At 43.1% G+C, this 57,671-nt stretch carries 40 protein-coding genes, 1 tRNA gene, 3 pseudogenes and 1 CRISPR repeat array (1 of these 45 running past the window's edge); of the genes and pseudogenes, 27 read left to right on the top strand and 17 right to left on the bottom strand.

Annotated elements, in window-relative coordinates:
• From ACM0OZ_RS21825 to ACM0OZ_RS21815, 3 genes are all read left to right on the top strand, one after another.
• On the top strand, window positions 1-488 hold the 3' portion of the coding sequence (locus tag ACM0OZ_RS21825; protein ID WP_414584911.1) for a hypothetical protein. It extends 319 nt beyond the left edge of the window; the window shows 488 of its 807 coding nt (coding positions 320-807); the start codon falls outside the window, past its left edge; it ends in the stop codon at window positions 486-488.
• A gap of 75 nt (window positions 489-563) precedes the next feature.
• Window positions 564-791, top strand: coding sequence for a hypothetical protein (locus ACM0OZ_RS21820; protein WP_414584910.1), 228 nt, complete (start codon window positions 564-566; stop codon window positions 789-791).
• Window positions 792-853: 62 nt separating this feature from the next.
• The gene (locus ACM0OZ_RS21815; protein ID WP_414584909.1) at window positions 854-1,762 is read left to right on the top strand and encodes a DUF928 domain-containing protein; all 909 of its coding nucleotides are present in this window, start codon (window positions 854-856) and stop codon (window positions 1,760-1,762) included.
• 57 nt (window positions 1,763-1,819) lie between these two features.
• Here ACM0OZ_RS21815 and ACM0OZ_RS21810 read toward each other — a convergent pair.
• Window positions 1,820-3,209: pseudogene (locus ACM0OZ_RS21810) on the bottom strand (RNA-guided endonuclease InsQ/TnpB family protein).
• Entirely contained in the window at window positions 3,149-3,640 is a 492-nt protein-coding gene (locus tag ACM0OZ_RS21805; RefSeq protein WP_414584908.1) for an RNA-guided endonuclease InsQ/TnpB family protein, read from the bottom strand. Before ACM0OZ_RS21805 ends, ACM0OZ_RS21810 begins: the two are co-directional and overlap by 61 nt.
• 629 nt (window positions 3,641-4,269) lie before the next feature.
• Between ACM0OZ_RS21805 and ACM0OZ_RS21800 the strand changes: the two genes are divergently transcribed.
• The 5 genes from ACM0OZ_RS21800 to ACM0OZ_RS21780 all read left to right on the top strand — a co-directional run bounded on the left by ACM0OZ_RS21800 (window position 4,270) and on the right by ACM0OZ_RS21780 (window position 13,809).
• Complete coding sequence (locus tag ACM0OZ_RS21800) at window positions 4,270-6,054, top strand: ShlB/FhaC/HecB family hemolysin secretion/activation protein (protein WP_414584907.1); 1,785 nt, start codon at window positions 4,270-4,272, stop codon at window positions 6,052-6,054.
• Window positions 6,055-6,064: 10 nt separating this feature from the next.
• Complete coding sequence (locus ACM0OZ_RS21795; protein ID WP_414584906.1) at window positions 6,065-8,995, top strand: CHAT domain-containing protein; 2,931 nt, start codon at window positions 6,065-6,067, stop codon at window positions 8,993-8,995.
• Window positions 8,996-9,420: 425 nt separating this feature from the next.
• The gene (locus tag ACM0OZ_RS21790; protein ID WP_414584905.1) at window positions 9,421-9,666 is read left to right on the top strand and encodes a hypothetical protein; all 246 of its coding nucleotides are present in this window, start codon (window positions 9,421-9,423) and stop codon (window positions 9,664-9,666) included.
• Between the two features lie 71 nt (window positions 9,667-9,737).
• The gene (locus ACM0OZ_RS21785) at window positions 9,738-10,124 is read left to right on the top strand and encodes a type II toxin-antitoxin system VapC family toxin (protein WP_414584947.1); all 387 of its coding nucleotides are present in this window, start codon (window positions 9,738-9,740) and stop codon (window positions 10,122-10,124) included.
• 490 nt (window positions 10,125-10,614) lie between these two features.
• Complete coding sequence (locus ACM0OZ_RS21780; RefSeq protein ID WP_414584904.1) at window positions 10,615-13,809, top strand: filamentous hemagglutinin N-terminal domain-containing protein; 3,195 nt, start codon at window positions 10,615-10,617, stop codon at window positions 13,807-13,809.
• 259 nt (window positions 13,810-14,068) lie between these two features.
• Here the strand turns inward: ACM0OZ_RS21780 and ACM0OZ_RS21775 are convergent, their stop codons facing one another.
• From ACM0OZ_RS21775 to ACM0OZ_RS21765, 3 genes are all read right to left on the bottom strand, one after another.
• Entirely contained in the window at window positions 14,069-16,210 is a 2,142-nt protein-coding gene (locus tag ACM0OZ_RS21775; protein ID WP_414584903.1) for a CHASE2 domain-containing protein, read from the bottom strand.
• A gap of 464 nt (window positions 16,211-16,674) precedes the next feature.
• Window positions 16,675-17,079 (bottom strand): hypothetical protein, encoded by a 405-nt coding sequence (locus ACM0OZ_RS21770; RefSeq protein WP_414584902.1) that lies wholly within the window; start codon window positions 17,077-17,079, stop codon window positions 16,675-16,677.
• Window positions 17,080-17,235: 156 nt separating this feature from the next.
• Window positions 17,236-17,412, bottom strand: coding sequence for a hypothetical protein (locus tag ACM0OZ_RS21765; RefSeq protein ID WP_198941006.1), 177 nt, complete (start codon window positions 17,410-17,412; stop codon window positions 17,236-17,238).
• Window positions 17,413-17,476: 64 nt separating this feature from the next.
• On the opposite strand from ACM0OZ_RS21765, the gene ACM0OZ_RS21760 reads away from it, so the two are divergent.
• From ACM0OZ_RS21760 to ACM0OZ_RS21740, 5 genes and pseudogenes are all read left to right on the top strand, one after another.
• On the top strand, window positions 17,477-18,730 hold the full coding sequence (locus ACM0OZ_RS21760; protein WP_414584901.1) for an RNA-guided endonuclease InsQ/TnpB family protein: 1,254 nt from the start codon (window positions 17,477-17,479) through the stop codon (window positions 18,728-18,730).
• 597 nt (window positions 18,731-19,327) lie between these two features.
• Window positions 19,328-21,067: a Mu transposase C-terminal domain-containing protein gene (locus ACM0OZ_RS21755; RefSeq protein ID WP_414584900.1), complete on the top strand. Its 1,740-nt coding sequence runs from the start codon at window positions 19,328-19,330 to the stop codon at window positions 21,065-21,067.
• 62 nt (window positions 21,068-21,129) lie between these two features.
• Entirely contained in the window at window positions 21,130-21,966 is an 837-nt protein-coding gene (locus tag ACM0OZ_RS21750; protein ID WP_414584899.1) for a TniB family NTP-binding protein, read from the top strand.
• Window positions 21,966-22,496: a TniQ family protein gene (locus ACM0OZ_RS21745; protein WP_414584898.1), complete on the top strand. Its 531-nt coding sequence runs from the start codon at window positions 21,966-21,968 to the stop codon at window positions 22,494-22,496. The genes ACM0OZ_RS21750 and ACM0OZ_RS21745 overlap by 1 nt, the downstream gene beginning before the upstream one ends.
• 93 nt (window positions 22,497-22,589) lie before the next feature.
• Window positions 22,590-22,886: pseudogene (locus ACM0OZ_RS21740) on the top strand (transposase); the annotation flags it as partial.
• A gap of 459 nt (window positions 22,887-23,345) precedes the next feature.
• On the opposite strand, the pseudogene tnpA reads toward ACM0OZ_RS21740, so the two are convergent.
• Window positions 23,346-23,790, bottom strand: a pseudogene (tnpA, locus tag ACM0OZ_RS21735) (IS200/IS605 family transposase).
• A 78-nt stretch (window positions 23,791-23,868) separates the two neighbouring features.
• On the opposite strand from tnpA, the gene ACM0OZ_RS21730 reads away from it, so the two are divergent.
• Together ACM0OZ_RS21730 and ACM0OZ_RS21725 are read left to right on the top strand one after the other, a co-directional pair.
• Window positions 23,869-25,266, top strand: a complete 1,398-nt coding sequence (locus ACM0OZ_RS21730; protein WP_414584897.1) for an RNA-guided endonuclease InsQ/TnpB family protein — start codon at window positions 23,869-23,871, stop codon at window positions 25,264-25,266.
• Between the two features lie 223 nt (window positions 25,267-25,489).
• Window positions 25,490-27,004, top strand: coding sequence for a S8 family peptidase (locus tag ACM0OZ_RS21725; protein ID WP_414584896.1), 1,515 nt, complete (start codon window positions 25,490-25,492; stop codon window positions 27,002-27,004).
• 191 nt (window positions 27,005-27,195) lie between these two features.
• On the opposite strand, the gene ACM0OZ_RS21720 is transcribed toward ACM0OZ_RS21725, so the two are convergent.
• Window positions 27,196-27,432 (bottom strand): hypothetical protein, encoded by a 237-nt coding sequence (locus tag ACM0OZ_RS21720; RefSeq protein ID WP_414584895.1) that lies wholly within the window; start codon window positions 27,430-27,432, stop codon window positions 27,196-27,198.
• A 534-nt stretch (window positions 27,433-27,966) separates the two neighbouring features.
• Here ACM0OZ_RS21720 and ACM0OZ_RS21715 point away from each other — a divergent pair.
• Window positions 27,967-30,474 (top strand): NACHT domain-containing protein, encoded by a 2,508-nt coding sequence (locus tag ACM0OZ_RS21715; protein ID WP_414584894.1) that lies wholly within the window; start codon window positions 27,967-27,969, stop codon window positions 30,472-30,474.
• Between the two features lie 108 nt (window positions 30,475-30,582).
• Here the strand turns inward: ACM0OZ_RS21715 and ACM0OZ_RS21710 are convergent, their stop codons facing one another.
• Window positions 30,583-30,783: a hypothetical protein gene (locus ACM0OZ_RS21710; protein ID WP_414584950.1), complete on the bottom strand. Its 201-nt coding sequence runs from the start codon at window positions 30,781-30,783 to the stop codon at window positions 30,583-30,585.
• A 567-nt stretch (window positions 30,784-31,350) separates the two neighbouring features.
• Here ACM0OZ_RS21710 and ACM0OZ_RS21705 point away from each other — a divergent pair.
• Window positions 31,351-32,787: a hypothetical protein gene (locus ACM0OZ_RS21705; protein WP_414584893.1), complete on the top strand. Its 1,437-nt coding sequence runs from the start codon at window positions 31,351-31,353 to the stop codon at window positions 32,785-32,787.
• A 36-nt stretch (window positions 32,788-32,823) separates the two neighbouring features.
• Here ACM0OZ_RS21705 and ACM0OZ_RS21700 read toward each other — a convergent pair whose 3' ends face one another.
• Window positions 32,824-33,105 carry a hypothetical protein gene (locus ACM0OZ_RS21700; RefSeq protein ID WP_414584892.1) on the bottom strand — a complete coding sequence of 94 codons (282 nt, stop codon included), beginning with the start codon at window positions 33,103-33,105 and terminating at the stop codon, window positions 32,824-32,826.
• Window positions 33,106-33,122: 17 nt separating this feature from the next.
• Between ACM0OZ_RS21700 and cas12k the strand changes: the two genes are divergently transcribed.
• Window positions 33,123-35,045: a type V CRISPR-associated protein Cas12k gene (gene cas12k / locus ACM0OZ_RS21695; RefSeq protein WP_414584891.1), complete on the top strand. Its 1,923-nt coding sequence runs from the start codon at window positions 33,123-33,125 to the stop codon at window positions 35,043-35,045.
• Between the two features lie 486 nt (window positions 35,046-35,531).
• Window positions 35,532-35,928: direct repeats of the CRISPR family, unit length 37 nt; unit sequence GTTTCAACAACCATCCCAGCTAGGGGTGGGTTGAAAG.
• A 370-nt stretch (window positions 35,929-36,298) separates the two neighbouring features.
• On the opposite strand, the gene ACM0OZ_RS21690 is transcribed toward cas12k, so the two are convergent.
• The 3 genes from ACM0OZ_RS21690 to ACM0OZ_RS21680 all read right to left on the bottom strand — a co-directional run bounded on the left by ACM0OZ_RS21690 (window position 36,299) and on the right by ACM0OZ_RS21680 (window position 41,235).
• Window positions 36,299-36,370 (bottom strand) — tRNA-Gly (locus ACM0OZ_RS21690).
• Window positions 36,371-36,425: 55 nt separating this feature from the next.
• Window positions 36,426-39,590, bottom strand: a complete 3,165-nt coding sequence (locus ACM0OZ_RS21685; protein ID WP_414584889.1) for an efflux RND transporter permease subunit — start codon at window positions 39,588-39,590, stop codon at window positions 36,426-36,428.
• Between the two features lie 85 nt (window positions 39,591-39,675).
• Window positions 39,676-41,235 (bottom strand): efflux RND transporter periplasmic adaptor subunit, encoded by a 1,560-nt coding sequence (locus ACM0OZ_RS21680; protein WP_414584888.1) that lies wholly within the window; start codon window positions 41,233-41,235, stop codon window positions 39,676-39,678.
• Between the two features lie 450 nt (window positions 41,236-41,685).
• On the opposite strand from ACM0OZ_RS21680, the gene ACM0OZ_RS21675 reads away from it, so the two are divergent.
• The 7 genes from ACM0OZ_RS21675 (at window position 41,686) to ACM0OZ_RS21645 (ending at window position 48,824) form a co-directional block, all read left to right on the top strand.
• Complete coding sequence (locus tag ACM0OZ_RS21675; RefSeq protein WP_414584887.1) at window positions 41,686-42,561, top strand: Npun_R2479 family HD domain-containing metalloprotein; 876 nt, start codon at window positions 41,686-41,688, stop codon at window positions 42,559-42,561.
• Window positions 42,562-42,661: 100 nt separating this feature from the next.
• The gene (locus ACM0OZ_RS21670; RefSeq protein ID WP_414584886.1) at window positions 42,662-43,780 is read left to right on the top strand and encodes an ABC transporter permease; all 1,119 of its coding nucleotides are present in this window, start codon (window positions 42,662-42,664) and stop codon (window positions 43,778-43,780) included.
• Window positions 43,781-44,081: 301 nt separating this feature from the next.
• Complete coding sequence (locus ACM0OZ_RS21665; RefSeq protein WP_414584884.1) at window positions 44,082-44,390, top strand: DUF4062 domain-containing protein; 309 nt, start codon at window positions 44,082-44,084, stop codon at window positions 44,388-44,390.
• Window positions 44,339-44,776 carry a hypothetical protein gene (locus tag ACM0OZ_RS21660; protein ID WP_414584883.1) on the top strand — a complete coding sequence of 146 codons (438 nt, stop codon included), beginning with the start codon at window positions 44,339-44,341 and terminating at the stop codon, window positions 44,774-44,776. Before ACM0OZ_RS21665 ends, ACM0OZ_RS21660 begins: the two co-directional genes overlap by 52 nt.
• Before the next feature lie 12 nt (window positions 44,777-44,788).
• Window positions 44,789-45,718 carry an AAA family ATPase gene (locus ACM0OZ_RS21655; protein ID WP_414584882.1) on the top strand — a complete coding sequence of 310 codons (930 nt, stop codon included), beginning with the start codon at window positions 44,789-44,791 and terminating at the stop codon, window positions 45,716-45,718.
• Window positions 45,715-46,806: a hypothetical protein gene (locus ACM0OZ_RS21650; RefSeq protein WP_414584881.1), complete on the top strand. Its 1,092-nt coding sequence runs from the start codon at window positions 45,715-45,717 to the stop codon at window positions 46,804-46,806. The genes ACM0OZ_RS21655 and ACM0OZ_RS21650 overlap by 4 nt, the downstream gene beginning before the upstream one ends.
• The gene (locus ACM0OZ_RS21645) at window positions 46,806-48,824 is read left to right on the top strand and encodes a GUN4 domain-containing protein (RefSeq protein ID WP_414584880.1); all 2,019 of its coding nucleotides are present in this window, start codon (window positions 46,806-46,808) and stop codon (window positions 48,822-48,824) included. Before ACM0OZ_RS21650 ends, ACM0OZ_RS21645 begins: the two co-directional genes overlap by 1 nt.
• A 28-nt stretch (window positions 48,825-48,852) precedes the next feature.
• Here ACM0OZ_RS21645 and ACM0OZ_RS21640 read toward each other — a convergent pair whose 3' ends face one another.
• The 5 genes from ACM0OZ_RS21640 to ACM0OZ_RS21620 form a co-directional block, all read right to left on the bottom strand.
• The gene (locus ACM0OZ_RS21640; RefSeq protein ID WP_414584879.1) at window positions 48,853-49,746 is read right to left on the bottom strand and encodes a DUF4231 domain-containing protein; all 894 of its coding nucleotides are present in this window, start codon (window positions 49,744-49,746) and stop codon (window positions 48,853-48,855) included.
• A 42-nt stretch (window positions 49,747-49,788) separates the two neighbouring features.
• Window positions 49,789-51,090: a TRAFs-binding domain-containing protein gene (locus tag ACM0OZ_RS21635; RefSeq protein WP_414584878.1), complete on the bottom strand. Its 1,302-nt coding sequence runs from the start codon at window positions 51,088-51,090 to the stop codon at window positions 49,789-49,791.
• A gap of 84 nt (window positions 51,091-51,174) precedes the next feature.
• Complete coding sequence (locus ACM0OZ_RS21630; protein WP_414584877.1) at window positions 51,175-51,753, bottom strand: hypothetical protein; 579 nt, start codon at window positions 51,751-51,753, stop codon at window positions 51,175-51,177.
• Window positions 51,754-51,991: 238 nt separating this feature from the next.
• Window positions 51,992-53,671, bottom strand: a complete 1,680-nt coding sequence (locus ACM0OZ_RS21625) for a sodium:solute symporter family protein (protein WP_414584876.1) — start codon at window positions 53,669-53,671, stop codon at window positions 51,992-51,994.
• Between the two features lie 9 nt (window positions 53,672-53,680).
• Window positions 53,681-53,935: a DUF4212 domain-containing protein gene (locus ACM0OZ_RS21620; protein ID WP_414584875.1), complete on the bottom strand. Its 255-nt coding sequence runs from the start codon at window positions 53,933-53,935 to the stop codon at window positions 53,681-53,683.
• A gap of 639 nt (window positions 53,936-54,574) precedes the next feature.
• Here ACM0OZ_RS21620 and ACM0OZ_RS21615 point away from each other — a divergent pair.
• Complete coding sequence (locus ACM0OZ_RS21615) at window positions 54,575-55,195, top strand: pentapeptide repeat-containing protein (protein WP_414584946.1); 621 nt, start codon at window positions 54,575-54,577, stop codon at window positions 55,193-55,195.
• A 137-nt stretch (window positions 55,196-55,332) separates the two neighbouring features.
• Window positions 55,333-57,312, top strand: a complete 1,980-nt coding sequence (locus ACM0OZ_RS21610; protein WP_414584874.1) for a DICT sensory domain-containing protein — start codon at window positions 55,333-55,335, stop codon at window positions 57,310-57,312.
• Window positions 57,313-57,671 lie beyond the last annotated feature (359 nt).

Genomic DNA, 57,671 nt, shown 5'->3' with positions numbered 1-57,671 from the left:
CCGAGAACGTCTCGGTTAAGGGCTGGCAGAAACGTTACGGCAAAGCCCTGGGTGCTAAATCACCAGGATTTGTACAATCGGAACTGGTTCGTAAAGCTGAGAATGCTGGCGGGTCAGTTATCAAGTTTCCTACTCAAACAACTGCGCTAAGTCAAACTCATTTAGACGGGACGCGCATCAAGAAATCCTTGTCTCAACGAGTCCACCAAGATGTAACGGGTATTCCAGAGCATCACCGTGACTTGTTCAGTGCGTTTTTGAGTAGGTCAGTTAATCAGAATCAGTTGGTGTTGCAAGATGCTCAAAACGAGTATCTGGGGTTGGAACCAATCCTGTTGGAGGCGCACCAACGTTATTTAATCCGCAAGCAAGTAGGCGAGTCCGAAAGCAGGCAGCCTGATTCTCCCTCAGAGCGGGTCTCCAACAAGTCACTAACCCCTAGCCAGATAGTCACAACGGGCGAAAAGCTAGACGGGGATGTGGCGTGAATCTGCGTGTATGCGCGACCGCAGAGGGTTCAAGAATCGCACTCCCCGATGTGGTTAGCTTTTATTGGAAAGTCCATGCCCCCTTGCACTGAGGTTTTACGATTTTATTTACGACGTTTTGGTGTTGACCATTGGTATCGTTTTGCCAAACAACGGCTACATTGGACATTACCAAAACTTTCAACTCCAGAACAATCTGACAGATGGAGTGACCTCATGCCATTAATAACTTGGCAATTATGGTTAGCGCGGGATATCGTTAGAGATAACCCTTACCTTGGCAAAAAACAGTCCCAAAGTTAGCGATCGCATGATTGCGGCTCTCAAGCGAGCATCACACTGTTTTGTAGTAAGTAAGAAATATCATGAAACAAGTCTTTAGTTTTAAATCTCTATTTACTATTTTGCTGTTTTCTTCTCTGGTATCCGCCACCAACTCCAAGGTTTTAGCAGTAGGTATTGACAATTCTATCTATTTAGTGGCTCAAGCCAACTCTGCTTACGATCAATATATGCAGTTGGGCTACGCTGAAGCTCAAAAGAGAAACTATCAAAAAGCCTTATCTTTTTTTAAGCAAGCGCAGCAGGCACGTTCTGGAGATACGTATGCCACTAGGGCAATTAGCAATGTTACAGATTATATTAACCGCAATCGCCCTCCTAGTCTTGCCTTCAATGTCGGTAATCCTAGTAGAAGAAGAGCTGCGGCAACACGGGGAGGTTGTTTTAAGCAGGAACAGTCCCCTATTCCGCTCATACCATCAGATCAAGAAACTCTACAAACGACAGCAGAGTATCCTTCCCTATTTTTCTATGTTCCTCAAATACAGCAAGCAAAGGGGCTGGAACTTGTTATACGCGACGATAGCAAGTTTGGAACCTTACAAAAAGTTTCTTTAAATCCCAGTGGAAAAGCTGGTATTGTTAGGGTTGATCTTACGTCAAAAACAGGGAAACCTCTAGAACCTAACAAACAGTATACTTGGGGTTTTTCAGTGATTTGCAATTTCCAGAACCGAGACAATGATTTATCTTTACAAGGCTCCGTGAAACGAGTTCTGGCTGATCAAAATTTAACTGTTGACTTGAAAACAGCAGCACCAGAAGAGCGCATAGAAATCTATGTCAAGAATAAATATTGGGAAGACGCTCTAAGAACTTTGGCTGATTTACGCCTCCAGAATTCTAACGATACAGATGTTAAGAAATACTGGGAAGAGTTGTTGCAATCAGTCAAACTCGAACAAGTGGTTATCAACGCACCTCTACTGTAATCAGATTATTGTTTCATAGCTGCTTTGACATCTCCCCCGGTTGAAACACGGGGGATTCTATATGGATGTTGCTCCGTGGTCTAAAGACACACTCCGCAACGTTGTGCGAAACGTTTTCTTTAGATCGTGGAACAAATCATACCGATGCGGCAGTGTCAAAACTGCACTACCCAGCTTGACTAGACTAACGCCTAGCTGTCTGGCTACTTTTTTGAGTATGTTAGCTGCACCGTTGCAGTCCGCGTTGACAAGTATTCCATTTTTGGTTTTGTAAGTTCCTCGCGCAATGCGAGTTCCTGATGGTTCGTATCCTTCGGGTTTTTCACCGTATTTCGGTACAGAATCACCATCCAAAAACGATGCGCGGGAGGTGTACGCTTCTTCGGTAATTGTTAATACAATCCCATATTCCGGACAAAGTTGCTTGAGACGCTCAATTAAACGACCTGTGGGGATTACAACAAAGTTTTGGTTGTTGCGTTTACCCATGTCAGAACCATTTTTCTGTCCCTCATTCCAGCCAATAACGAGATTGCCAACACAGTCATGAAGACAGCGATTGATAATAAATCGTGCTGCCTTATTGATGGCATCTCGCATCTGGTTGTTGCGTTTGCGTTGTACTCTGTCAAGATTGGAGTCCCAATAAAAATCGGGCTTCCCTTGTTTATATTTGGCAACAAGACGACAATAACCTTGATTCATTGATTTTAGTTTTCTGCCATCAATGATTAAGCTTCTACCCAATGTAGAAACACCAGTTAACCAATTTGTGCCACCGTGGTCAAATGACCATGCTTGAGTGTAATCAAGGTTTGGATTGCCTTCAATTGGTTGTTTTCCATCATCAATTACCCAATCTATCCACAACTCGCCGTAATATGGGCGAATTGTCACTTCTTTTACACAATCAGAATCAATGAATTCTGGTAATAGCAAAGCGATTTCAGTTAACAAATGGGGCTTAGTTTCTCTGCTGATTGATGGATAAAAACAACCGTCTCTGTAAATAAGTGCTTGACGTGGGAAAGTAATTGCTGAAGCGCCTCCTTTTTTCCGGTACTTGGGTAAAGAAGGTTTATCAACTTCTCCCTTGTAATAAGCATTGACCAGCCCGTTGTAAGAGGTGATGGACTCACCTACAGATTTTAGGGTTTGTTGAGATGCCTGTGCAGCAAGAGCTTTGTAGTGTGGATTGTCTTTAAGGACTTTATCTAATTCGGGATAAGTCATAAAACATTTGTATGCCTTCCAACCATGCCTTAGCTCATCACCGCGCCAGTAAGTTGTAAAAGCGTTACCCGACTCTTCTAGCCTTGCAGTCCGGAGTTTGGCGAACATGATAAATCGCGCAATTAATCAAACTATTAGCGTGTTCGCATTGGTCTACCCAAAATGCTCGTTCAATATCTGTAAATCTTGCCCTAACCGGAATTGTTCGGTACAACTTGTCACCACCTCCTGTTTCAGTCTATGAAGGACTGCTTTAACAACACCAATTTTGGGAACATCCAAACAATCACCCACAACTTTAACATTTTGAGGATACTGGATTGATTGCTTGTGGTGCTTTGATTTTACCGTTGGAAACTTAGCGCGACCCCCGAAAAAGTTAGCATAAGCCTTGTTCAGATTGATTGCTACGCACTGTAAAACAGCAGAATAACAATCCTCTTTCAACCAAGGATCTTCTACTTTTAATTGAGGTAAGTAAGCTTTGTAGACGCTTAATTTTAATGACTGTCCAGTTTGTTCATAGTGTTTAATGGAAGCATTTAAGGCATAGTTCCAGTACCACCTTGCACAACCAAACGATTTGGCTAGATTTTCTTGTTGTTCAGTTGTTGGGTAAAGTCTGACCTTAACTGCTTTCAACACTTTTAATCACCTCCTTAATGCATTCATGTTAATATGTTTGAGAATAAAATGAGGAGATTTTATGAAAAATGATTATTTAAGAATTCGGATGAGCAAGCGTAGAATGGTAATCGCTTCGCTTATATGCAACAATCAAAGATACGACAATGACTCACGTTATTGAAGACCTCATTGACTCGTTAGAAATTCCAGAGATAGGCAATTCGTCAGACATCCCACTTTCTCGTTAAACGATGTTTAACATCGGGCGAGGATGCCTTCCTTATTGCCCCGCCATTCATCTCATCGCTCATCTGGGTACAGATAGAGCGAGAGGCTTCTGTCGGAACAAGCTAAAAACACAGATCCCCGACTTCTTACCAGAAGTCGGGGATCTTACAAGGTGAATTTTACGTTTAATTTAGCTACCAAAGCGTGTTAAATAACATGTATTGAAATATAGGACTTTTATTTGATTTTTGAACGACACGCTTGCGGAGGGCAGTGCGAACGCAAAACCCGGATGTAGTGGGCAAAATATAGTAAACACTGCCCACCCTACAATACTACCAAAGCGTGTTAAAAAACATGTATTGAAATATATTCCACTCGTCTCAAACCGAATTATCATCAATCGAAATCGTTTAAGAATGAGTATAAATCGTTATCATATCAGATTAAGTCTGTTTATTCTGACATCTACACTAGTCAACTTGTTTTTTACTGCGTGGCTAAAAGCACAAGCACAGATAAATCCGCCAGGAATAAATCCGCCAGGATCAGATATCCAACGAGGAGTACCACCTACACCCACAATCCCAACACCAGAAAAACTCCCACGCCCAGAAGATTTATTACCGTCTCCTCCTGCAACAACTCCTACGCCTACGACTCCAGAAGCAGTTCCCGGTGAATTTTCAAAAAAAATTAAAGTTGAACGTTTTGTGGTAGTAGGTAGTACCGTCTTTGATGAAAAGAAATTTGCCGAAGTTACCAAAGACTTCACCAACAGACTCATCACCTTTACCGAACTGTTACAGGCTGCTAATGCCATTACCAAACTCTACTTTGATGCAGGCTATATTTCCTCTGGCGCTTTTATACCACGTAATCAAATTTTAAAATTAGAGGGCACTGTAGTCAAAATTCAGGTTGTTGAAGGTAAGTTAGAAACTATCCAAGTCCGGGGTACAAGGCGGCTTAACCCTAACTATGTGCGTAGTCGCCTAGCAATTGCTACAGGCAAACCTTTCAATCAAAATAAATTGGTGGAAGCACTGCAACTGCTACAACGCAATCCACTCATTAAAAATATCTCTGCGGAGTTGGGAGCAGGCTTGCGTCCTGGTACTAGTATCTTAGAAGTGAGGGTTACAGAGGCAAAAACCCGTTCTGTCCAAGCTATACTAGACAACAATCGGGCACCCACTATCGGCAGCTTTCAGCGCCAAATCCGACTTAACGAAGCGAATTTACTGGGACTGGGAGATGGTTTAAGCATTTCTTATGCTAATACCGATGGCAGTGACAGTTGGGATTTTAGCTATACTTTGCCAGTGAATCCCCGCAACGGCACTTTGCAGTTAAACTACAGCACTTCATCCACAAAAGTTATTGAAGAACCCTTTGATATTTTAGATATTAATGGGAATTCCCAAGAGTATGGAATTACCTTTCGTCAGCCTATACTGCAAACCCCAACTCAGGAATTTGCACTGGGGATCACCGCCAATCGTCGGGATAGTGATATTGGTTACTTAGAAGCATTGTTTGGACAACGATTTCCTTATCCTTCACCGGGTGCGGAAGAAGATGGCAAGACTAAAGTATCCGCAGTCCGGTTTTTTCAAGACTGGACACAGCGCAGTGACAGAGAAGTTATTGCAGCGCGATCGCAATTTAGTATAGGTGTTAATGTCTTTGATGCCACGACTAACGCGAGAGATCCAGATAGTGAATTTTTCGCTTGGCGCGGACAAGCACAGTGGGTAAGAGTTTTAGCACCAGAAACCTTATTACTTATACGTGGCGATCTTCAGTTAGCAGACAGAGCCTTACTACCTTCAGAACAAATTGGTGTCGGTGGACAAGCTACAGTACGGGGTTATCGTCAGGATTTGCTTTTAGCCGACAATGGTTTTTTGGGTTCTGTGGAGTTACAGTATCCAATTCTACGCATACCACAGATTCCGGGCGTACTTAAGATTACCCCATTTATTGATTTTGGGACTGCCTGGAATACCTCTAGCGCTGGTAGAACACCTCTTGAGGATCAGACTCTTGTATCAACAGGATTGGGGCTGTTATGGCAGAGCGATCGCCTGACTGCTCGTTTTGATTGGGGTATTCCTCTTGTCTCTGTCTCGTCTGCTGAAAAAGATTCTTGGCAAGAGAACGGACTCTATTTCTCTATTATTTATACTCAACCTTTTTAAGTGAAGAATTATGTCTGTGATTCTGACTTTAGCTACATTATCTCAAATCATGACTCCCGTTCCCTTGACTGCCAATCCTGTTGCCAAAGTTGCTCCACCAGCATTGGTGAGCCAGCAAGATGCGAACAATCAATCATATCAAGTTCGCTTAATCACTTATAAATCCCGAAATACCCCACCCGCCCTATCGGGCACCCTCCCCTTAGCAAGGGGAGGGTTGGGGAGGGGTAACACGAGGACTGCAATGATAACTAATCATCCGAACTTGATATCAGCAAATGCCAAGACACTTTTGCAACAAGGCTTGCAACTTTATCAAGCAGAAAGATTTGCCGATTCTGTTAAGATTTTAAAACAGGCATCTCAGGCATTTCAAGCAGTTGAAGATGGGCTGAACCAAGCTTTAGCATTAAGCTATCTTTCTTTGGCTCACCAACAGTTAGGAGAATTAGCTAATGCTGAAAAAGCGATCGACAACAGCTTGGCACTATTACACAACAAAAATGGTTCCAAAGAGTATTTATCTATCCGCGCTCAAGCTTTAAATACGAAAGGAAAGTTGCTATTAGCACAAGGTAAAGCAGAACAAGCACTGAAAACCTGGGAAGAAGCGACGGTAATCTATAAGCAAATTGGCGATGAAGCGGGTACCACTGGTAGCCAGATTAACCAAGCTCAGGCACTCCAGGCATTAGGATTTTACCGTCGTGCTAATAATACTCTAGATGCTGTAGAACAAAGCACAGACAAGCAATCTGATTCCATCATCAAAGCAACTCGATTGCTGAGTCTCGGTAACACTCTGCGAGTGGTAGGAAATTTAGGCAAGTCACAGCAAGTTTTGATCAAAGGTTTAATCATCGCTCAAAGACAGCAATCAAAACAAAAGGTTGCAGAAATTCAGCTAAGTTTAGGCAACACAGCCCAAGCTTTAGCCAATAATGAAATTGAAGAAGATAAAATTCAAGGATATATTCAAAAGTCTTTAAATTATTATCGTCAAGCGGCAACCACTTCTGAAAAACCCCTGACTCAACTAGAAACACAACTCAATGAACTACGGCTTTTGCGTCTCAGAGTAGACAAATTATTAGACCAACAGCGCAAAATTCAATTGAATTTAGCAGCAGCAGAGAAAAACAAATTGTCAGAAGAAGAAAAAAAACAATTGTTAGAACAAGAGAAAACAATATCACAAGAAACACAAAATAATTTCTCAAATATTTACCAGACATTGTTGCCTCAAATCCAATCTCAAATTTCTACCATTCCACCCAGCCGTAGCAGTATTAACGCTCGCATTAACTTTGCCCAAAGTCTGATGAAACTAAAACAAAAGAACAACACTAGTAACATTTCTTGGCGAGAAATTGCTGAGATAGTTAAAGTTAGTGCTAACCAAGCTCAACAATTACAAGATAACCGCGCCTATTCCCACGCCTTGGGTACTCTCGGCAACTTGTACGAGCAAACCCAACAATGGTCTGAAGCTCAAAATCTCACAGAGCAAGCTGTGAAACTTGCCGAAAGAATTTCTGCCTATGATATTGCCTATCGTTGGCGATGGCAATTAGGTCGTATCCTGAGAGCTAGAGGTGATAATGAAGAAGCTAAAGCTTCCTATACACAAGCAATCAATCACCTCAAGTCCCTACGGAATGATTTAGCTGTAGTTAACCGTGATGTGCAATTTTCTTTTCGAGATGAAGTAGAACCTGTATATCGAGAATATGTGAGTTTTCTTTTAGAAAAAAACTCTAGTGAAGAAAACATTAAGATAGCTATAGAAGTGATTGACTCACTACAAGTAGCAGAGCTAGATAACTTTTTTCGCAGAGCTTGTGTAGATGCCAAAACTGTTCAGCTTGACGAGATTGATAAGACAAACAACACAGTTTTTATTTATCCCTTAATATTGCCTAACCGCTTGGCAGTTATCGCCTCCCTTCCTAATCAAGTCAAGCGCCGTTACACACTTGATTTTCCCAAAGATGAATCTGGTAATTTTATTACTTCAAATAAAATCGAACAAACCATTGAAGAACTGAGTCAAAAACTGTTAAATCGCAACAGTGGGGAATTTTTACCTGATTTACAGAATTTATATAAATGGTTAGTTCAAAACACCTTAGACTCTAATTTAAAAAAAGACACAAATATTGTGTTTGTTTTAGATGGAGCATTACGAAATATTCCAATGGCAGCGCTTTATGATGGAAAACAATTTTTGATTGAAAAAGAATACAATCTTGCTCTAACACCAGGTTTGCAGGTATTACCAAGCATCACTCCTCTGACTGCAGAAAGATTAGAAAGACGAGCAGTCGTTGCTGGAATGAGCGAATTACCTAAAGGGGTTGAACAAAAATATCCGGGAATATTTAATGATTTACCCTATGTCACAGAAGAAGTGAGTGAAATAGCAAAAAAAGTGAAAATTCCTGTTCGACAAACACTACTTAACACTCAATTTACCACAACAACAATCACAGAGGCAGTTAAGTCTTCTAATGCACCTGTAGTACACCTAGCAACTCATGGTCAATTTAGTTCGCAGGCAGAAAATACATTTATTCTGACTTGGAACGGTCAAGTCAATGTTAATGAATTAAAATCTGTACTGAGAACGAGGGAGACAAACCAACAAGAACCAATTGATCTCCTCGTTTTGAGTGCTTGTCAAACAGCTAAAGGAGATAACCGAGCTACTTTAGGAATAGCAGGAGTTGCCATAGAATCAGGAGCGCGTAGTACATTGGCAACTCTTTGGAATGTCAACGATGACACGACTGCGACGGTAATGATTGAGTTTTACGACAATTTGGTTAATAAAAAAATGCCTAAAGCAGAAGCTTTGCGTCAGGCTCAAGTAAATCTCCTGAAAAATTACAGACATCCCTACTTTTGGGCACCCTATATTTTAGTTGGCAACTGGCAATGAAGTTATAAGTAGTTGGACATAATTCAATACGGTTCAGATAAGACCAAAACCCTTATCAGGAAGACAATGTAGAACTCTCGGATGGCGCGTCTCTACACACATGATTTTTTACACATCAACCTTAACTGAACCGTATTGGGACATAATTAATTACACAATGTCATTGCGAATGAAGCGTATCTCCTGCGGAGACGCTACGCGTTGGCGCAGCCTGTCCGCAGGACTTACGCGCAGCGTGTCCCCTTGGGACTCAGCGGAATGAAGCAATCGCAAGGGTTGGAATTGCTTCGCTCCGCTCGCAATGACTGTAAATATTTTTGTCCAGCTACTTATAATGTCCGCTTGAATAATTGTCATTGCGTTGTAACTGGCAATAAATTTCATAGTGGATGCTCCTGAACGTCTTTTAAAATCGAAATGGAGTCTTGAAGTGGGTAGAGAAATTTAAGGAGTTTGGTATGAGCGATCGCCGGGTTGCGGAGATGACACTTGAGACACTCAAAGAGTTTGTAACTGAGATTGTGGATGAGCAGCTAAAGCGTAGACAGCACTTGAAGCAAAATGAGCGCTCTGTGGAAGAAGCCTTAGCAGCGATGGATCGCATTCGTTGGACACCGCCGCCCGATTCACCCACAACGTTGCAACTGCTACGAGAGGATCGTGAACATTAATGGCAGCTTATGTTGTTGATGCCAGTGTAGTCATTCAATATGCGATCGCCGAAGGCGGCTCCTAAAGGAGCATCGCTCAAGCCCAAACCGCAGCAGCCAGGAGCTTAGTGGCTCGAATGTATGGAGGAGATACACTGCATATTCCTGAATTTTGTCTGTTGGAATGCACGAATGTCCTTTGGAAACAGGTTCGGTTTCATGGGTTACCTCCAATAAATGCAGAGCAAATCACTCAGGAATTATTACGCCTACCTTTTCAAGTCGAATCGGTTAGTCATCTTTTACCAAATGCATTAGAGATTGGTTTAACGTATCAGCTTGCAGTGTATGACTCGTTGTACATTGCCCTGGCGCAATACCTGGGGTTGCCATTGATTACGGTTGATGATCGCCAGTCTGTTGCTGCAACAGCAAGTTGTGTTGTGGTGAAGCCAGTGGATGATTTTTCTACTGGGTAATCCTCCGATTAGAATGTCAATGCCCTACGGGCAGGGTGTAAGGGTATACAGCGCTTTTTATTAACTTACAGTTTCTCACCCTTACAAGCGTTGGTGCGAAGATGAATTTTTGTAAAGTTACATCAGGGCGAATTTCTGTAAAAAATGGCAATTTGGGCAGAAAACAAGCACTAATTTGACCAATAAGGGAGTTAGCCGAGATTATTTTCCCGTCTACGCAAATAAATATGGTTTACTTTTAACAGTACCAGCCGCAGTTATCAGTTATCAGTTAATCCCCATCAATTGCCTTAAGGGGATTTGTATAAGGACGCCTTTATGTCTTCACTCTAAGAGTCTCGACATAAAATCTTCATTCTATCTCCACGATTAAAAACGTTCGCATCTTATTAAACAAGATTTTTATCTGATAACTGATAACTGGTAACTGATAACTGATTCGGTCACTGGTACACTGTTGTTGGGCAACTGCTGTTTCCTTGGGGGTGCGATGTCCTTTAGAAATACTCGTTGGTTTTTAGAGATTGCGATGGGGGGTGCGATCGGCGCAGCCGTGTCGCTGACATTCGCTTTGGGGGCAAATTCTGCTTCTGCCCAAATTACTCCTGATAACAGTCTCGGTGCAGAAAGTTCTGTCGTCACTCCCAATGTCCAAATCAAAGACATTCCTAGCGACAGGATTGATGGGGGCGCAATTCGTGGAGCGAACCTGTTTCACAGTTTTCAGGAATTTAATGTAAACGCTGATAGAGGAGCTTATTTTTCCAATCCGGCGGGGATTGCAAACATACTTACCAGAGTGACTGGGGGTAATTTCTCAAACATTCAGGGTATTTTGGGTGTGTTGGGCAATGCTAATCTGTTTTTGATCAACCCCAATGGGATTATCTTTGGACCAAATGCTCGGTTGGATGTGGGTGGTTCCTTTGTGGGAACGACAGCCAATGCGATTCAATTTGGTAATCAAGGTTTTTTCAGTGCAACGAATCCAAATAATCCTGCACTGCTAACGGTAAATCCTTCAGCTTTATTTTTCAATCAAATAGCAGCTGCTGCACGAATTGAAAATTACTCAGTTGCCGACGCTGGTTTAAATCCATCTTCTAGCTTTACAGCAAGAGGTTTACGTGTACTAGATGGTAAGAGTTTACTGCTGGTAGGCGGTGATATCAAGATGGATGGTGGAGGGATGGATGGTGGAGGTTTGTATGCTTTTGGTGGGCGAGTCGAGTTAGGTGGGTTAGCAAGTGCGGGAACAGTTGGGCTGAATGCAGATGGCAATAATCTGAGTTTGAGTTTTCCCGATAATGTAGAAAGAAGTAATGTTTCCCTGAGCAATGGCGCTCAAGTAAATGTTCGTGCTGGTGATGGTGGAAGTATCGCGGTTAATGCCCGGAATTTAGAGATGACGGGAGAGAGTGGACTGTTTGCAGGAATAGGGAGAGGACTGGGTTCTGATAATAGTAAGGCAGGAAATATTTCCGTTAATGCTCAAGGCACACTAAATCTTAAGGATAGTAATATTAGTAATTCGGTCCAACCGCGGGCAACAGGACAGGCTGGCGACATCAACATCAATACTGGCTCCCTGACTCTAAGCAATGGCGCTGAACTGCGTACCAGCACCTATGGAAGCGGAAAGGCGGGTAATGTAAATATTAATGCCCGTGAGAGGATTGACTTTGATCGGGGTTTTGTATTTAGCACTTTGCAACAGGGAGCCAGTGGTAAGAGTGGCGACATCATCATCAATACTGGCTCGCTGGCTTTAATCAATGGCGCTGAACTGGTTGCCACTTCTTATGGACAAGGAGATGCGGGCAATGTGAATATTGATGCTCGCGATACAGTCTCGTTTGATGGGTTTAATAAGGTAGACGACGGAACCCCCAGTGGAGCATTCAGCAATGTGGAATCACCAAACGCAGTGGGCAACGGTGGCGTCATCAACATCAATACTGGCTCGCTTTCTCTAAGCAATGGTGCTGTAGTCAATGCCAGAACCTATGGGCAGGGGAATGCGGGCGATGTGAATATTAATGCTCGCGATACAGTTTCCTTTGATCGTAGTAGTTATGCACTCAGTTCAGTGGAATCAACGGGGGTGGGTAAGGGCGGTGACATCACCATCACTACTGGATCGCTGGCTTTAACCAATGGCGGTGAACTGATTGCCACCACCTACGGACGTGGAGATGCGGGCAATGTGAATATTTATGCTCGCGATACAGTCTCGTTTGATGGGGTAGACCGTAGAACCCCTAGTGGAGCATTCAGCAATGTGCTATTACCAAACGCAGTGGGCAACGGTGGCGTCATCAACATCACTACTGGCTCGCTTTATCTAAGCAATGGTGCTGTAGTCAATGCCAGAACCTATGGGCAGGGGAATGCGGGCGATGTGAATATTAATGCTCGCGATACAGTTTCCTTTGATCGTAGTAGTTATGCACTCAGTTCAGTGGAATCAACGGGGGTGGGTAAGGGCGGTGACATCACCATCACTACTGGATCGCTGGCTTTAACCAATGGCGGTGAACTGATTGCCACCACCTACGGACGTGGAGATGCGGGCAATGTGAATATTTATGCTCGCGATACAGTCTCGTTTGATGGGGTAGACCGTAGAACCCCTAGTGGAGCATTCAGCAATGTGCTATTACCAAACGCAGTGGGCAACGGTGGCGTCATCAACATCACTACTGGCTCGCTTTATCTAAGCAATGGTGCTGTAGTCAATGCCAGAACCTATGGGCAGGGGAATGCGGGCGATGTGAATATTAATGCTCGCGATACAGTTTCCTTTGATCGTAGTAGTTATGCACTCAGTTCAGTGGAATCAACGGGGGTGGGTAAAGGCGGGGACATCACAATTACCACTGGGTTGCTTGAGGTACTTAATCGCGCTGAATTAAGTGCTAAAAGTGAAGCGAATAATAACGCAGCTGGTAATATAGACGTTAAAGCAAACTCTATCCGTCTTGACCAAGGCACTATCAGCGCTGATACCACAGCCGGGGAGGGGAATATCAACCTGCGCTCTAGAGATTTGATATTATTTCGTGGTAGCAACATCACCACCAACGCCACCGGAACCAATGTCATCGGTGGCAACATCAATATTAACACCGACGTTTTAGCTGCTGTAGAAAAGAGCAATATCAGTGCCAATTCTGCTGATGCCAGAGGAGGTCAAGTAATTATTAATACTCAAGGAGTTTTTCGCTCTCCCGATAGTACTATCACAGCCAGAGGGGCAAATCCTCAGTTAAATGGCATAGTACAAATCAACACTCCCGATATTGACCCCAGTAACGGTTTAGTCTCCCTACCCGTAGATGTACTTGACCCCTCCAAGCAAATCGCCCAAGGTTGTTCTGCTTTTGATCAAGCAAATGCGAGTGACTTTAAAGTAACTGGACGCGGTGGTTTACCTCCCAGTCCTGATGAGACTCTCAGTAGTGATGCGGTCTGGGAAGATACTCGTTTAGGTGCGACGACAGCACAGCGACTAGATTCTAAAACTACGGCAACAAAACCCAAGTCTGAATCTGATACAATTGAAATTATACCTGCTACGGGTTGGGTATTCAACGGTAAAGGCGAAGTGATACTGGTTTCCCACACACCCAATGCTACTGCAGAAAATTTGGCTGCTTCTTCCCAATCATGTCATCTTCGTTAAACCAGTGAACAGTAGACCTCTTGCAAAAATGCTTGAATTGTCATGTTGAGCGGAGCGAAACATCTCTGGAGATTCTGAGTCCCTTCGGGACACGCTGCGCGAACGCTACACTGCGTTTCGTATGCGCTAAGGCGCACGCTACGCGAACAGAATGACATTCACGTTTTTTGACTTTTGCAAGAAGTCTAGTGAACAGTGAACAGTTATCAAGCAATTGATAACTGATAACTGATAACTGATAACTGATAACTGATAACTGTTAAAGACTTTCTAAACTGTTTAATACCTCTGTAGCCGACTGATATCTTAAATTGCAGTTTTGATTCACCATTCTATTTAATACCGCAGCAAATTTGTCACTGATTTCTGTTAAATTGTACCAATTCTGCAAGGTACCATCTTGCCGAGATATAACCACCCTTAAAGTATTTGAGTCTCTTTGGAACGCTTTAGGATGTCTCCCTGTTAAGGCTTGAATAGCCAGTATTCCCAACGCATAAATATCGCTGTTTAGTCTTGGTTGTCCGTTCGTTTGTTCGAGAGGCATATAACTAGGAGTACCAATTGCGATCGTATTATTTGGCTGGTGAGCTTGAATCTGCTTGACGGCACCAAAATCAATTAAAATAATCCGTCCATCACTTTCTCGCCTGATTAAATTACTAGGTTTGATATCTCGATGGATGACATTATAACCGTGAACAAAAACAAGTATCAGCAAAACTTCTTTGAGTAGAGATACAACATCAGCTTCTGCAAACTTTTTATTAGGAGTAATCTCTTTTTCAAGGGAATGCCCTTTGATAAATTCTTGAATTAAATAAAATTCTTGATTTTCTTCAAAATAAGCCAATAATTGAGGAATCTGGTCATGCTGACCCAGAACTTCTAAAATTTCTGCTTCAGTGTTGAAAAGTCGTCTAGCAACACTTAAAAAATCTTCTTCTTGATGAGCGGGTCGTAATTGCTTGACCACACATAGAGGATGACTAGGACGCTGAGTATCTTGAGCTAAATAAGTATAACTAAATCCTCCATGACCTAGAGATTCGATGATTCTGTAACGTCTTTTCAGCAGGTGCGTCTGGGAGGGAATTTGAGATGGTGTTGTTAGACCTGAGGAATTGCTCCTCTGGCTTATAAATGCTTGCAGTTGGATAATGGCTTCTTCTTGCTGCTGAACCTGTTGTGCTATTTTTTCTTTCTCTTGCTTACTCTGATATACGGTGTAACCAAGAACGCTACCAGCTGCTAACACCAACCCCAGTGCTGGCGAGACGACTGGAATCCATCCTGCTTGGGTAAAAATAAAAAAGTTACCAGCAAATAATACTGCAAGACCTGTTCCACCGACAATTGCTAGATATAGAGGATGCTGAATGCGTGACGCAATTATACCTCCAGTTAAACTCCATACTAATACCCAAACCACTTCACCCGATTCAGGCAAAAACCAAAACAGAGGCTGTTTGTCGAGAACAGCGCTAAGAATTTGACTGACACTTTGGGCATGAATCTCCACTCCCGCCATTCTACCGGATGTGTCTGACTTGCCAGTGCTATAGGGTGTATTGAAAATATCCTTTAAACTGGCTGCGGTTGTACCAATTAAGATGATGCGGTCTTTCACTGAATCACGATTAACTTTATCCTCAAGCACCTGTGTTAGAGTAACTTTTTCAGCTACCCGAGAAGAACGGTAGTTGAGGATAATTTGGTAACCACCAGTATCTATCTTTTGATAACCACCAGAATCACTTTCTAGACGTTTAAATACAGTCTTGCCAAGTTGCAACTCTTTGTTGATAATAGGTGGCGGTTGGATGCCTTCAGCTCGCAAGTATTTTAGTGCTAGTTGTAAACTTAAGGAATTTTCTGCTGCACAATCGTCATTTGCTGCTGAGGACAATAACAGTAGATTGCGACGTATTGTGCCATCAGAATCTTCTACAACATCGATAAATCCGACTCTCGATGGCTCAATTCCCTCGGGAGGAGATACTCCAGACTCATTATCACGATGTTTGCAAATTGGAATAATAATATCGCTCTGTTGCAAACGTTTCAATAACTGGTTGTGACCAGGTTCAATCGGCAAGTCACGATAAATGTCAAGACCAATTGCTCGCGGTTGATATTGCTCAAGTTTACCCAAGAGATTGTCGAGAACTTGCCCCGATAAACGGTCTGAAGTGGGCGATTTCCATTTTTTGATGTCATCTTCTGTGACTGCAACAATCAACAGGCGGGAATCTGAACCAGAATCTGCTCGCATTTGCATCATCTGGTCAAAAAGCCTAATTTCTAATGGTTCTAACACTCCTAGTCGTTGAACGGCAAACAGTAAACCTGTGACAATTATGCTAGAGAAAACTGTTGATAATGTGAAGAAATTTTTCATAAAGCTTGCTGTCGAGAATAAAATTATAGTATAGGACTCCTCCGCAGATTTTTGAACGACACGTAAGGTGGGCAGTGCTTAGCAAAACCCGGATGTAGTGGGCAAAATACGGTAAGCACTGCCCACCCTACAATACTTAAGATTTTTCATAAATCCTGTGCGGATTGCTATAGTTATCACTTGAGTGAAATACAATATCTTAGATCTTGCACCTATCCATATAAGCCTGGGCTTAGTCAAAAACAGCGCAATAAAGTTACATGATTTTGTATTAACTTTTCTCAAGAAAATAAGGGCTTTAGGCTTCGTATTGAATATGAAAATACATCAATTTTTCTTGGTGCAAGATGTGCTCCTTCCATAGACAGCGATCGCCAAAGCAAGCCAAGTGAATTCTGAAATTGACCACAGCATCGCTCTGCTGCTCTTAATGGTAGTTCAAATTTGCACATCCTTTTCCTATCCTAGAGTTTTTGAACAGTGCAGATAGTAGATGGGTTAACTGCAATGATTTTCCTCATACTCAACTCACAGATCCCGCCTTGCGTTGCGTCCAATGTATGAACTGCTCTGGTGATTTGGTAAGTCCCACTATTGTGAGTACCAAAACCAGAAAGGGTGATATTATTTCCAGCAACAAACTGTGAGTTTCCCTCGGTGACTAGGTGTGCAGTGTGGTAATGTCCGTTGAGTTCAATGAGTGCGCCTTCAAGCCGCAATCGCGCCGCCGTCAAGTCCTCCTGATACCCTTGTGTCTGCAAGTCAGCAACTTCTTGATTAGTGCTAGGAATTCGCGGATCAACAGCTGTCATCAGATACCCGTCAGTCCTGTCAGTCCCGACTGAACCGCCGCCAGGAACAAACACCATTGACTTAATCTCGATGGTACGCTTTACACCGTCGTAGTTTCTGGTGAATTCGCCTTGTTGAATGAGTGAAGCAGGTGTTAGGGTTGCGATCGCAGCCGCACTATAATTAAATTCATGAGACGTATTACTAAGTAGCCAAATACCTTAACAAATCACTTATTTCTCAACTTTTCGCTCCCAATCTTCTACCCATTCCTCCAATTTCTCTCTTAACAAGGACTGCCACCCTGGTATTGCTTTTATCCTTTCTCTTAATCCTGGCTTAACCTTTAGTTGAAATGGTGTTTTGTCTAACGCTTTGTCTCCCTCTGGTTGAAATTTTGGAAAAGGCATTGTTAATTTGCTTTGTTACTGGTATACTAGTTGTTATAACAAAAAGACAATCGTCAGACAACCAATGTACTCTTTAAAGCTAGAACTAAAACTTAATAATAAGGAAAGAAGTAAACTAGCTGGATGTGCTGGGTTTTCTAGATTTGTCTATAACTTTGGCTTATCCTTGCTTACAAATTCTTGGGACTTTGAAGGAATAAAAGCATCCAACTCTAAACGACTAGCAGCAATAGAGAAAGTTTTTACTAACTACGTAAAAACTAATCCAGATTACGTATGGATGCAGCAATATCCTTCAGCCATCTACTCAAACGCTCTACGAAACTTAGCAAAAGCTTTTGAAAAATGGCGTAAACAAGAATCTGGTTTTCCGCAAATGAAAACCAAAAAGAAAGGAGACAGTTTTACTGTTCTGAAAAAATCAGGTGTGTATCCGACGGCATGTGAGCCAATGCTGCCTTTTACAAACAGGCAAGTATTGCAGCCTGGGAAAAGAATTACAATACCAGGGTTGGGAGAATTTAGACTAAAGCAACCAATACCATTTTTGTGTTCTAGTCAATCTTTTACGATTTCTAGAATTGCTGATAAGTGGTTTGTTTCTTTTAGTTTAGATGTTGAAAAAGTTCCTCCAGTGATTCATGAAGTTGAGTCTGTTGGAATCGACTTAGGTATCAAAACATTTTGCACTTTCAGCGATGGTTCAACTATAGAAACGCCTAGTAGCTTAAAAAAAGCGAAAACCAAGCTAAATAAGCAACAGTGGCGCAATCGTAAAAAGCAGCTTGGAAACCGTCGCAAAGGTATTAAAGCATCAAAAAATGCAAAACAATACTTTGGTCAACTAGCAAAATCTCACGCTCACATTACCAATATCCGTAAAGACTTTCTACAAAAAACTACGACTGAGATTAGCCGAAAATACTACCGTATTAGGATAGAGGATTTGAACGTATCAGGGATGATTGCCAATAACAAACTATCAGAAGCGATTTCTAATTTAGGTTTGTATGAGTTTCGCAGAATGCTGACTTACAAGTCAGCATTTTACGGAACAAAACTAGAGATAGTTAATAGGTGGTTTCCAAGTTCAAAAACCTGTTCTAGTTGCGGTAGTGTTCAACCGATGCCTTTGTCAGAAAGAGTTTATAGATGTGGAGCGTGCGGTCATGTTCAATGCCGTGACTTGAACGCGGCAATAAATTTGAACAATGCCCCAAAGTCAAAAATACGTGCGGCAAGCGCGGAATCAACGCCTGTGGACAGGAAAGGAGCCGTCTCCCCTGGTAGAAGCAGGAAGCAAACATCAAAAGTTTAAGTTATGCGACTTGAGCGATTTGTGTAAGTTTTGTGTTGCACAAACCATCCTAAGCGACATTAGTTTGCAAAAAACGACATTAATTTACGAATCGCGACCTTTAATTTGCGAATATACAACAGATTTTGTCGATTAACTAATTATTTGTCGTCTTAACAAATTAATGTCGCCCAAATCTTCAAGACTATAATCCTTATGTATCAAAGGTTATAGCCTTTTGAACTTATATTGGCTATCATCAAATATTTAACTAATTAAGTGTCGTCTTTTAATTAATTAACATTTTAAATGTCGTTTTTTCAAAAAACACCTTTCCAAATTTTTCTTTTGCTCATAACAAAATAACTGTCGTCTTTTGGAAGTGAGTGAAAAATATAAAATTAAATGTCGCTTTTTGGAACAAAGTAGTATGATATTTATTAGGCAATAGTAGCTATGTAACAACAAAAACATAGTTAGATTGAAGTCTTCTTTTTTGTCTCTAGCTACGAAGTCATTACCCTTGCTGCGATTAAATTTAGACGCAAGCTAATTTCGCTCTTAGACTTGCTGTACCGTATTGCCTAACCAACTAGTTTCAAGCGATGAAGTTTGTTTATGGGTGAAACGCTAAACTCCAACGAGGTTGATGAATCTTTAGTTTTGTACGACGGTTCGGATGAGGTTGATGAAATTTCCGAGAGTGAGGATACAAAACAAAACAATGTAATTGTGACCGAACTCTCAGAGGAAGCCAAGCTGAGAATGGAGGTACTGCAAAGTCTTATTGAGCCGTGCGATCGCAAAACCTACGGAATTAAATTAAAGCAAGCCGCAGAAAAACTTGGCAAGACGGTTCGGACGGTACAGCGACTCGTCAAAAAATATCAAGAACAGGGGTTATCAGGCGTTACTGAAGTCGAACGTTCTGACAAAGGTGGCTATCGGATTGATGATGATTGGCAAGATTTTATCGTCAAAACTTATAAAGAAGGTAACAAGGGCGGTAGAAAAATGACACCGGCCCAAGTCGCAATTCGAGTTCAGGTTAGAGCCGGACAGCTAGGTTTAGAGAAATATCCCTGCCATATGACGGTTTATCGCGTTCTTAACCCGATTATTGAACGTAAAGAGCAGAAGCAGAAGGTAAGAAATATTGGTTGGCGTGGATCGAGAGTTTCCCATCAAACTCGTGATGGTCAGACGCTCGATGTACATCATAGTAACCATGTTTGGCAGTGCGACCATACAAAATTGGATGTCATGCTAGTTGACCAGTACGGTGAAACTTTGGCACGTCCTTGGTTGACAAAAATTACAGATAGCTATTCGCGCTGCATTATGGGCATCCATTTAGGTTTTGATGCACCTAGTTCTCTGGTAGTCGCCTTAGCTATGCGTCATGCGATGTTACGCAAGCAGTATAGTTCGGAATATAAACTTCATTGCGAGTGGGGAACTTACGGGGTTCCAGAAAACCTATTTACTGATGGCGGGAAGGATTTTCGCTCCGAGCATTTGAAGCAAATTGGTTTTCAACTTGGTTTTGAGTGCCATTTACGCGATCGCCCACCAGAAGGTGGAATTGAAGAACGTGGATTTGGGACTATCAACACCGATTTTTTGTCAGGATTTTACGGTTATCTAGGTTCAAATGTACAAGAGCGTGCAGAAGGAGCAGAAGAGGAAGCTTGTATTACTCTGCGAGAATTACATCTATTAATAGTGCGTTACATCGTTGATAACTACAATCAGCGAATTGATGCTCGCAGTGGAAACCAAACCAGGTTTCAACGCTGGGAAGCGGGATTACCTGCACTGCCGAATTTGGTCAATGAGCGAGAGTTGGATATCTGCCTGATGAAAAAGACCCGCCGCAGTATCTACAAAGGCGGATATGTAAGCTTTGAAAACATTATGTATCGGGGAGATTATTTATCAGCTTATGCAGGAGAAAGTGTGTTGCTGCGATATGACCCTAGAGACATATCAACTGTGTTCGTGTACCGCCAAGATTCGGGCAAGGAAGTGCTACTGTCTCAAGCTCATGCGATTGACTTAGAAACTGAGCAGATTTCCTTAGAGGAGACAAAAGCTGCAAGTCGGAAAATCCGGAATGCAGGCAAGCAATTAAGTAATAAATCAATCCTGGCAGAAGTGCAGGATAGAGACACTTTTATTAAGCAAAAGAAAAAGAGTCACAAGGAACGCAAGAAAGAAGAACAAGCTCAGGTGAATTTTGTAAAACCACCTCAAACTAACGAGCCAGTAGAAACTGTAGAAGAAATACCTCAACCTCAAAAGCGTCGCCCCAGAGTATTTGACTACGAGCAACTTCGCAAAGACTACGATGATTAATCTGGTTGAGGTTTCTGGTTTATCGATTTTGAACGCATTTTATATTTGAGAAACCACTAATTATGGCAGAAGATTATTTGCGCAAGTGGGTACAGAATTTATGGGGAGATGACCCGATACCGGAAGAATTACTGCCGATAATTGAACGGCTAATTACTCCTAGTGTTGTCGAACTTGAGCATATCCAAAAAATTCATGACTGGTTAGACAGTTTACGACTTTCTAAACAATGCGGTCGAATTGTTGCACCACCACGAGCAGGTAAGTCGGTGACTTGTGATGTGTATAAACTTCTGAATAAGCCGCAGAAAAGAACAGGAAAGCGCGATATTGTACCCGTCTTGTATATGCAAGTGCCTGGAGAGTGTTCGGCTGGGGAGTTGCTAACTTTAATACTTGAAAGTTTAAAATATGATGCGATTTCTGGAAAGCTTACAGACCTGAGACGGCGAGTATTAAGGCTTTTAAAGGAGTCCAAAGTTGAGATGCTGGTTATCGATGAAGCAAATTTTCTGAAGTTAAATACTTTTAGTGAAATTGCCCGCATTTATGATTTATTGAAAATTTCAATTGTTCTTGTGGGGACAGATGGTCTGGATAATCTCATTAAAAAAGAGCCATATATTCACGATAGATTTATAGAATGTTATAGATTACCATTAGTATCAGAAAAGAAATTCCCTGAATTTGTACAAATTTGGGAAGATGAAGTTTTGTGTTTACCTGTACCATCGAACTTAACAAAACGTGAAACTTTAATGCCGCTATATCAAAAAACAAGTGGGAAAATTGGTTTGGTAGATAGGGTATTAAGAAGGGCTGCGATTTTATCCTTGAGAAAAGGTTTGAAAAACATTGATAAGGCTACTTTGGATGAGGTTTTGGAGTGGTTTGAGTAATGGAAATACCTGCGGAACAACCACGATTTTTTCAAGTAGAGCCGCTCGAAGGGGAAAGCTTAAGTCATTTTTTGGGTCGTTTTCGTCGGGAAAATTATTTAACTGCAACTCAATTAGGTAAATTAACGGGAATTGGTGCAGTTATTTCACGCTGGGAGAAGTTTTATTTGAATCCATTTCCGACACCGCAGGAGTTAGAAGCGTTGGCTGCTGTGGTGGAAGTTAAAGTTGACAGATTAATCGAGATGCTTCCACCAAGAGGTGTGACGATGAAACCAAGACCTATTCGATTGTGTAGTGCTTGTTATCAGGAGTCACCCTGTCACCGCGTCGAGTGGCAGTTTAAGGATGTCATGGTATGCGATTGCCTTCGGCACTGCCCCTTGAACAATCGCCACCAGCTGGCTTTGTTAACAAAATGCACTAACTGTGAGACACCGTTCCCGATTCCTGCAGATTGGGTGCAAGGAGAATGTCCGCATTGTTTTTTACCTTTTACAAAAATGGCAAGGCGTCAGAAGCGCTATTGACAAAAACACCAAACAAGAAAGAGACATGATATTTAACTACGTCTCTAGTGGTCTGTCAAACCTAAATTTGTGAGTTTATGAGAAGAACGCAGAACGGCAGTTGACTGGGCAACAGAAATTAGGCGCTTACTTGAGGACGACTATGCCGATAGCGACAAAGTTATTTTGGTGTGTAACCAGCTCAACATTCACAAACTTTCCTCACTCTATGAAGCGTTTGAGTTTACCACTGCTCGTCGTTTAGTAGAACGATTGGAAATCCACCATACCCCTCAACATGGTAGTTGGCTCAATATTGCTGAGAATGAACTCTCCGCATTGACTCGACAATGTCTGGATCGCCGGACTCCAGAACGCGAAATTTTAGAACGAGAAACAACGGCTTGGTAAATTGAGCGCAATCCGTTTGCAAAAGTCGGTGGATTGGCAATTTTCAACCGCAGATGCCCGCATCCGTCTCAAGCGTCTTTACCCACAAATAGAAAATTGACAGACCACTAGGGCGTGTTTAAAATTCGATAAAATGGTTGAAAATACTAAAAATTAACGAATTTAGCATTTACCTATGATTCTTCCACCGCAGTGTCCAGGCGACTTGACAGAGCGACAATGGAAACGATTAACAGTTCCAGGACTTACGCAACTGGCACAGTGCGATTGGCTCCGCCAGTGCCCCTTGGGCAATCGCTCTCTATTAGTACATAAGTATTATTAACGGGGAACGTCCAAAGAGGTTGTTGCTCAAATTAGCTGGAAACAGAAGAAGCCCCACATCTGACCTGTACTCAGGCAGTGTGGGATGAATTCTGGGCAATGACGAATTGACCAACGAGCGGCATTGAACGCAGTTCAATCAGCAATGTTGGTCGATGAGGAATTGTCATTCTCCGGTCGATCTTGTGATTCAATGTAGTGCTTCAAGGTCGAGATGGTAACGCCGCCACAACTAGCAACGAAATACGACCCATTCCAAAAAACATTTTTGGTGTAGAAATGACTCAGGTGTTCTGTAAATTCTTGCCTGAGCCTGCGAGAAGTTGTTGATTTGATATTTCCTACCAACGTGCTTAATTGTAAATCTGGATGGTACTGAAACAGCACGTGTACGTGGTCAGACTCACCATTAAACTCAACCAGTTTGCAATCCCATTTAACCAACAGGTCTTCAAGAATAACGTGTAATCGCTGCAACATCTCACTATTAATAGCTTTGCGGCGATACTTCGTTGTCAAAACCAAATGTATTTTCAGGTCACTGACTGACCTACCAATGGATGCCAAAATCATTTTTCACATATTTTTCAGGAACTCAACTACAATCAGTGTAGTCTATAATAATAACAGTGCCAAATTCTTAAGAAGGTGAGTCCTTTTGTTGCTTAATTACCAGTATCGCGCTTACCCAAACACCAATCAAAAACTAGAACTGAATACTTGGTTGAGAGTTTGCCGATACTGGTACAATAAACAACTGGGAGACAGATTTGATTGGTGGGAGAATAACCGCAGCAGGATTGATGCTTGTCCTTTGGTATGTTCATTGCCAGAATTGCGAGATAATCCAGATTTTTATTCCCAGAAAAAGCAGCTACCGATTATTAAAGAAGACCTGCTAAAGGTTGGTTATTCTGGAGAATTGCTGGATTTTACTCGCGTTCCATCACAGACGTTGCAAGATGTTTCTAAACGGGTAGATTTGGCTTTCTCTCGTTTTCTCAAAGGGGGCAGTAATGGAAATCGGAGCGGGAAACCACGTTTCAAAAACGCTGCACGTTACCGCACGATGAGAATTGAGGGTCAAGCCATTACTGTTGAGCGGATTGAAAAAGATTGGTTGTTCCTGTCTTTCTCAAAGCTACAAGGTTGGATAAAAGTACGTTTACACCGTCCTTTACCTGATGGTTTTGTGTTGAAGAATGCACTGTTAACAAGCAAATCTGACGGATGGTACATCACCATATGCCTTGAAGATCCAAACGTACCTGTTTTTAAGCCAGATGAGATAGTACCAACTTGGGACAACACTCTAGGTTTGGATGCAGTACTTCATGAACAAGATTATCTAGCAACCTCAGAAAATACCAAACTGCCAGCATTAAAGTCTTTCAGAAAAGCAGAGAAACGACTAGCCAAAATATCCAACCGCAAATCTACCAAGAAAAAAGGTAGTAGAGCGCGACGCAAGTTGGCTAAACGTGAAGCTAGACAGCATCAACGCATTGCTAGAGCTAGGATTGACCACGCATTTAAAACTGCTCACGCACTAATACGCACTAATAAAAAAGTTTTTGTATATGAAGATTTAAATCTGAAAGCTCTGTCTAAACGGAACAAAGCCAAGCAGGATGAGGACGGTAAATATTTACCCAATGGTCAGTCGCGCAAGTCCGGATTAAACAAGTCCTGGAACGACGCTGCTTTTGGACAGTTTTTCACAATCCTAGAATACATAGCTGGAAAAGCTGGGGCTAGGACAATAGCAGTAAAACCTGCATACACGTCTCAATTACTCGCGTACCGAGATGAATTTATCTTCACTGACTGCGGTATCCGCGAATATTGGGACAACAAAGAATCGCTTTGGGTTGACCGTGATGTTAACGCATCCATCAACGTAAAGCGCGTTGGGCTGGGACTATTCCCAACGATAAAACGCCGTAAAGGGAATCCTGTAGTGGGTGACTCTACTACTAATAGTACCTCTAAGGAAGTTCTGGCAACATTAAGAATGTACCAGAAGCCTACACCGACCTGTAATCAGGCGGTGTAGGTAGTTCACTATTAGCAATTTATCAAATCAAGCATGGATTACTATCAAATTATTTAGTTCAACAACTCAAACGTCCGGACGTTCCCATGTTTATCGTTTAGTTGTTGGGCGCTCGGCGCAGCGTAGCTGCGCCATCGCTTGTGACAGTTGCGTAAGTCCTGAGTTCTCAAAAAGTGAGTGATCGTAGCTTTTATTTAGGCTGTGTACAAACTGGAGATATTGAATGGCAAGATTTGTAATGGCTAACAGGATCGCTGGAAAGTTTAAGAACGCAGAAAAGGTAGCATCACGTCAAAGTTTAGATTTTACCTTTGAAACAGAGTTTTCGCATAGGGTTAATCTAATTAGTGATATCAATGCTAAACAACCTGATACACGTCGAATTGTGGTGTTTGATGCCGAACCAAACGAAATGGCTGTAATAGCTAATAATTTGCCGCCTGAGGTTATTTTGGAACCTGAGATACTTCATTATCCAACAGAAACAAGATTTCATTCCGCGTGGATACCATTCGTCACGACAGAAGAAAATGCAGCAGATGCTGGCAATGGACAAACCCTAACAGTTCATGTCAAAGGTAATGGTCAAGGCGTGGAAGGTGCAGAGCTTATTCTTCTTTTGCGTAACGCATTTGGAGCCACTGATTCCATCGAAGTGAAACAAAAAACACCTGCATCCGGTAGCGTCACCTTTTCTTATAACTTTTCATGGATACCCACAGCATTATTTATTTATCCATCTGGTAAATTTTGGAGCTATGTAGTACGGGGACCAAAAAATCAAATAGAGATTGATCTTCCCGCACTACCTGAAGGACCGCTTGGTTGGTGGCATCAGGTTTTAGGGATAGAACAATACTCACAGGAACGTGGGCATGGTACCCGTATAGGAGTCATTGATACTGGCGTTGGTCCACATTCACATTTAAGTCATGTTAAATGTGTTGGTGCGTTTATCGGTGGGAACATAGACCCATTAGGGAACGAAGATGTGGGTTCGCACGGAACCCATGTCTGCGGAATTATTGGAGCACGTCCACCTCAATCTTCAAAAACTTTTGCTGGAATTGCACCAGGTGCAGAGCTTTTTTGTGGGCGAGTGTTTCCTGCAAATGGAAAAGCAAATCAGGCGGACATTGCTAATGCGATCGACTGTCTTTCGCGAGATAATCAAGTTGACTTAATTAATTTGAGCCTTGGTGCTGACAAACGTTCTGAGATAGAGCGTGACGCCATCATTGATGCTTTACGAAGAGGAACATTATGCATCTGTTCGGCAGGAAATAGCGCAGCAAGAGTGATCTATCCTGCTGCTTTCGATGAGACTATAGCTGTGTCTGCTTTAGGTTTGGAGGGATGGGGACCCGATGGTACACTAGCCTCAATTCGTTATCCAACAGAAAAGAAAAAGTATGGCAAGCATAACCTTTATCTGAGTGATTTTAGTTGCTTTGGTCCTGAAATAACTTGTTGTGCTCCAGGAGTAGGAATAATATCAACCGTTCCTGAAAGATATGGTTTACTTACTCCAAATGCTGCTATGGATGGGACTTCTATGGCTAGCCCAATTATTTGTGCTGCATTAGCAGTTATCCTGTCAGCTACACCAGACTATCTTAGTCTGCCAAGAGATTCGTCTCGCTCTAGTAAAGCACGTGACTTACTTAGGTCAAATTGTCGAGATTTGGGATTAAATCTACATTATCAAGGACACGGGATTTTAGAAATACCGAGATAGTATCAGAAGACATCTAAATTTCACCTCCCTGGTTGGCGCGCTTTATGCTACCAGCTAAGGAGGTTAAACTACTAATCTGTTTAATTTAAATTAATCAAATTCATTAAGATACGTAAAGGGCTTCAATTTCTATTTTCAAGCCCTTTCTCGCCAACTTATTAATTTACCTATAATTGTAAGCACGTCTCTATCTAAACAACAACAGGTGTTGGTTTATGAGGGATTACTTCTTCTATATAAAACTGCTTCCCAAACTGCTTACGAATCTCATTAATTGCTGGGGGAGTAGCCTGAATATACAAGCGGGGTGGCATACCTTTAATAACAGAAACTCCCTGTATCTGTTTTAAAGACTTTGTCCAGTCAGATGGCACCTTATCAATAAATTGTCTCTTAGGAGCAATGATATAATCTTGACAGTCTATCATGTTAACCTCTTATCATACTTCTTCAAGAGTTTTGGAGATAGCTAAATTAAATAGTCTTTTTAGCTTAGTTTTTTCCTTAACTGATCGAACTACTTGAGGTGTTATACTATTTGTCAAGCTAATAGTTTAGAAAGAGTATAAACTACTGATTTGACCTACCTCAAAATCTCCAACAATTGCTCAGCCCTAAAAATTGTATGAATGTAAGCGTACAGCAAACCTACAATAATCAATAGCAAGCATTTGTTTTAGAAAAGCTTATTAGATTTCATTGATGGACATCAAAAGATATTTAATAAGTATTGAAGTACACAATTAAGTAAATCTTAATTGTAGCTTAAGTTAATTCAATACTTTCAATGAAATACAATTAGCTTTTTGCATTATTTTGCTTGATGTTTGATTTGCTGATCATAACTATGTGACTGAGACTTACAATTCCATCAGACTCTAAAATTCACATACTTTGGTACAAGAAACACGTTAAACTTATGTTAAAGTTATGTAAGACTTGTGTAAAAGTTGCGTTCATTTATGGTAAGGTCACTCCGGGCATCAGAAGCAGGGATTAAAAAAGCTGAGGAAGCATTTAAACTCAAGGGGTGGACGCAGGATTATTTAGCAGGAGGCGCAGGTTGTACTCGTCAAGTTGTGATTAAGTTCTTTGCCAAACGACCTGTTGAAAAGCGGTTGTTCCAAAACATTTGCATTGAACTCAATTTGGAGTGGGGTGAGATTGCAGAACTGGAGCCAGGGGAAGAAGAAACAGGTAAGACTGTTGATATTAATGATTTAGTGCAGAGAGCACGAGAAAATATTCGCGACAGCATTCATAAGCGGTGCGGCAGTATGCGAGTGTTAGATATGACTCAGCCCATTGGCTTAGATGATATTTACACGAGCGTCAACATTCTTGAGAAAATTACCGGACGCAGACGGCTAGAAATAGCTCAACTTCTCCAAGGTTTGTCTATTGAGAATTTTGAGCGATTTAGTTTGGGTGATGTGCGTGAGAAAAGAGTTCCTGGTCTGGAGGCAGTAAACAAGTACTCAAAGTTAATGATTTTGGGTAAACCAGGCGCAGGTAAGACAACGTTTCTCAAATATTTGGCACTCCAATGTATTGAGGGCAGGTTCCAAGCAAATCACATTCCTTTGTTTATTACACTCAAGGAATTTGCTGAACTGCCCAATCAACCTAACTTATTAGAATATTTAATTCAACTATTTGCAAGCTTAGGAATTGCACCTAATACAAAAATCAAAACTGGTTTTTTGGCATCTCTTCTAAATTGGGGTACAACTGACACAAATGAGTTAGTTGATTTGACCGTCGTGGAAAAACTGCTCAATCAAGGCAAGCTATTGGTACTGTTAGATGGGCTAGATGAGGTGAGAGATGCAGACAGCAAAAGGATTTTGGAATGCATTCGCGACTTTACAACTCAATTCCATCAAAATCAATTTGTAATAACTTGCCGAATTGCTGCACGGGAATACACTTTTGAGCGGTTTACTGAAGTTGAAGTTGCAGATTTTGACGAACAACAAATTGCCAGCTTTGCTAATAAATGGTTCAAAGCGAAAGACGATGCAGTTAAAGCTGAACGATTTATTGAGAATTTGAAAAAAGATAAGCCCATTCAGGAGTTAGCAACTAATCCATTGTTGTTAACACTGTTGTGTTTAGTGTTTGAAGAATCCGGTAACTTCCCATCAAATCGTTCTGAACTATATAAAGAGGGTTTAGATGTACTACTGAAAAAGTGGGATGTGAAGCGAAATATTGAACGTGACCAAGTCTATAAGAAGCTATCCCTAAAACGCAAGGAAGATTTACTCAGCCAAATTGCCTTAGAAACTTTTGAAAAGGGTAACTACTTCTTCAAACAAAAAGAAGTTGAAAGATATATTACTCAATATATCCGAAATTTGCCAGATGCTAGTGCAGATCCAGAGGTACTGCAACTAGATAGTGAAGCAGTGCTTAAGTCAATTGAAGCTCAGCATGGATTATTTGTAGAACGAGCAAGAAGCATTTACTCTTTCTCACACCTAACATTTCACGAGTACTTTTCTGCAAGAAAGGTTGTTAACAGTACCAGTACCAATCCAGAAGCATTGCAAGCCTTAGCCATCCACATTACCGAAAAGCGTTGGCGGGAAGTCTTTTTACTAACAGTGGGGATGTTGGAAAATGCAGATGCTTTGTTGCAGTTAATGAAACATATTATTAATGCACTCTTAGAAAAAGATGAGAAGCTACAGGAGTTCCTCACTTGGGTTAAGCAAAAATCCAGTTCTGTAGAAACGTCCTATAAACCAGCTGCTATTCGCAGCTTCTACGCTTATCTTGCCCTCGCCCTCGCCCTCGCCCGAGACCTCGCCCTCGACCTCGCCCGAGACCGAGACCGAGACCGAGACCGAGACCTCGCCCTCCTCCTCGCCCGAGACCGAGACCGAGACCTCGCCCTCCTCCTCGCCCGAGACCGAGACTTCCCCCTCGCCCTCGCCCGAGACCGAGACCTCCCCCTCGCCCTCGCCCTCGACCGAGACCTCGACCGAGCTCTCGACCGAGCTCTCGACCGAGCCCTCGACCGAGACTTCCCCCTCGCCCTCGACCGAGACCTCGCCCTCGACCTCGCCCTCGCCCTCGACCTCGCCCTCGCCCTCGACCTCGCCCTCGCCCTCGACCGAGACTTCCCCCTCGCCCTCGACCGAGACCTCGCCCGTAATCCTGAATTACAGAGCTCGCTTCAACAACTCAAAAACCAACTCCCGAAACAGGAATATGATTTTAAAGCATACAGATCTTGGTGGCAGGCAAACGGTAAAGCTTGGATTAAACAGTTAAGAGATGTGATAATTCAGTATCGCAATATTGGTCATGACTGGCAGTTCAGCAACTCCCAAAAGGAACTGTTGAAGCAGTACTTTGACGCTAATCAGCTACTAGTTGATTGCCTTAACAGCGATTGTTACGTGAGCCGCGAAGTGCGGCAGGAGATTGAGGATACATTGCTATTGCCAGTGAAAAGATGAGATTGGGTACAGGTGTACGCCAGCAATTGTGGCAAGTACTTACTTGCAACGCAATTGGGTGGAGGTATTTTACCGCGAGGCAAAAGGATGGTTGGGATTACGCGAATATCAGGTGCCTTTAGGTAAGGCAAAAGTTGCTGATGTAATAGTTTCTAGCCCAAGCTGCCGATAAAGTCCAGTGATTTCGTCTTCATTTCCACTTAGCGGGCGCAAGCGGATAACGTCTTGATTTTCCGAAGGTAGTACAACCCACTGTCGGCTACGACAGCTAACTATAGAACCAGGTGTGGGATTTAAGGTATCTGTCATCTTTCCCCTGTTTTGGAGAGCAGGCAGCAGGAGATAGGCGGTAAGGATACATTCCCGACTACCAAATCCCAAGTACCAAAATAAAATTTGCTACAACTTCCTCAACAATTCTAATGTCGTAGAAAACACTCTGATATCTGGGAATTTTCTAGACAAATAAAAAACTTGAAAGATAATTTAGGTATATACAGAGAAGATTTTATGAAGATTTGCCGTTGTAATTATTGGCAAAAATAGCATAGGCAGGCATTGGGGTATTGTTGCCAACTACACTTGAAGCGTCAATCTAATTTTTTCTGTGTTAGCTTGTACATACTAAGTATATTCAGTAATTTCACTATAGGTAGTTAGTTGCTGCTTGTAGAGGGAGGCTTGCACTCATGATAAATTGGCTGGCATGATTCGCGATTGCCCCTTGGGCACTGCGCGGAGCGCAATCGCATCTCTCAACTCCCTTGCTAAATTTCAGTTGCGTATGTATGGCGAAGTCTAGCGCTCGCACTGCTTTCTTACACGTATCGTGACTCATAATATCTATGAAATAGTCACGAATCGTGAGTTTAAGTCTTGCTTAGAACAAATAGAGTAATAGACAGCAATCCCCAGACAACTCAATATAGAATCGATGAACATATTATCGATTGTTCCACACCAGAAAACGAATATGAAGCACTTTTATTCCCATTATCCAAAGTATTCTCTTTCTCGGAATGGCGCAGCCAATTTTCCAAGTACTGGCAGTACGACCCGCAAAAACTTGAACTAATTGACACTTTAGAATTAGAAGTTCTGAAAAAATTCGAGCATTATCAAATACCCGTAATTCAACTGCGCGACTCATTACCCAAGGAAGCAGTATGTCAAGTTTTTGAAGATACCAACACCGCTGGATGCGACTTGAATTTCTTTGACTTAATGAGTTCGAGCTACTGTGTAGGCGATTTTAGCCTTCGAGATGATTGGAAGCACCGCGAAAACCGCTTTCAGACATTCAAAGTTCTCCGGAAAGTCCGTAGTACCGATTTTATCCAAGCTGTAACCTTAGTAGCTGATTACACTCGAAGAATCGAAGCAGCTAAACAAGGCTGGAATTTAGATAAGTTGCCGGGTGTGGCTTGCGGTCGTGCCGAAGTATTAAAATTAACAAAAGAAGAATATCAAACATGGGCTGACCCTGTTAACAAAGGCTTTGAAGAAGCGGCTCGTTTTCTACGCGGTCAAAAAATCTTTGATGCCGATGATATTGCTTGCCCCATCCAATTAGTAGCCTTAAGCGCAATTTTGACAATTCTGGGCGATCGCTCTCGTTCTTTTCAAGTGCGTTGTATGTTGGAACGCTGGTTGTGGTGTGGGATGTTTGGTGAAATTTATACCCACTGGCACGATTCACAAGCTGGACGCGATATTGTCGAAGTACCAGCATGGCTGAATGGTGGTTCCGTTCCTTTTGGCATTACGCAAGCAAATTTCTCGTTTGAAAGACTTCTTAGCGTCAGAAAGCGACTTGGTGCAGTTTATCAGGGGTTCGCGGCATTACTACGGCGTGAAGGTGCAGTAGATTGGATTACAGGCGAAGAAATTAACGACGTTGTTTATTTTGAAGAACAAATCGACTCACACCATATTTTCCCCGTCGCATGGTGTCGTAAACAAGGTATCGACCCTAAAAAATATAACTGCTTAGTTAACCGCACCCCATTGAGCGCTAAAACCAATAAAAGAATCGGCAGTAAAGCACCTTCAGCTTACCTGAAAGAGTTTGAGCTACATGGAACTGCGGTAGCTAGCTTGGAAGAAATAATGCGATCGCATTGCATCAAACTAGAAATTTTACGCAATGACGACTTTGAAGCATTTTTCCAAGCAAGAGCAAAAGCCCTCATGGAACTCATTGGCAAAGCGATGGGCAAAAATTTAAGCCTTGAATCGATAGAGGATACAGATGGAAATTTACGCAATGGGAACGGTTATAGGCTAAATCCAGAAAGCATCACCAAATATTAGGTGATTAGCAGTAAAGTCAACATTTCCCAACCAACTCTATTTTCCACCGGATGCAGACTCTTGTTTTTTCAACCAATCCTTAATCGCATCCTCCAGTGCTGCCGTCTGCGTTACTTCCAAACGAGCGCAGGCAATCTCAAATGCAATTTTTAAGTCTTTAGGGATTCTTCCCCTAACTTCTCGTGTTTCTTCAGTCATCCCAGCACCAAGTCCTTGTCCGGGCTTAATTTTTGCACAGTATATTAACAAAAATAAACTTGCGCCTAAAAGCGTTTGCGCTATTGCGTCATTACGCTCATAATTAAAGTGGGTTGTCACTCAAAATCTTTAACTCCATGAGCGTTATTACGATTCAATGTCGCTTAGTTGCAGATGACAAAGCGCTCCGCCATCTCTGGGAACTCATGGCAGAGAAGAACACACCCTTGGTTAATGAATTATTGGACAGGCTGGGAAAACATACTGATTTTGAGGCATGGGTACAAGCTGGTAAAGTGCCAAAAACGACTATCAAGGCACTGTGTGACTCACTCAAAACACAAGAACCTTTTATTGGTCAACCAGGTCGTTTTTATACTTCGGCGACAACTCTGGTGGCATACATATACAAGTCTTGGTTAGCTTTGCACAAGCGGCGACAACGCAAAATAGAAGGGAAAGAGCGTTGGCTCGAAATGCTTAAAAGTGATGTAGAACTTGAACAGGAAAGTAACTCTAGTTTAGAGCTTATTCGTACAATAGCTACCGAAATATTAAGTAAATTTTCTGCAAGTTCCACTGATGGTATAAATCAAAAATCAAAGGGAAAGAAAAGCAAAAAACTTAAAAAAGACAAAGCTGATGAGCCTATGTCTATCAAGCCTGGTGTGTTATTTGAAGCTTACCAAAAGACAGAAGATATCCTAAGACGCTCTGCCTTAGTTTACCTCATTAAAAATAATTGTCAGGTGAACTTTGCTGAAGAAGACCCTGATAAATATGCCAAGATGAGACGCAAAAAAGAAATCGAAATTGAACGACTGAAAGAGCAGCTAAAAAGCCGAGTACCTAAAGGGCGAGATTTAACAGGAAAAAAATGGTTGGAGACGCTAGAGAAAGCTGTCAATAGCATTCCTCAAGATGAAAACGAAGCCAAATCTTGGCAAGCTGGTCTTTTAAGAAAATCGAGTACTGTCCCCTTCCCAGTAGCTTATGAAACTAACGAAGATATGCACTGGGAAATTAGCGATAAAGGTCGAATATTTGTTAGCTTTAACGGTTTAAGCAAACTAAAACTTGAAGTATATTGCGACCAAAGACACCTTCCTTGGTTTCAACGCTTTGTGGAAGACCAGGAGACTAAACGCAAGGGGAAAAACCAGCATTCCAGCGGCTTATTTACCCTACGTTCTGGACGACTGTCTTGGTTAAAGCAAGAAGGTAAAGGAGAACCGTGGAGTGTAAATCGTTTAATCCTTTTTTGCTCAGTTGATACTCGTATGTGGACTGTTGAGGGAACTCAACAAGTAGCCATCGAAAAAATCGCAGATGTTGAGCAAAACTTAACAAAAGCAAAAGAAAAAGGTGAACTCAATTCAAACCAGCAAGCCTTTGTCACCCGTCAACAATCGACACTTGCTAAAATTAACACCCCTTTTCCTCGTCCAAGCAAACCTCTATACGAGGGTAAGTCTCATATTTTAGTAGGTGTCAGCCTTGGCTTGGAAAATCCTGCAACCGTTGCTGTATTTGATGCAGTTAATAATAAAGTTCTCGCCTATCGCAGCGTCAAGCAATTACTGGGTAACAACTACAACCTCTTGAATCGCCAGCAACAACAAAAGCAACGCCTTTCTCATGATCGCCACAAAGCTCAAAAAGATTTTGCTCGAAACGATTTTGGCGAATCTGAATTAGGGCAATATGTAGACAGATTGTTAGCCAAAGAGATTGTTGCGATCGCAGTAACCTATTTTGCTGGAAGCATTGTCTTGCCAAAACTTGGTGATATGCGAGAAATAATTCAGAGCGAAGTTCAAGCAAGAGCCGAGAAAAAAATTCCTGGTTTTAAGGAAGGTCAACAAAAGTATGCAAAAGAGTATCGCAAACAAGTTCATAACTGGAGTTACGGTCGATTGATTGAGAACATCCAAAGCCAAGCTGCAAAAGTTGGAATCTTGATTGAAACCGGACAACAACCAATTAGAGGTAGTCCTCAAGAGCAAGCACGGGATTTAGCTTTGTTTGCTTATCAATGCCGGATAGCTTCATCAATCTAAACAAAATACCGAACCTTGAAAACTTAATATGAAAGTAACAGCGCCGCAGTTCATGCTCTTCTGAGTCTCTGTACTGTGATAAATCTGGGTTAGTTTAACGGTTGAAAGACCGTTTTGCTTTCTGACCCTGGTAGCTGCTCGCTCTTGATGCTGCTGTCTTTTGACAGGATAGGTGCGCTCCCAGCAATAAAGAGTTAAAGCTGATAAAGCTTGAGCCGTTGTAAAACGGTGGGGTTTACCTCAGTGGTGGCTACTGAATCACCCCCTTCGTCGGGGGAACCCTCCTAAATATTTTTTTTGGCGTGTCAAAGCGGGGGCAAAAATCCTGGAGTCCCGCCAAAATCTCAAAACCTTTGTCCTATCTTGACTTGATAAACTAGCATGTCAGTTAATTTAGTTTTTTGATGTCAAGTAGGAGATGCTTTTAGGCAGTCCTGCCAAAGATGTGTATGGAAAGCTCTAATAGCAAGGGTTCTAGACGGATCGGTTTCAACAACCATCCCAGCTAGGGGTGGGTTGAAAGGAGAAAGCTGAAATGGTGAAAACCCAAGCGTCGAGTTTCAACAACCATCCCAGCTAGGGGTGGGTTGAAAGTGGCGAGACACGTTGACCGAGTAGCCACTAATTGTTTCAACAACCATCCCAGCTAGGGGTGGGTTGAAAGAGATAATCTCTTGGTTGCGAGTAACTCTTTCCGTTAGTTTCAACAACCATCCCAGCTAGGGGTGGGTTGAAAGGGATGGTATGAGGCGATCGCTGACCTCATTCCAGAAGTTTCAACAACCATCCCAGCTAGGGGTGGGTTGAAAGACAAAGACAAAGGTTTTGGAGCGGCAAGGAAATATAGTTTCAACAACCATCCCGGCTAGGGGTGGGTTGAAAGTTTAAGTTCTATTAACTCCAAGTTTTAATAATTGCATGGCAATAACAATCCTTTTTAGAAAGGATTTAAGAGGGTTGAAAGGAATGTCACCTTCCCAAGAATACTTTTCAAAAGCTATTTTGGGTTAGGGAAGAATAATCACAGATAACTAATATGCACAAGTAAGTCTAAAATAGGGATAAGTCTGTCGATTAGTCCAATAGCAAGGCATCTTGTTAGACGACATTAATTTGTTAACGTTAGTTGGAACTAATTCGACGACATTAATTCGTTAACAGCGACATTAATTTGTTAATGACGACATTAATCTGTTAACGACGACATTAATCTGTTAACGACGACAAATAATCTGTTAATTGACAGATTTGAAAGCGGGTGATGGGACTCGAACCCACGACGTTCACCTTGGGAAGGTGACATTCTACCACTGAATTACACCCGCAAATGGAGTTTAGGCTCAATAAAGCTAACCCCCATTATAACACGATTTGCCCATTTCAACCAGTCGGTGGCAGATTCCTCACCACTCCATTTTCTTCAGCAATTTTGCGCCGCCGTTTCTTGCCAAAGCCGTATTTCGCGACATCTAGAATCCAGCTTTGAAAGTCGTCAACGTAAGAGAACAACACCGGCACGACTACAAGCGTCAGCAGGGTAGAAGTTGTGAAACCTCCCAGGATTGCAATACCCATCGGTTGGCGGACTTCCGCACCGGCACCAATTCCCAAAGCAAGGGGAACGATACCGGCGATCGTTGCGAGAGAAGTCATCATAATCGGGCGCAAACGCGACACCCCAGCTTCTAGAAGCGCATGACGTTGGGTTTTGCCTTCTTGTATGTTAATAATTGCATAATCCACCAACAGAATCGAGTTTTTCGTCACAATGCCCATCAACAGGACGATACCAATCAGGGCATATATTCCCAAGGCTTTTTGAGCAACCATCAACGCTACCAGTGCGCCACCCAAACAGAAGGGCAAAGCCGCCATAATTGTCAAGGGATGCAAGAAGTTGTTATACAGCAGGACGAGAATGGCGTAGATACACATGAGTGCTAGCCCGATTGCGCCACCAAAGCGACCAAAGATGTCAGACATAATCTTGGCATCACCAGAGTTTTGCAGTTTGACTGCAGGCGGCAAGTTTTGCATGGCTGGTAGCTGTTGCACTGCTTTGAGTGCATCTCCCAAGGAAATGCCTTGCAAATTTGCTTCTAGGGAAACTTGACGAGAGCGATCATAGCGGTTAATGGTCGCAGGACCGCTGCCAAAGCGGATATCTGCCACTGCTAGGAGGGGAACCAAGCTGCCATTTTGACTCTTGACTTGGAGATTTTTGATCGTGTTGATATCTTCACGCGCTTTGGGGTCAATTTGCACACGAATGGGGATTTGGCGATCGCTCAAATTAAACTTCGCCAAATTGGCATCGGTGTCTCCTATCGTTGCGAGAGACGCAGTACGGGCAATTGATTCCACTGTCACTGCCAAATCTGCAGCCCGCTGCGGATCGGGTACCACCACAATCTCTGGTTTCACCAAACTCGCACTAGAAGACACTTCCACCAATCCAGGTATCGTCCGCATCTGCCTTTCTACTGCAGCAGCCGCTTGATTCAACGCTTCCGGATTTTCACTCCGCAGAAGTATGGTTAAATCTTTAAGACCGCCAACTGCTCCCGCACTTTCAAAACTAATTTTCGCTCCCGCAATTTCCTGGAACTGCGGACGCACTTGCTGCTCAAACTCCTTTTGAGAAATTTTCCGTTCTTCTTTAGGTTTGAGTTTGGCGGTGAGAGTAGCAGCATTTACCTGTTCTGTAGCCAGCACGCTGATCACATTCGGGTTTTGCCGCACGAGGTTGGTCGCTTGCGACACAACCTTGTTGGTATCTTCTATGGTGGAACCGGGAGGTAATTCTACAGTAATGAAGGAAATTCCAATATCACCACCATCAACTAATCCCTTAGGGATTAACGGAACCAGCGTCAAACTGGCAATGAAGAAAGCGATCGCAATACCCAAGGTTGTTAACCTGTGGCTGATTGCCCACTTCAGCAGGGATTTATAGGGTTGAAAGCGCCGCCGGGAGTGGAGAAGATGAGGGGGATGAGGAGGATGAGGGGGATATTGCTCCCTTATCTCCCTTATCTCCCCCATCTTCCCCTGCTCCCCATGCTTATCCTTAAGCAGATACGCCCCCATCATCGGCGTCACCATCCGCGCTACTAAGGTTGAGAAAATCGTCGAAACGGCAACGGTAAGTCCAAAAGGTTGGAAAAATTGACCCGGAACACCGCCCATAAAGGCAACAGGCATAAACACGGCAATAATTGTTGCCGCACTTGCTATCACTGCTAGACCCACTTCGTCAGACGAGTCAAAAGCAGCTTCCCAAGGTGATTTACCCATTGCCATGTGCCGTTCCATGTTTTCAATTTCCACGACGGCATCATCCACCAAGTTACCCACCGCCAGTGCTAATCCCAACAAAGTCATGTTGTTGAGCGTGTAACCGAGCGCTTGCTGCACCGCAAAGGTGGGAATGATTGACAACGGCAGGGCTACCGCTGTAATTAATGTTGCTCGCCAGTCTCGCAAAAACAGCATGATGACTATCACCGCCAGCAGCGATGCTTGGATCAATTCATCAATAGTGCTTTCGTAAGAGTCCTCCACGAAAGTTGCTCTGGTAAAAATTAATTCCAGCTTCACATCTGGCGGGAGTGTTTTTTGCAGTTGTGCTGCCGCTTCCTTCACTCCTTGTTCCACTGTCACCAAAACGCTGCCAGTGCTACGCAACACCTGGAACGCCACGACAGGTTGGTTGTTTAAGCGTGCGCTTTGTCGCACTTCGCCATAGCTATCCTCTACCGTTCCTAGGCTGGACAAGGGGACGGAACCACCATTTGGCAGGACGATTTCGTAGGTTTTTAAAACATTTACATTAGGGGCGCTTCCTAGGGTGCGGATAGTTTGTTCGCTACCGCCAACTTCAGCACGTCCGCCTGGTAAGTTAATGTTAAGAGCGCGGATTTGGTCGTTGACTTGGGTGGCGGTGATGCCCAGCGACTGCAAGCGATCGCTCGCAAGGTTTATGCGAATTTCCCGGTCAACTCCACCCACTCGCTTAACTTGTGCTACTCCCGTGACAGCTAACAAAGCGCGGCTAATGGTTTGGTCAACCAAGTTACTCAATTCTTCTACGGAACGCTTGTCGGATCTCACCGCGTAGGTCATAATCGGACCCCCGGAAAATTCCACGCGCTTGACTATCGGGTCGTTGATGTCTTGGGGGAGGTTTTGGCGAATTTGCGCCACAGCGTTACGAACGTCGTTGGTGGCGCGATCCGTGTTTGTCCCCAAAACAAAATTTATTGTAGTCGTGGAGCTACCATCGGTAACTGTCGATCGCAGTTCATCGATATTACCCAATCCAGCAACGGCATCTTCAATTTTTTTCGTTACTTGGAATTCGAGTTCCGCAGGACCTGCTCCTGGTTGTGTTACTGTAACCGATACCCTAGGGATATCAATATTTGGGTTGGTATCAATCCCTAAGGAAGTGAAGGAAAACCAACCCACTACCGTCAAAATTAAGAATATAACTATCGTTGGAACAGGTTTTTTTATCGACCAAGCTGAAATATTGAAGGACATGGAACTAGTTATCAGTTATCAGTTATCAGTTGTAGAGACGTGCCATGGCGCGTCTGTACATGAGCTATAGAGTCAAAAGTGTTGACTATTGGCTGTTGACTATTGGCTGTTGACTATTAACGACTCGCACTTTGTCGCCATCTTTGATATATCCAGCACCGTCAACCACCACGCGATCGCCTAGTTTCAAACCATTTTTGATTTCCACCCTACCACCAACAAGAATTTCTCCTACTTCTACTTTCTGGGCGCGAACTGTGTCTTCCCGGCGCGAACCGGTGCTTTGCGCGTCTACACCTGATAGCATGAATACAATTGCAGTCCCATCTGGTTGAGGCTGCACAGCTTTTTGAGGAACCGCCAAGCTTTTTGTGGTTACGGTGGTAATCGCAGCACGGGCAAACATTCCTGGTTTGAACAAGTTGGTCTGCGGTAAATCAATTTTTACCGTCGCCTCACGTCTTTGCTGATTCACCACAGGTTCTATTTCTCTGACTTGCCCCTGCAAGCGTACGCGGCTATCTGCATCAGAGGTGACTTGCACAGATGAGCCAATTTTTACCTGTGGTAGTTGAACTTGGGGAACGAGGGCTTGCAATTCCAACTTCCCATCTTGAATAATCGAAAATAGCTTTTGTGTTCCACCAACCACAGTTGCTATCTGTGTTTGTGGTGGTACACCGGTCACATCTCCCACTCTTGCTAGTTTCTCCGCCACTACACCTGAAACTGGGGCGCGAACTATTGTTTGTCCTAACTGAGTTTTCAGTTGTTCCACCTTGGCGGCACTACTTTTGACACTTGCTTGGGTACTGTTGATATTCGCTTCGGCAATCTTGACACTCGCTTGGGCACTACCAATATTCGCTCTTGCACTAAGGACATTGGCTTCAGCGCTTTTGATATTTGCTTGGGCAAGGCGCACCCCTTCTGTTGCTGTTACCAAATTTGTGGTAGCAGTATCCAACTGCTGTCGGCTAATCGCCCCTTGATCTGCAAGTTCTTGAGTGCGTTTGAAATTGATTTCGGCATCTCGTAACTTTGCCTGTGCTTGAGCCAAGTCTGCTTGTTTTTGCTGGACGATCGCCTGACTTGATGTCACACCTGCCTGACTTGATGTCACACCTGCCTGCTTTGATGCCAAGTCCGCCTGCTTTGAAGCAACATCTGCCTGCTTTGCTTCCACATCCGCTTTTGCTTGCCTAATTTGGTCTTGCAGTAAGGAATTATCCAGCACTGCGATCACTTGACCTGCTTTGACAACATCTCCTACATTCACGAGAATTTTTTTGATTTGCAAGCCGTTCGCTTGAGGCAAAACTGGAGTCAAATCGCGTGCTGCGACAGTCCCCGTAACGCTGAGGGTTCTAGCTACACGAGTCGTTTCTGCTAGGGCGACGGTGACTGTCATCGTTGGCGCAACTTTTTGTGCTGATTTATTTTCAGATACTGTTGTATTCCCAGGTGCACGCTGACTCAGTACACGCATTCCCCCTAAGGCGATGACAACTCCCAAGCCAGTACCTACTACCAGTGGTACCAGCCATGAACGTCGCCTTCTATACACTTCTTTTTTCTGCCAATTAGCGTCTTCAAACGCCACTGGTTCTTCTACCTCTAGTTCTGAAAAACTTTCCTCACCCACAGTTGTGCCTCCACTTTCTGCCCAAGCATTAATAGGCAGTTATGCTTAAGAAAGTTTACAATTGATTACTGTATATTAAATATGACGCATTTTGTTGCATTATTCCCAAAATATACCCATGACTATCGTCACCATTTTGTCCTGGTACGGGAGAAGCTTCGCGCTATTGGGTGATGGGGAGATACGAAAGAAAAGCTTGCTTTTGGCTGAAGCTCTACATCGATAATGCTTTCAGCCTGTTCATCAGTGACAAACTACGGCTTATCTTATGCTAAAGTCGTAAAGATTTGGAACATCAGGCTTACACATCCTGCTAGCACCTAATGTTTCCATTATAAAGAGCTACAACGACTTATTAGCATTCTGGTGAACTTCCAACAGTTACCGATTATGCTTTCTTTGAGATAAACCAACAATCAATAATTTAGTATACAACTTTGACTAACTACTATGTTTAATGCCACCGAAATTTTAATTGATGCGTTTGTCGCTCAAATTCGCGAAGGTTATCGGCGCACCTACGGCTGCTTAAAAAACGATTACCAAGATATTATCGCTTGGGCGGGCAATATGGCTTTGGAAAACATTGCTAATAGTGACGCCCTGTATCATAATGTAGAACACTCTATCTTAGTCACGCTGGTTGGACAAGAAATTTTACGCGGCAAACATATCCGTGAAGGAGGTGTTTCCAGTGAAGACTGGTTGCATTTTATGATCTCCTTGGTGTGTCATGATATTGGTTATGTCAAAGGAGTTTGCCGACAAGACCGAGAGGAGGAAGGTTTGTATGCCACTGGTAAAGATGGGAAAATGATTCCTCTTCCTCCTGGAGCTTCTGATGCCAGTCTCACACCATATCATGTAGACAGAGCCAAACTGTTCATAGATGAGCGTTTTGGTGGGCATAAATTGATAGATTCACAGGTGATTAAGAGCAATATTGAGTTAACTCGGTTTCCAGTACCAGCCGCAGAAGACCATCAAGATACAAATAATTTTGCAGGCTTAGTGCGTGCGGCTGATTTGATTGGACAATTAAGTGACCCGCGTTACTTAAAAAAGATTACTTCTTTGTTTTACGAATTTGAAGAGACTGGGACGAATCGCGTGTTGGGTTATGAAACCCCTGGCGACTTACGCAAGAATTATGCCAAATTCTACTGGAATGTCGTTTATCCTTATATCAAGGATGCATTGCGCTACATTTCCTTAACACAGCAGGGAAAGCAAATTATTGCTAATCTCTACTCGAATGTATTTGTCGTAGAACACGAAAAACCTCAGGAAGAACCTTTGTATCTCCTTGAAAAACTCCGCGCTTAAAAATTAAGAATTATGAATTATGAATGCTTAGATTTCATAATTCATAATTCTTAATTCATAATTTATATCCATAATTTATAACTCATAATTTATAAGTCCTATGAATTGGTGGCATCGACTCAAGAAAAATCCTTTGGCAAGATTTGGGGCAATTTTACTTTTGGTTTTCTATGTGGCAGTGATTGCAGCGGACTTTGTCGCCCCTTACAACCCTTACGCCTCACAACCAAATGGTTCTCTATTGCCACCAACTCGTGTTTACTGGGTTTCTCAACAAACAGGACAGTTCATTGGTCCTCACATTTATCCAACAACTCAGGGAGACACAGATTTAAAAACGGGCGATCGCCAAATTATTGTAGACTTCAAAAAGCCCTCTCCCCTCAGGCTATTTGTCACTGGACCGGAGTATCGTTTGTTGCAGACGAGTTTACCTCTACCCCCAAAATGGGATGAGGTAGAAATATTTGGTGGTATCCCGTTAAATATACATTTGTTTGGTGCTGCCGGTGACGCAAAGTTTAACCTTTTAGGTACAGATGACCAAGGTCGGGATCAATTAAGTCGCTTGCTGCATGGCGGTCGCATCAGTCTATTTATTGGTATTATCGGAGTTGCCCTCACCTTTCCGTTGGGGATGTTGATTGGAGGAATTTCTGGGTATTTCGGTGGATGGACTGACAGCGTTATTATGCGCCTAGCCGAAGTGCTAATGACTTTTCCCAGTATTTATCTTTTGGTGACCTTAGGCGCAGTCTTACCGCCAGGATTATCGAGTACCCAACGCTTTTTGCTGATAGTCGTGATTACTTCGTTTATCAGTTGGGCAGGATTAGCACGAGTGATTCGCGGACAAGTCCTGTCTCTTAAAGAGCGAGAATATGTCCAAGCGGCAAAAGCAATGGGTGCTAATCCACTTTACATCATCGTCCGTCACGTATTACCGCAAACCGCCACTTATATCATTATCTCCGCTACGCTTGCCGTTCCTAGCTTTATTGCGGCAGAGGCGGTACTCAGTCTCATCGGCTTGGGAATTCAACAACCAGACCCCTCGTGGGGTAATATGTTGTCTTTGGCTACGAACGCTTCTATTTTGGTGTTGCAACCTTGGCTAATTTGGCCTCCCGCTGTGTTGATTATTCTCACGGTGTTGGCTTTCAACCTACTGGGTGATGGGCTAAGGGATGCACTCGATCCGCGTAGTTTGCAGAGGTAGATTTTGAAAAACTCAAAATGTAAATAAGCAACGTCATCTGTTGTCACATTCAAGGTTGCATCTTACACGCTTCATACATATTTTTAGGTAGGTAAACTTTAACGGAAGATGAGAGTTAGTTTCTCTCATCTTTCGTCTTCAGGGGAGTATGTAGAATTTGCAGGCTGCTGTTAAAGACTTGATGAGTCTCAAGTTCAGTCTTAAACACGCCATAATTATTAAGAGTATTATTAATTAGCATAATTAGCGCTCAAGTCTAAATCTGACTAGCTACCCTCATAATTAGCAAAGTTTACACGGAATGACTGTTTACGTATTTGTCAGCGCTACTTGTAAAGACCTTAGCCAAGATTGTAGACCGTGTGCTATCAATGCAGTACATCTCAGCGACGCTGTCCCTGTAACTATGGAAACCTGGGATACTGAATACTTAGACCCAGTGGAGGTATGCCGCAAGAAGATAGAGCAGGATAGCACGCATTATTTAGGAATTTACGCTTATCGATATGGGTGGGTTCCTGAGAAACTAGGCAAGTCCATCACTGAAGCTGAATTCGATTGGGTGCTGGGCAAAAAGCCGATGGTTTGGAAACTAGTGATGTTATCTTAGAAATTACTGAGATTCAACGCTTCAATGGTTCTTTACTAAGTTTTATTAAGGATTTTTGGCATCCTACTGTTTCCGTTTTGAAAAAACCAACACAGCACAGATTGGTCATTTTATTAACTTTGGAACAGACTATCTTGCCTGAGTGGGAAGCATTTGTGCAAAGTCCACTAGCAATGGATGATGACTCAGAAATCGATTCCATGCGTCCAATCAAGTTAGCTGAACTTAAGGAATTTACCGAGAAGGAACTAACTTCTTGGCTGTACAAATGGCGATCGCCAAATGATGCTTTGGTACTAGCAGAAACACTTATGAAGGAAACTGAAGGTAAGCCGGAAGGACTATACAATAAGCTGCTACACGATAATTCTATTTGGGTTGGCTAAGGAGTCTGTAGAATGAATATCAACCGATACCAGGGAAAAGGTTTGCCCCCTGATGGCGATCCAAATAATCGTTTTCCATATCGCGCAGACCCTGAATTGGTAAAAGCCGTGAATATGGCAATTGTTCTCAAGCGACCATTACTTGTTAAAGGTGTTCCCGGTTGCGGAAAAACACGTCTAGCTAAAGCGATCGCCCACGAACTCGGTCTCCAAGATAACTTTTACGAGTGGTACGTCAAGTCTACATCTCGGGCAAAGGACGGACTCTACACAATTGATGTTGTGCGTCGGCTTCAAGATGCCCAAATGCAGAATTCTAAAGCTCAAAAACTGACCCCTTACATTCGATTTGGTCCACTAGGAGAAGCACTTCGCAGCAAAAATGAATGCGTGTTGCTGATAGACGAAATTGATAAAGCTGATATAGATTTTCCTAACGATTTGCTGCGCGAACTCGATGAAAAAAAATTTACTATAGAGGAGTTAGACGAAAGCGAGTTAAGCGATGATGACCGCAAGGCGGGATATCAAAAAACTTACTTAGCCGAGCGATCGCCCATTATTGTGATCACCAGTAATGATGAAAAAGAACTCCCCGATGCTTTTCTCCGCCGTTGCTTGTTTTACTATATTGATTTTCCAGAAGACGAACAACTGCGAGAGATAGTACATCTTAACACAGCAGATTTAAAACTAAATTCTCGATTGGTTGAACGAGCTGTTGAGCGCCTTAAGGAGATCCGAACTATAGAAGGTTTCCGCAAGCAACCTGCAACTAGTGAGTTGATAGATTGGGTGCGTATCCTGTACCATTGGGGCATAGATATAAAGGCACTAGACAAAAATAAAAAACTGACTGATTTACCACACTGGCAAGTCCTCTTCAAACATGAGCAAGACTTAAAGCAACTAGCACGGCAAGCTCAAGAATCTGCTGTATGACTTCTCAATCACTACCTTTACTTGATGTATTCTTAGAGTTGCAACGGCGTGGTTTTGCTCTTGGTCTGCCGGATTATCTGCTTGTATTAGAAGCGCTAGCTCAGGGGTTTGGTATCGGCTCACGAGAAGAGCTTGGTTTCATGTGCCGGACATTATGGGCGAAATCCCTGGAGGAGCAAGAACAAGTCACTGATGTACTTGATACTGTACTACCAAAGAAGCTGACTGAGGACGAAATTGAGCAGCTTTTCTTCCCAGAAGATGTTTTAAATCAGTTGCAGCACACTCAAGATTTAAACAAAGCATCACAAGGTTCGTCTACTGCGACGCAGACAGAGACACAAACCAATAGTGCTATTGACTCTGCATTTAGTTTCGGACAAGCACCCAGGAATGTTGGCATCTCAGTACCAGTAGGACAGACAAGACAACGAAATCATCATTTTGATTTGATTGGTAAGTTGCCTGTGACAAAGCGGCAGATGAAACGTGCTTGGCGTTACTACCGTCGTATGCAACGAGTTGGTTCACCTGTCGAGCTTGATGTCCTGGCTACCATTGAGCAAATGCACCGCCAGGGTATACTTGTGAAACCAGTACTCGTTCCCCGTCGCTGTAATCTGGCTCATATGCTGATTCTTCAAGATGAAGGCGGGTCAATGGTTCCTTTCCGGCGGATTACCCAACCATTGTTAGACTCGCTAAAGTACAGCGGCTTAGCCAAGGTTTCTATTCTGTTCTTCCACAACATTCCTACTGACTGTCTTTACAGTGAACCCTCGCTGAACCTCCCTCAGTCCTTAGAAAAAACTATGAGACATCTGACTGAGCCTGGAGTTCTCATTATCAGTGACGGTGGCGCAGCACGTGGCAATTATAATCAACATCGTGTCGAACAAACTCTACGTTTTGTACAATTACTTAAGCGTTTCACACCTAACATTGCTTGGGTAAATCCAGTCGCTGAAATCCGTTGGGCAAGCACAACAGCTGATGCTATCCACCAAAAGTGTATGGTGCCCATGTTTACGCTTGACCGTCCCGGACTTGACGCGGCGATCAATGTACTGCGAGGCAGAGTCAGTTGATGTCACCAGAGGATACCAATGCAATTACACTGCTAGACCCGCTCTGTACCGACGACGCTTATCAGCGGGTGGTAGCATTTGCACGTCGCTTTGGCGAACCTCATACGATACTCGCGATGCACGCGGCTTTACCACTCGGTCTTACCCCAGAAATTGTCCACTTGATTCGCATTAACTTTGCAAGCGCTGCACCATTGATTGCCGAAGCTGACCTACTACTTTCGCCTCTGTGCAGAGAAGTAGGCAGAGATCTATACGAAATGTTCCCAGATGTCCGCGATCTTCTGCTGGAAGAACTGAAGAGCGACCCAGAATTTGGTCCGTCTCGTGTTGTTCTGATTGGAGAGTTTCTGTTGGCATATGCTGAGGGAGCTATAAAGCTGACCAAGTCTCCTGAGATACTTGATTTTCTGAGAGCACAGCAATGGGTTGCTCTTGCCTACGCACGCCCCAAAGATGCTGCTCAATCCTTAGCTTTGGCTTTACGTGAAGGATTGGAATCAGCCAATCGGGATGAGACAGTTCGGATTGCAAGTTTAACCCAAGTATTGGCTACCCCGCTGATTGCGGAAGAGAAGGTACTGCTATATGCTGCTGGTGTAGAGAAGTTAGCTGCTGGTGACTGGGCAGGTGCGTCTCGTATATTAGAGGCTGTTGGACCAACAGATCAATCTCCTCGCATTGGTGATGTTTCCCTACCATCGCCAGACGAGGTGATGCAAATGCTCGATCGTAGTATTGCAACTCATATAGTGGCGGAGCCGGTGGAAGAACCGCTAAAAGTCGCAGAGCCGGTGGAAGAACCCCAATTCGATGTCTTTCTTTGCCACAATAGCGTAGATAAGGAAGCAGTCAGAAAAATTGCAGAGCAATTAAAGTACGAATATAAGATTGAACCATGGCTGGATGAGTGGGAGCTACGGCCTGGTTCTCCTTGGCAGTCGGAACTAGAAAAGCAAATTGCTCACATCAAATCAGCAGCAGTTTTTGTTGGTAAGAGTGGTATTGGTCCTTGGCAAGAAGATGAAATATATGGTATTTTGCGTGAATTTAAGCGACGAAAGTGTCCTGTTATTCCCGTGCTGCTTCCTGATGCCCCGCTGCAGCCTAAACTCCCAATTTTCCTTCAAGACAGACTTGGGGTGGATTTTCGGCGGGAACACAGGGGTGTTTATAATGCTCCGATGGTTATGCTGGTCTCGGGCATTACTGGGAAGAAGCCAGAGACAATAGTACCGCTAACCGGCGCGCAATTTAAGCAGTTCCATAGCGCACTCCTCAGTGCATTTCCTAATAAAGCAGGACTGGGGCAGATGGTTAGCTTCCGGTTAGATCAGAATCTGGACGCGATCGCAACAGGTGAAAATTACTCCCTTGTTGTATTTACACTGATTAAATGGGCTGCAGCTGAAGGGCAACTGGAAGAGCTACTAACTGCTGCTCTTAAAGAAAATCCCGGCAACCTAGCTTTGCAGAAGTTTGGCGAACAGATGCTGGGGACGTCCATTGATGAGGAACAAAGCGGGCAGGATGACCCCAGTTCTAACAAGCGAGTAGACTACACACGGCTGCGGGATTTCTTGAAGGCAGGTAATTGGAAAAAAGCAGATGAAGAAACTTTCGCTCTCATGCTTAAAGTAGCCGCGAGAGAAAAAGAAGGCTGGCTTGATCTCGAATCTATCGAACAATTTCCCTCTAATGACTTACGCACAATCGATCTGCTTTGGGTAGAATATAGCCGTGCGCGTTTTGGCTTTAGTGTACAAAAAAATATTTGGTGGGCAATCTATGGAGGAGAAACTGAAGCTGATTACGAAAGGTTTTGTGAGCGGGTCGGCTGGCGTAAAAGAAGTAACAAAGAATGGCGGAAGTGGGCAGAACTCTCCTTCAGCATAAATGCCCTCCCTGGACATCTCCCTGCCATGTATGGAAAGCGTTTGAAACGTGGGCAGGTTGTGGAGCCTACAGGAAGCAGAAAATGGCTGTTCTTGTCTCTTCTCTCACGTCGAGATTTGTAAGTCCTCTCTTTTCTGTAGTGAAAGCTCTTCAACCGCTACGTTTAACTACCCAAAGAGTGTGTTCTCTAGAAATAACATCCTCAGCCTGAGAAACAAACTTTGACAATAATTCATCCGATGTCACATAGCACCCTAAGCTCTCAACAGATCCTAACTCTTGAGCTGCAAGGGCATAAGATTGGCTCAAGTCTTGGTGTTTTTTTACCTGCAACCAAGAAAGAAAAGCTGTTGCCAAACCAGCAAAGAAACCAGTTGTATTCACGGGTATATTAGGAAATACAGTATGCAAGATGGCAGAGACGAGTGAAAGTGCTTGGGCAACGATCATTGCATTAAACCACTTTGTTCTCGCTTTGCGGTTATATCTGGCTTTCCCGCCATACCAGTCGCGTTGATCCCTCACCCGATATTGAAGATAAATGTCTCGGCGATCGCTCGTGGGTAGCAGTCTTATCTGTCTCATCGTCTCGCTGATTTGAGGCGTTGTTGAAGTCTCAGTACTTAACTCCGAGGCAATATCTTGTCTTGCTTTCAACACTTGGTCGAGTTGTTCAAGAAACTTTTCGTCCAAATTTTGGTTAGTTAATGAGGAAGGAAACGGCTCAGACGCCGTCATATATCGCCATGCAAGGCTTTTGACAGACTCAGCTACCGCACGAGCATCAAACCAAACTCGCTCGTGTTTCGATGAAGATAGCACATAAGTGATAAATATACCTACAGATGTCAAGATAGCACTAGGAATGGCTAAAGGATCAGATCCATTTGGACTCCATGAGGACATCAAAGCACTAACAACCAAGATTGCTAAGTCTGACCTTATAAGCAGCAAATACTTTCGTTGTGCTGACAGAGAAGCTTCGTCTGCTGCGTTGAATAAAGCGGGAAAATCTGAATTTTTGATACCGTTAACCTGACTCATTTTTCAGTTAATAAGTTAATATAAATATAGCTAAAACAGCATCTATTGCTTTAAAATTGCCTCGATATTGGTGACGTTTTCATTAGGCAGTTTCTTTGCATTTACTACTCTGCGAACTCCTTTCAAGGCTGAATTTCGATCCCGTGATGGTGGTGGTGGAGTTCGACTCAAACCCTTTTTATATTCTGCAATGGCAGCTTCTACATCTCCAAGACCAAGATAGACTTCGCCAACCGTAAAATCAACCCAGTAAGATACAATTTGTTGCTGCTGAAGCTGCTGACAAACTTTCAGAACATCTTGAAAAATCTGTGTAGCAAGCTCAGTATCACCCTTGGTTAAAGAAAGCGTTGCAGCATTAACCCCAGGGTAATATTGTGTTTTGTCTGCTTGGTAGGCACGGTAATAAGCCTCAATTGCAGCATCCAAATCTTGCGGATTGTCAGTTAATTTCCACTGTTCCCGATAGAACCTGCCTTGCAACGAGGCAAACTCTGAGTTTAAACGAAGTGTTTCGTTCCGAGAAATAATTTCATCGATAACAGTCTTTGCTTCTGGTAGGTTGTGGAGTTCAACGAGCGCTAACGCTTTGCGGTAAAGCAAAACGGTATCCCCATCAAGTAATTTGAGAGCATAATCTACTTCCTCAATTACATCCTGGAAGTATCCTTGATCTAACAAAATCTTACTCAACAACTCATGAACAGATGGATCAACAGGGTTAAAAGGCTTTCCTAGGGATGCATACATCTGTTGGCGCATAGCAAAAATTTCGTTGACTCGCCCTGATTGAATCAACTTTTCAAAGCGATCGCGCCATATTTCTATTTGCTCTGGATGTATAGCCTTCCGGGGACGATACAATTTAATCGCGTTGAAATACCTCTTTAAAGGTTCAGTATAAACATGAGCCTCAGGGTGGAGATCTGCTGCCATAGTTAATCGCTCACAAACCTGGCGCACTTGATTCTCATCTTCACCTTGATACAGTTGGTAGGAAGAAATCGGATTTGCCAACTCACCTGGTTTCATTGAGTAGATGATAGGAATAATTCCACGCTCTTTGTCGATTCCACTTGCAACTCCACACTCCCACATCACCCAAGGACGACCGGCACTTGTTGGAGTCTGGATTGCCAGAATGAAATTGCTCTCGGCAAGTTTTTCGTGTAGCTGATCGCGCCACTCAATACCAATAGTCATGCCACCAGCAGCATGAGAGTCACTTGAGTACCAAGCTTCGATGACACCTAGAGAAGTACTTTTAAGAAGTTCTTTCCATGCATCAGCTAAAGCTCTCTCTTCATGGTAATGACTGATTAAAACTTTAATGCGAGCCATCATGTATCGCCCTCGTTGTCTTTACATCAAGCTAGATGTTCTCATTATGTATATTATTCCCCCTTAATATTGCTGATATTAACCAACTTATAAGGTTGCTATCTCGGCAACTGGAAACCCATGCTTACGGGCTTCATCCATAAATGCCGCTGTCATATCTGCTTTACCTTCACCATGAGGTTTCCCATCCCACACAATCACCGCAAGAATTTTATCTTCAAAACTGTTCTCACCTGTTCTGTGCTTGTTGGTACTAGAAGCAAGTGATTGCGCCTGCTCAATAATTGCCTGATTTGCAGCCAGAAAAGCACCTTCGTCTTGATCATTCTTATGGAGAATCACCAGATCTCCTGCTGCTTCCACTTCACTACAGATGCGATCAAACAATGCGCCCCAATTCCCAGGGCGATCTGTGACTGAGATTTCGCGAAAGCGATCGCGCTCAAAAGGCAGGACAACACGACGCCGTAATCCCAACTCTCCCGCAGCATCCAAAGCGAGAAGATCAGCACCGCAAGCCGCAGAACAGACAAGCGAAGATATTTGATACTTCGTGAATAACTCACTGATACACCTGCGAACTTTTTCCGTATTCTCCAATGGAAAGCTAGGTTTCTGGGTGTTTGGGGCATCAATACGACGACCTGCCAATGCAACAATAATCACTAGAACATATCCTCCATAGGTAAAACTTTTACTAACTTTCTCACAGCTTATACCGAGTTGCGTTCATAGCTGCAACTACCCCCCGCCCCTCTCCTTAGCAAGGAGAGGGGTGCCCGGAGGGCGGGGTGAGGTTTTTGAATGCAACTTAGTATTATTGTGTGTTTCTCTCATCTACATGGCAACAAAAGCACCCATCCCCATATACGGGGATGGGTTGGGGGTAGAGTTTTACTTTTGACTAATGCACAGTCCTAATTGGTTGCGTTTCCTCAATATCTGGGCTACGTAAATTCTCCACCAGCGCCTGAATTTCTGCTGGAGGAGGTGGCGTGAGACGAGACACGACAAGGGTGACAATAAAGTTTAGCACCATACCTACAGTGCCAATACCTTCGGCAGAAACCCCAAAGAACCAAGCTGGCATACCCCCAAACTTAACGCCTACGATGTATGCGATAGTGAAGATTAAACCTATCACCATACCAGCGATCGCCCCTTCTTTGTTGGTGCGTTTGTCGAAGATACCCAGGATGATAGCTGGGAAGAAGCTAGAAGCGGCTAATCCAAAGGCAAAAGCCACGACTTCACCGACAAAACCTGGTGGATTCACCCCAAAGTATCCAGCACCAACGAGGGACAAACCGACCATCAAGCGTCCGACAAACAGCCGTTTTTGTTCTGATGCTCCCGGATCGACGATGCGGTAGTAGACATCGTGGGCTATGGAACTAGAAATGACCAGCAACAGTCCTGATGCTGTAGACAAAGCTGCTGCTAATCCCCCAGCCGCTACCAAAGCAATGACCCAAGGAGCCAGTTTAGCAACTTCTGGAGTGGCAAGCACAATGATGTCTCGGTCAATCGTAATCTCGTTTGTGTCTTTTTTTGGAGTTAACTGTAGTCGCCCGTCATTGTTTTTATCTTCAAAGGTCAACAACTTCGTGCGTTCCCACTTATTTGCCCAGTCTAACTGCTGTACTTCCGCAATTGTATGGTTGTGTAGGGAATTAATCAGGTTATAACGGGCAAACATAGAGAGGGCGGGAGCCGTAGTATACAAAATGGCAATGAATAACAGTGCCCAACCAGCAGAAAAGCGTGCTGAACGCACATCTGGTACTGTATAAAAGCGTACAATAACATGGGGTAGCCCGGCTGTTCCCACCATCAAAGCAATGGTGACAAATAGCACGTCGAGCATGGGCTTGTTGACAAATGGTTGAGTATACTGTGCAAACCCAAGGTCAACCTGAATTTGATTCAGCTTGTCGGCAATATCACTAAAGGTAAATGCAAATTGGGGAATTGGGTTGCCTGTGAGCAAGACAGCAATTGCAATAGCTGGGATGAGGTAAGCAATAATCAAAATGACGTACTGTGCAACCTGTGTCCAAGTGATGCCTTTCATGCCGCCCAGTACAGCAAAAAAGCCCACGATGACCATGCCGATGATGACACCTGTGTTGATGTCTACTTGTAGGAAGCGGCTGAAAACAATACCAACCCCCCGCATTTGTCCAGCAACATAGGTGAGAGAGACAAAAATGGCTGCCACAACTGCTACCAGACGGGCAATGTTGGAGTAGTATCTGTCTCCCACAAAATCGGGTACTGTATACTTACCAAACTTGCGGAGGTAAGGAGCCAGCAACAATGCCAGCAGCACGTACCCTCCCGTCCAACCCATTAAATAGATAGAGCCATCGTAGCCCATAAAACTAATTAGCCCCGCCATGGAAATGAACGAGGCTGCAGACATCCAATCGGCGGCAGTGGCGGCACCATTTGCAATCGACGGAACCCCTTGATCCGCTACAAAAAAGCCTTTACTATCTTGAACTCGTGATTGCCAACCAATGTAGAGGTACAGCAGGAAGGAAAGTCCAACTATTAAAATCGTCCAAATTTCAACTGACATGGTTTTTCCTTACCTTTTGATATTATGCTTGCGGTCTAACTTGTCCATTTGAAAGGCGTAGATGAAAATCAACGCTACAAAAATTAGGATTGAACCCTGTTGTGCCATCCAAAAGCCAAAGGGTACGCCAAAAAAACGTATTGTATTCAATGGTTGCACCAGCAAAATACTGAAAACGAGCGACACTAGCGCCCAAACTATTAAAAGGTTGCGAATCAAAGCAGTGTTTGCACGCCAATAAGACCGACTGTTTTCGCGATTCATTTTTTAGGTAAAAGCATGAAAAATGTAACAAGAATACTACCAGAAGTAGAGGTTAGGGTCTAGAAAAGTTCAAAATTCAAAATTATTTTTTTGAATTCATGATTTTGTATCTTGAATCGTCAAAGCCTCATACCAATTTTCTATGAAGCTGCACATTATTTTTACCCCTCCTAACCTCCCCAAAGTATTGGGGAAGTGCCGCAGGCGGTGGAGTTCTTTCGGAAGCATCTTCACATGGAAACGGTATCACACTCTATACCCAATCTCATAAGGAAGCTTTATATAAAAAAAATTATGGCTAATAAAAGCAAAACTGATTAAAAAAGCGTTAAGATAGTTTTCATAAATTTAATATTTTGTTACATTTATTAACGTAAAGTTTAAAAATCAAACAGGCTCATGTATTACACAAAAGACAACAGAGGCCAACAACTATGTACTGATCACCAGATAGATAGGCTGCTCTACATTAATACAGAGAGCATTCTGGCAGGATGATTGCAGGAAGTAGCGCGTGCCAATGCGTGAATTTTGTAGACGCCGAGCAGGTTGTCGCAGGGTATTTTAAATTTTGAATTGTTTACTATGGTTCTCCAGTCAAATCCAGGTTATGAAGTTTCAATTTTTGCAGTCTATATCATGGATGCTAATGAATTGATAAGACACTACGGGGTGGGAAACAGGGATTTTGTGCAAGTGAGCTTGCGCCAAGCGCACCTGAGCGAAATCTGTTTAGCTGGAATTAACCTAAGTCGGTCGGATTTAACTGGGGCGACTCTATCAGCGGCGAATTTGCGATTCTCAAATCTGAGTGAAGCGATTTTGGCAGAAGCAAACCTATGGAGAGCCGACTTAAGCGAAGGCTTTATGATTTGGGCAAATTTGAGCAAAGCAAATTTGATCCGAGCAAGTCTTTTTAAAGCCGACTTGCACAACGCTACTCTGGCTAAGGCAGACTTACGGTTAGCTGATTTACGCTACGCTGATCTGAGCAACACAAATCTAGAAGGTGCGGACTTGCGCTATGCTGACCTTAGCGGTGCTAACTTGGCAGGAGCCAACCTAAGCAAGGCAAACCTGACGGGTACAAAACTCACAAAGGCAGACTTGTATAAAGTAAACTTTACTAAAGCCATTTTGTCAAGAACCGACCTGTGTTATGCCGACTTAAGCAGCATCAATTTGGATGGTGTGGATCTGGGTGAAGCAAACTTAATCGGCGCAAACTTACCTGAATCACTTTCAAGTAGGGCAAACTAACAGCACCCTGCACAGTGGTATTATTCATCCATTAATGAATTTACGGGGTATCATTTTTTGGGGAGTAAACTCTAAGAGCGCCTCCTCCGTTTTGACTGGAAATTGGCAACAAAACGGAACTCCATAGTTTACTAGCGATGAAAACTTTAAATTCCCTATTGCACGATGTCCTCCAGCTTTCACCACATTTACGTTGTCAAGTTTATTTCAAAGCTTCCTTGACAGCGCTATCTCACGCAATGGAAGACTTGGTACTGGTAGGGACAGATAAGCCGCTAGTCATCGCCAATTTTCAGCAGGAGCGTTTTTATCGTCAGGAGATCCGTCGCTATCAGCGAATTGCCCAACGGACAGATCAGGTATATATCTTAGCTGTACCAGAATCTAATTTTGCGGCAATTTCAGACCCTTATGTTACAGTTCCTTTTGACCCCAACGACAGTCTAGCGCAAGAGTGGCATCTGATTATTATTGGACAACAGTATAGCGCTTGCATAGTCTGCCAAGAATACGCTTCCCCAGTAGACGCAGCATCGTTAGACCAGGCAAGACAGTTTCAAGGAATTTGGACATTTGAGCGTGAAGTGAGTATTCATGCAGCCCGACTTTTACTAGAGCGCATTGTAGGTGATCGACCGGAACTGGCTGATAAAGTAGAAATAGCGCGGCAACGTTATGGTCTAACTCTGATAAGCTCCAATCAAACCGTATCTGATCGCGTACTGGAAATTGATGCTAGATTGTTTACGGATCGACTGGTGACGTATTTGCAATCCAGTCAATACAAGCAGCTCAAGGCTTACCGTACCATTACTAAAAAGGAACGCCAAGAGCGCCTGATTAATACGATTAGTACCGCTATCCGCCACTCTCTCAACCCAGAAGAGATTTTCCAAATTACGGTGAGGGAACTCGGTGAGGTTTTTAGTCCTTGCCGCTGTCTGCTTTACCGCTATAATGCAATTGACCAACCAGCGCCTATTGAGTATGAAGCAGTAACTGATGGTCTACGTTCTTTAAAGGGAGAAATTTGGTCTTTAGCAAAGCATGAACTGTTTCAAGTGGCTTTGGCTGAGGATAGAGCTGTTGCCATTGCTGACACGACACAAGATTTGGGTATTCGGGTGTATCCGGAGTTAAGCGCTCAACTTCAGCGCTTTATGATTCGGTCTTTCCTTGTGGTTCCTATTCGCTATCAAGAAAACTGGTTGGGAATTTTAGAACTGCATCACTGTGGGGTAGAACCATTAGTTTGGAGTGATTCGGACAAAGCATTAGTAGAAGCGATCGCCGCCCAAGTCGGAGTCGCCTTGATACAAGCTCAAGCATACAACAACCTGGAAACTCTTAACCGTCAACTGGCAGCTTTAGAGCGTACCCAAAGTAACCTGATTGCTATTGTAGGACATGAATTGCGGACTCCCTTGTCTACTATCCAAGTTTGCTTGGAAAGTTTAGCTACCGAACCAGACATGCCGCTACAATTCCAGCAGTCAATGCTGCAAACTGCTCTGGCTGATTCAGAGCGTATGCGTCAGCTGATTCAAGATTTTCTCACTCTTTCTCGGTTAGAGGGTGGTTGGGTGAACTGGCAACTTGAACCTATCTCACTCCAGGCAAGTTTAGATCTCGTTCTCAGTAGCTTCAAAAAAAATCAATCACCCAAGAGTTTACCCCAGATTATTTTAGAATTGCCGTTTGACTTACCTTTGGTTCAAGCCGATGGGGAAGGAGTCATAGAAGTCTTAATGAAACTTTTGGACAACGCCTGCAAGTTCACCAATCCCGAGGGAACAGTGACAATTCGTGCCCGAGTTCTAGATCTGGAATGTATTGAAGTTGTGAATTTCCAAAGTCAGCACAATACTCAAATGTTAGAAGTGGTTATTGCAGATACAGGTCGAGGAATAGAACCAAGTCAGCTAGAAGCAATCTTTGAACTCTTCTATCAAGAAGAAGGATTCTTGCAACGTACCATTGGTGGTACTGGATTGGGTTTAGCAATTTCTCGTCAAATTATTCAAAAATTAGGGGGAAAGATTTGGGCTGTCTCTGGTGGAAAAAATCAGGGGAGTGAGTTTCACTTTACGCTGCCCATCGCACCTCCACCCGCTTAGATCATCCGCAGGATTCATTACACAGGTTTCATGCTGACAACGTATTCAAGCATACATCTAAATGTTACATTCACATCCTTCTTGCGATAGAAGTGTGGGTAAAACAAAAGCAGTTAAGTTCTTGATGGGTGTTAAGCTGGTCTCAGAGGATTTCTGGTCGTTCCCAAAACAGTCCCCTTATTGACTGAGCCGGGAATCCTTTTGGGATTTCTTTTGTTTTTATCTTATTCTCTAATTTAAATTTTAAATAAACTATTTGCTACCCTTTATTGCAAACCAAAAGCCCTCCAGACATCTGTTGGAGGGCTTTATGGTTGTAAATATTAACCTGGCACCGAGCTATTGTCACAGGCAGCTAC

Origin of the sequence: Scytonema sp. PCC 10023, from assembly GCF_963920835.1 — a bacterium.
Classification (GTDB): Bacteria; Cyanobacteriota; Cyanobacteriia; order Cyanobacteriales; family Nostocaceae; genus Kalymmatonema.
Note: the sequence above shows the minus strand (reverse complement) of the source record. Positions and strands in the feature narration are given on the sequence as shown.

Excerpts from the sequence above, each read along its gene's own strand:
- ACM0OZ_RS21820 (WP_414584910.1), top strand. The coding sequence starts at position 564 with ATGCCCCCTTGCACTGAGGTTTTACGATTTTATTTACGACGTTTTGGT.
- ACM0OZ_RS21815 (WP_414584909.1), top strand. The coding sequence starts at position 854 with ATGAAACAAGTCTTTAGTTTTAAATCTCTATTTACTATTTTGCTGTTT.
- ACM0OZ_RS21800 (WP_414584907.1), top strand. The coding sequence starts at position 4,270 with ATGAGTATAAATCGTTATCATATCAGATTAAGTCTGTTTATTCTGACA.
- ACM0OZ_RS21795 (WP_414584906.1), top strand. The coding sequence starts at position 6,065 with ATGTCTGTGATTCTGACTTTAGCTACATTATCTCAAATCATGACTCCC.
- ACM0OZ_RS21780 (WP_414584904.1), top strand. The coding sequence starts at position 10,615 with ATGTCCTTTAGAAATACTCGTTGGTTTTTAGAGATTGCGATGGGGGGT.
- ACM0OZ_RS21775 (WP_414584903.1), bottom strand. The coding sequence starts at position 16,210 with ATGAAAAATTTCTTCACATTATCAACAGTTTTCTCTAGCATAATTGTC.
- ACM0OZ_RS21770 (WP_414584902.1), bottom strand. The coding sequence starts at position 17,079 with ATGGTGTTTGTTCCTGGCGGCGGTTCAGTCGGGACTGACAGGACTGAC.
- ACM0OZ_RS21765 (WP_198941006.1), bottom strand. The coding sequence starts at position 17,412 with ATGCCTTTTCCAAAATTTCAACCAGAGGGAGACAAAGCGTTAGACAAA.
- ACM0OZ_RS21760 (WP_414584901.1), top strand. The coding sequence starts at position 17,477 with ATGTACTCTTTAAAGCTAGAACTAAAACTTAATAATAAGGAAAGAAGT.
- ACM0OZ_RS21755 (WP_414584900.1), top strand. The coding sequence starts at position 19,328 with ATGGGTGAAACGCTAAACTCCAACGAGGTTGATGAATCTTTAGTTTTG.
- ACM0OZ_RS21750 (WP_414584899.1), top strand. The coding sequence starts at position 21,130 with ATGGCAGAAGATTATTTGCGCAAGTGGGTACAGAATTTATGGGGAGAT.
- ACM0OZ_RS21745 (WP_414584898.1), top strand. The coding sequence starts at position 21,966 with ATGGAAATACCTGCGGAACAACCACGATTTTTTCAAGTAGAGCCGCTC.
- ACM0OZ_RS21725 (WP_414584896.1), top strand. The coding sequence starts at position 25,490 with ATGGCAAGATTTGTAATGGCTAACAGGATCGCTGGAAAGTTTAAGAAC.
- ACM0OZ_RS21720 (WP_414584895.1), bottom strand. The coding sequence starts at position 27,432 with ATGATAGACTGTCAAGATTATATCATTGCTCCTAAGAGACAATTTATT.
- ACM0OZ_RS21715 (WP_414584894.1), top strand. The coding sequence starts at position 27,967 with ATGGTAAGGTCACTCCGGGCATCAGAAGCAGGGATTAAAAAAGCTGAG.
- ACM0OZ_RS21710 (WP_414584950.1), bottom strand. The coding sequence starts at position 30,783 with ATGACAGATACCTTAAATCCCACACCTGGTTCTATAGTTAGCTGTCGT.
- cas12k (WP_414584891.1), top strand. The coding sequence starts at position 33,123 with ATGAGCGTTATTACGATTCAATGTCGCTTAGTTGCAGATGACAAAGCG.
- ACM0OZ_RS21685 (WP_414584889.1), bottom strand. The coding sequence starts at position 39,590 with ATGTCCTTCAATATTTCAGCTTGGTCGATAAAAAAACCTGTTCCAACG.
- ACM0OZ_RS21675 (WP_414584887.1), top strand. The coding sequence starts at position 41,686 with ATGTTTAATGCCACCGAAATTTTAATTGATGCGTTTGTCGCTCAAATT.
- ACM0OZ_RS21670 (WP_414584886.1), top strand. The coding sequence starts at position 42,662 with ATGAATTGGTGGCATCGACTCAAGAAAAATCCTTTGGCAAGATTTGGG.
- ACM0OZ_RS21665 (WP_414584884.1), top strand. The coding sequence starts at position 44,082 with ATGACTGTTTACGTATTTGTCAGCGCTACTTGTAAAGACCTTAGCCAA.
- ACM0OZ_RS21655 (WP_414584882.1), top strand. The coding sequence starts at position 44,789 with ATGAATATCAACCGATACCAGGGAAAAGGTTTGCCCCCTGATGGCGAT.
- ACM0OZ_RS21650 (WP_414584881.1), top strand. The coding sequence starts at position 45,715 with ATGACTTCTCAATCACTACCTTTACTTGATGTATTCTTAGAGTTGCAA.
- ACM0OZ_RS21645 (WP_414584880.1), top strand. The coding sequence starts at position 46,806 with ATGTCACCAGAGGATACCAATGCAATTACACTGCTAGACCCGCTCTGT.
- ACM0OZ_RS21640 (WP_414584879.1), bottom strand. The coding sequence starts at position 49,746 with ATGAGTCAGGTTAACGGTATCAAAAATTCAGATTTTCCCGCTTTATTC.
- ACM0OZ_RS21635 (WP_414584878.1), bottom strand. The coding sequence starts at position 51,090 with ATGATGGCTCGCATTAAAGTTTTAATCAGTCATTACCATGAAGAGAGA.
- ACM0OZ_RS21625 (WP_414584876.1), bottom strand. The coding sequence starts at position 53,671 with ATGTCAGTTGAAATTTGGACGATTTTAATAGTTGGACTTTCCTTCCTG.
- ACM0OZ_RS21620 (WP_414584875.1), bottom strand. The coding sequence starts at position 53,935 with ATGAATCGCGAAAACAGTCGGTCTTATTGGCGTGCAAACACTGCTTTG.
- ACM0OZ_RS21615 (WP_414584946.1), top strand. The coding sequence starts at position 54,575 with ATGGATGCTAATGAATTGATAAGACACTACGGGGTGGGAAACAGGGAT.
- ACM0OZ_RS21610 (WP_414584874.1), top strand. The coding sequence starts at position 55,333 with ATGAAAACTTTAAATTCCCTATTGCACGATGTCCTCCAGCTTTCACCA.